At 64.4% G+C, this 56,549-nt stretch carries 55 protein-coding genes and 1 tRNA gene (2 of these 56 only partly in view); 15 read left to right on the top strand and 41 right to left on the bottom strand.

Annotation, left to right across the window (positions count from 1 at the left end):
- The 7 genes from NR187_RS18305 to NR187_RS18275 form a co-directional block, all read right to left on the bottom strand.
- Positions 1–130, bottom strand: the 5' end (the start) of a protein-coding gene (locus NR187_RS18305) for a lipoprotein-releasing ABC transporter permease subunit (protein WP_211386061.1). Its footprint begins 1,151 nt before the window's first position; 130 of the gene's 1,281 nt are visible here — the first part of the coding sequence; it begins with the start codon at positions 128–130; the stop codon falls past the left edge of the window.
- 90 nt (positions 131–220) lie between these two features.
- Positions 221–1,540 (bottom strand): proline--tRNA ligase, encoded by a 1,320-nt coding sequence (gene proS / locus NR187_RS18300; protein ID WP_211386060.1) that lies wholly within the window; start codon positions 1,538–1,540, stop codon positions 221–223.
- 151 nt (positions 1,541–1,691) lie between these two features.
- On the bottom strand, positions 1,692–3,254 hold the full coding sequence (locus NR187_RS18295) for a copper resistance CopC/CopD family protein (protein ID WP_256807218.1): 1,563 nt from the start codon (positions 3,252–3,254) through the stop codon (positions 1,692–1,694).
- Positions 3,254–3,772: a YcnI family protein gene (locus NR187_RS18290; protein ID WP_211386058.1), complete on the bottom strand. Its 519-nt coding sequence runs from the start codon at positions 3,770–3,772 to the stop codon at positions 3,254–3,256. The genes NR187_RS18295 and NR187_RS18290 overlap by 1 nt, the downstream gene beginning before the upstream one ends.
- 32 nt (positions 3,773–3,804) lie before the next feature.
- Complete coding sequence (locus NR187_RS18285) at positions 3,805–4,326, bottom strand: copper chaperone PCu(A)C (protein WP_256807217.1); 522 nt, start codon at positions 4,324–4,326, stop codon at positions 3,805–3,807.
- A 32-nt stretch (positions 4,327–4,358) separates the two neighbouring features.
- Positions 4,359–6,716: a TonB-dependent receptor domain-containing protein gene (locus NR187_RS18280; RefSeq protein ID WP_256807216.1), complete on the bottom strand. Its 2,358-nt coding sequence runs from the start codon at positions 6,714–6,716 to the stop codon at positions 4,359–4,361.
- A gap of 184 nt (positions 6,717–6,900) precedes the next feature.
- A complete protein-coding gene (locus tag NR187_RS18275) occupies positions 6,901–7,275 on the bottom strand; it encodes a DUF2946 domain-containing protein (protein ID WP_256807215.1) in 375 nt (124 codons plus the stop codon).
- A 479-nt stretch (positions 7,276–7,754) separates the two neighbouring features.
- On the opposite strand from NR187_RS18275, the gene NR187_RS18270 reads away from it, so the two are divergent.
- From NR187_RS18270 to NR187_RS18255, 4 genes are all read left to right on the top strand, one after another.
- Complete coding sequence (locus NR187_RS18270) at positions 7,755–8,159, top strand: globin (RefSeq protein ID WP_256807214.1); 405 nt, start codon at positions 7,755–7,757, stop codon at positions 8,157–8,159.
- Positions 8,160–8,299: 140 nt separating this feature from the next.
- Positions 8,300–9,322: a sugar ABC transporter substrate-binding protein gene (locus NR187_RS18265; RefSeq protein WP_007610940.1), complete on the top strand. Its 1,023-nt coding sequence runs from the start codon at positions 8,300–8,302 to the stop codon at positions 9,320–9,322.
- A 6-nt stretch (positions 9,323–9,328) separates the two neighbouring features.
- Positions 9,329–10,831, top strand: coding sequence for a sugar ABC transporter ATP-binding protein (locus tag NR187_RS18260; protein ID WP_256807213.1), 1,503 nt, complete (start codon positions 9,329–9,331; stop codon positions 10,829–10,831).
- A 12-nt stretch (positions 10,832–10,843) separates the two neighbouring features.
- Positions 10,844–11,872, top strand: coding sequence for an ABC transporter permease (locus tag NR187_RS18255; protein ID WP_256807212.1), 1,029 nt, complete (start codon positions 10,844–10,846; stop codon positions 11,870–11,872).
- Positions 11,873–12,177: 305 nt separating this feature from the next.
- On the opposite strand, the gene NR187_RS18250 is transcribed toward NR187_RS18255, so the two are convergent.
- Together NR187_RS18250 and NR187_RS18245 are read right to left on the bottom strand one after the other, a co-directional pair.
- Positions 12,178–12,882, bottom strand: coding sequence for an L-2-amino-thiazoline-4-carboxylic acid hydrolase (locus tag NR187_RS18250; protein ID WP_256807211.1), 705 nt, complete (start codon positions 12,880–12,882; stop codon positions 12,178–12,180).
- A gap of 49 nt (positions 12,883–12,931) precedes the next feature.
- Positions 12,932–13,324: a RidA family protein gene (locus NR187_RS18245; RefSeq protein ID WP_256807210.1), complete on the bottom strand. Its 393-nt coding sequence runs from the start codon at positions 13,322–13,324 to the stop codon at positions 12,932–12,934.
- Between the two features lie 128 nt (positions 13,325–13,452).
- Between NR187_RS18245 and NR187_RS18240 the strand changes: the two genes are divergently transcribed.
- Positions 13,453–14,082 (top strand): LysR family transcriptional regulator, encoded by a 630-nt coding sequence (locus NR187_RS18240; protein ID WP_256807209.1) that lies wholly within the window; start codon positions 13,453–13,455, stop codon positions 14,080–14,082.
- Here NR187_RS18240 and NR187_RS18235 read toward each other — a convergent pair.
- From NR187_RS18235 to NR187_RS18090, 30 genes are all read right to left on the bottom strand, one after another.
- Positions 14,069–15,127 carry an ABC transporter ATP-binding protein gene (locus NR187_RS18235; RefSeq protein WP_256807208.1) on the bottom strand — a complete coding sequence of 353 codons (1,059 nt, stop codon included), beginning with the start codon at positions 15,125–15,127 and terminating at the stop codon, positions 14,069–14,071. The two genes, NR187_RS18240 and NR187_RS18235, sit on opposite strands and share 14 nt — an antisense overlap.
- Complete coding sequence (locus tag NR187_RS18230; RefSeq protein ID WP_256807207.1) at positions 15,120–16,100, bottom strand: ABC transporter ATP-binding protein; 981 nt, start codon at positions 16,098–16,100, stop codon at positions 15,120–15,122. The genes NR187_RS18235 and NR187_RS18230 overlap by 8 nt, the downstream gene beginning before the upstream one ends.
- Entirely contained in the window at positions 16,097–16,918 is an 822-nt protein-coding gene (locus NR187_RS18225) for an ABC transporter permease (protein ID WP_256807206.1), read from the bottom strand. The genes NR187_RS18230 and NR187_RS18225 overlap by 4 nt, the downstream gene beginning before the upstream one ends.
- Positions 16,915–17,838: an ABC transporter permease gene (locus tag NR187_RS18220; RefSeq protein WP_256807263.1), complete on the bottom strand. Its 924-nt coding sequence runs from the start codon at positions 17,836–17,838 to the stop codon at positions 16,915–16,917. Before NR187_RS18220 ends, NR187_RS18225 begins: the two co-directional genes overlap by 4 nt.
- Before the next feature lie 60 nt (positions 17,839–17,898).
- Positions 17,899–19,488, bottom strand: coding sequence for an ABC transporter substrate-binding protein (locus NR187_RS18215; protein ID WP_256807205.1), 1,590 nt, complete (start codon positions 19,486–19,488; stop codon positions 17,899–17,901).
- Positions 19,489–19,619: 131 nt separating this feature from the next.
- Positions 19,620–20,912 carry an S-methyl-5-thioribose kinase gene (gene mtnK / locus NR187_RS18210; RefSeq protein WP_256807204.1) on the bottom strand — a complete coding sequence of 431 codons (1,293 nt, stop codon included), beginning with the start codon at positions 20,910–20,912 and terminating at the stop codon, positions 19,620–19,622.
- 32 nt (positions 20,913–20,944) lie between these two features.
- Complete coding sequence (locus NR187_RS18205) at positions 20,945–21,292, bottom strand: hypothetical protein (RefSeq protein WP_256807203.1); 348 nt, start codon at positions 21,290–21,292, stop codon at positions 20,945–20,947.
- Positions 21,293–21,364: 72 nt separating this feature from the next.
- Positions 21,365–21,640 (bottom strand): DUF1467 family protein, encoded by a 276-nt coding sequence (locus tag NR187_RS18200; protein WP_256807202.1) that lies wholly within the window; start codon positions 21,638–21,640, stop codon positions 21,365–21,367.
- Between the two features lie 9 nt (positions 21,641–21,649).
- On the bottom strand, positions 21,650–22,054 hold the full coding sequence (gene mce / locus NR187_RS18195) for a methylmalonyl-CoA epimerase (protein ID WP_211386041.1): 405 nt from the start codon (positions 22,052–22,054) through the stop codon (positions 21,650–21,652).
- Between the two features lie 88 nt (positions 22,055–22,142).
- Positions 22,143–23,813 (bottom strand): ribonuclease J, encoded by a 1,671-nt coding sequence (locus tag NR187_RS18190; RefSeq protein WP_256807201.1) that lies wholly within the window; start codon positions 23,811–23,813, stop codon positions 22,143–22,145.
- Positions 23,813–24,619 carry a biotin--[acetyl-CoA-carboxylase] ligase gene (locus NR187_RS18185; protein ID WP_211386039.1) on the bottom strand — a complete coding sequence of 269 codons (807 nt, stop codon included), beginning with the start codon at positions 24,617–24,619 and terminating at the stop codon, positions 23,813–23,815. Before NR187_RS18185 ends, NR187_RS18190 begins: the two co-directional genes overlap by 1 nt.
- A 1-nt stretch (position 24,620) precedes the next feature.
- Positions 24,621–26,057: an NADH-quinone oxidoreductase subunit NuoN gene (gene nuoN, locus NR187_RS18180; protein WP_256807200.1), complete on the bottom strand. Its 1,437-nt coding sequence runs from the start codon at positions 26,055–26,057 to the stop codon at positions 24,621–24,623.
- 22 nt (positions 26,058–26,079) lie between these two features.
- Positions 26,080–27,588: an NADH-quinone oxidoreductase subunit M gene (locus NR187_RS18175; protein ID WP_211386037.1), complete on the bottom strand. Its 1,509-nt coding sequence runs from the start codon at positions 27,586–27,588 to the stop codon at positions 26,080–26,082.
- Positions 27,589–29,667 (bottom strand): NADH-quinone oxidoreductase subunit L, encoded by a 2,079-nt coding sequence (nuoL, locus tag NR187_RS18170; protein WP_211386036.1) that lies wholly within the window; start codon positions 29,665–29,667, stop codon positions 27,589–27,591. It lies immediately after the preceding gene.
- 8 nt (positions 29,668–29,675) lie between these two features.
- Positions 29,676–29,984: an NADH-quinone oxidoreductase subunit NuoK gene (gene nuoK / locus NR187_RS18165; protein WP_008547737.1), complete on the bottom strand. Its 309-nt coding sequence runs from the start codon at positions 29,982–29,984 to the stop codon at positions 29,676–29,678.
- Positions 29,981–30,619 (bottom strand): NADH-quinone oxidoreductase subunit J, encoded by a 639-nt coding sequence (locus NR187_RS18160; protein ID WP_015685768.1) that lies wholly within the window; start codon positions 30,617–30,619, stop codon positions 29,981–29,983. Before NR187_RS18160 ends, nuoK begins: the two co-directional genes overlap by 4 nt.
- Before the next feature lie 9 nt (positions 30,620–30,628).
- Positions 30,629–31,123, bottom strand: coding sequence for an NADH-quinone oxidoreductase subunit NuoI (gene nuoI, locus NR187_RS18155; protein ID WP_014494864.1), 495 nt, complete (start codon positions 31,121–31,123; stop codon positions 30,629–30,631).
- A gap of 8 nt (positions 31,124–31,131) precedes the next feature.
- Positions 31,132–32,199: an NADH-quinone oxidoreductase subunit NuoH gene (nuoH, locus tag NR187_RS18150; RefSeq protein ID WP_211386034.1), complete on the bottom strand. Its 1,068-nt coding sequence runs from the start codon at positions 32,197–32,199 to the stop codon at positions 31,132–31,134.
- 10 nt (positions 32,200–32,209) lie between these two features.
- On the bottom strand, positions 32,210–34,285 hold the full coding sequence (nuoG, locus tag NR187_RS18145; protein ID WP_256807199.1) for an NADH-quinone oxidoreductase subunit NuoG: 2,076 nt from the start codon (positions 34,283–34,285) through the stop codon (positions 32,210–32,212).
- A 5-nt stretch (positions 34,286–34,290) separates the two neighbouring features.
- A complete protein-coding gene (gene nuoF, locus NR187_RS18140) occupies positions 34,291–35,616 on the bottom strand; it encodes an NADH-quinone oxidoreductase subunit NuoF (protein ID WP_256807198.1) in 1,326 nt (441 codons plus the stop codon).
- 15 nt (positions 35,617–35,631) lie between these two features.
- Positions 35,632–35,838, bottom strand: a complete 207-nt coding sequence (locus NR187_RS18135) for a hypothetical protein (protein ID WP_211386031.1) — start codon at positions 35,836–35,838, stop codon at positions 35,632–35,634.
- Complete coding sequence (nuoE, locus tag NR187_RS18130) at positions 35,838–36,449, bottom strand: NADH-quinone oxidoreductase subunit NuoE (RefSeq protein ID WP_211386030.1); 612 nt, start codon at positions 36,447–36,449, stop codon at positions 35,838–35,840. Before nuoE ends, NR187_RS18135 begins: the two co-directional genes overlap by 1 nt.
- Positions 36,450–36,461: 12 nt before the next feature.
- On the bottom strand, positions 36,462–37,421 hold the full coding sequence (locus tag NR187_RS18125) for an FkbM family methyltransferase (RefSeq protein WP_256807197.1): 960 nt from the start codon (positions 37,419–37,421) through the stop codon (positions 36,462–36,464).
- A complete protein-coding gene (locus NR187_RS18120) occupies positions 37,421–38,617 on the bottom strand; it encodes an NADH-quinone oxidoreductase subunit D (protein WP_211386028.1) in 1,197 nt (398 codons plus the stop codon). Before NR187_RS18120 ends, NR187_RS18125 begins: the two co-directional genes overlap by 1 nt.
- A 2-nt stretch (positions 38,618–38,619) precedes the next feature.
- Positions 38,620–39,234: an NADH-quinone oxidoreductase subunit C gene (locus NR187_RS18115; protein WP_256807196.1), complete on the bottom strand. Its 615-nt coding sequence runs from the start codon at positions 39,232–39,234 to the stop codon at positions 38,620–38,622.
- Between the two features lie 11 nt (positions 39,235–39,245).
- Positions 39,246–39,833 (bottom strand): NADH-quinone oxidoreductase subunit B family protein, encoded by a 588-nt coding sequence (locus NR187_RS18110; RefSeq protein WP_256807195.1) that lies wholly within the window; start codon positions 39,831–39,833, stop codon positions 39,246–39,248.
- Complete coding sequence (locus tag NR187_RS18105; protein WP_007603535.1) at positions 39,824–40,189, bottom strand: NADH-quinone oxidoreductase subunit A; 366 nt, start codon at positions 40,187–40,189, stop codon at positions 39,824–39,826. Before NR187_RS18105 ends, NR187_RS18110 begins: the two co-directional genes overlap by 10 nt.
- A gap of 306 nt (positions 40,190–40,495) precedes the next feature.
- Positions 40,496–40,792 (bottom strand): hypothetical protein, encoded by a 297-nt coding sequence (locus NR187_RS18100; protein WP_256807194.1) that lies wholly within the window; start codon positions 40,790–40,792, stop codon positions 40,496–40,498.
- 54 nt (positions 40,793–40,846) lie between these two features.
- Positions 40,847–43,090, bottom strand: a complete 2,244-nt coding sequence (locus tag NR187_RS18095; protein WP_256807193.1) for a TonB-dependent siderophore receptor — start codon at positions 43,088–43,090, stop codon at positions 40,847–40,849.
- Positions 43,091–43,265: 175 nt separating this feature from the next.
- Positions 43,266–43,781 (bottom strand): MarR family winged helix-turn-helix transcriptional regulator, encoded by a 516-nt coding sequence (locus NR187_RS18090; RefSeq protein WP_211386023.1) that lies wholly within the window; start codon positions 43,779–43,781, stop codon positions 43,266–43,268.
- Between the two features lie 184 nt (positions 43,782–43,965).
- Between NR187_RS18090 and NR187_RS18085 the strand changes: the two genes are divergently transcribed.
- Positions 43,966–45,168, top strand: a complete 1,203-nt coding sequence (locus NR187_RS18085) for an aromatic ring-hydroxylating dioxygenase subunit alpha (protein ID WP_256807192.1) — start codon at positions 43,966–43,968, stop codon at positions 45,166–45,168.
- Positions 45,169–45,272: 104 nt separating this feature from the next.
- Positions 45,273–46,565 carry an MFS transporter gene (locus tag NR187_RS18080; protein WP_256807190.1) on the top strand — a complete coding sequence of 431 codons (1,293 nt, stop codon included), beginning with the start codon at positions 45,273–45,275 and terminating at the stop codon, positions 46,563–46,565.
- Here NR187_RS18080 and NR187_RS18075 read toward each other — a convergent pair.
- A complete protein-coding gene (locus NR187_RS18075) occupies positions 46,562–47,470 on the bottom strand; it encodes an alpha/beta fold hydrolase (RefSeq protein WP_256807189.1) in 909 nt (302 codons plus the stop codon). The two genes, NR187_RS18080 and NR187_RS18075, sit on opposite strands and share 4 nt — an antisense overlap.
- Before the next feature lie 258 nt (positions 47,471–47,728).
- Between NR187_RS18075 and NR187_RS18070 the strand changes: the two genes are divergently transcribed.
- From NR187_RS18070 to pepT, 4 genes are all read left to right on the top strand, one after another.
- Positions 47,729–47,932: a hypothetical protein gene (locus NR187_RS18070; RefSeq protein ID WP_211386021.1), complete on the top strand. Its 204-nt coding sequence runs from the start codon at positions 47,729–47,731 to the stop codon at positions 47,930–47,932.
- 159 nt (positions 47,933–48,091) lie between these two features.
- Positions 48,092–48,168, top strand: a tRNA-Asp gene (locus tag NR187_RS18065).
- Between the two features lie 203 nt (positions 48,169–48,371).
- Positions 48,372–48,686 carry an HU family DNA-binding protein gene (locus NR187_RS18060; RefSeq protein WP_256807188.1) on the top strand — a complete coding sequence of 105 codons (315 nt, stop codon included), beginning with the start codon at positions 48,372–48,374 and terminating at the stop codon, positions 48,684–48,686.
- A gap of 104 nt (positions 48,687–48,790) precedes the next feature.
- Positions 48,791–50,041, top strand: a complete 1,251-nt coding sequence (pepT, locus tag NR187_RS18055; protein ID WP_211386019.1) for a peptidase T — start codon at positions 48,791–48,793, stop codon at positions 50,039–50,041.
- Positions 50,042–50,095: 54 nt separating this feature from the next.
- On the opposite strand, the gene NR187_RS18050 is transcribed toward pepT, so the two are convergent.
- Complete coding sequence (locus tag NR187_RS18050; RefSeq protein ID WP_211386018.1) at positions 50,096–50,989, bottom strand: hypothetical protein; 894 nt, start codon at positions 50,987–50,989, stop codon at positions 50,096–50,098.
- Between the two features lie 371 nt (positions 50,990–51,360).
- On the opposite strand from NR187_RS18050, the gene NR187_RS18045 reads away from it, so the two are divergent.
- The 4 genes in view from NR187_RS18045 to NR187_RS18030 are tightly spaced (at most 55 nt apart) and all read left to right on the top strand, a layout consistent with a single transcriptional unit that may run on beyond the window.
- On the top strand, positions 51,361–51,726 hold the full coding sequence (locus tag NR187_RS18045) for a hypothetical protein (protein WP_372703160.1): 366 nt from the start codon (positions 51,361–51,363) through the stop codon (positions 51,724–51,726).
- Between the two features lie 55 nt (positions 51,727–51,781).
- Positions 51,782–53,056, top strand: coding sequence for a divalent metal ion exporter subunit IhpA (gene ihpA / locus NR187_RS18040; protein WP_256807187.1), 1,275 nt, complete (start codon positions 51,782–51,784; stop codon positions 53,054–53,056).
- Positions 53,053–54,030: a divalent metal ion exporter adaptor subunit IhpB gene (ihpB, locus tag NR187_RS18035; RefSeq protein WP_211386016.1), complete on the top strand. Its 978-nt coding sequence runs from the start codon at positions 53,053–53,055 to the stop codon at positions 54,028–54,030. Before ihpA ends, ihpB begins: the two co-directional genes overlap by 4 nt.
- Positions 54,023–56,549: the 5' portion of an efflux RND transporter permease subunit gene (locus NR187_RS18030; protein WP_256807186.1), read on the top strand. It continues 683 nt past the right edge of the window; 2,527 of the gene's 3,210 nt are visible here — the first part of the coding sequence; the start codon lies at positions 54,023–54,025; its stop codon lies beyond the right edge, outside the window. Before ihpB ends, NR187_RS18030 begins: the two co-directional genes overlap by 8 nt.

Genomic DNA, 56,549 nt, shown 5'->3' with positions numbered 1-56,549 from the left:
GAAAGGAGAACCCGGCAATGACCGAGATGAATCCCTCCTTGCGGCGCGCCCGCAAATAGCGCGCCGACAACATCCACTCGAATGGCGCGAAAGGCGCGGTTTGAACTGTTTCGGTCATGGTCTCATCCATCGCTCGATAATCCCATGATTCGGGGTCAATTGTGGCCGGATTGGCGGCCTCTGCATCGGGCGATGAACAATATTCAGCCGACCAGCCTTGTCAGCCCACAAGTCTTGCGACCGCGTCCGCAGGCGACATGGTCTCGCGGGCGCCGTCACTTCGCCGCTTGATCTCGACCTTGCCGTCGGCAAGCCCCTTCGGCCCGATCATGATCTGCCAGGGGATGCCGATCAGGTCGGCGGCGGCGAATTTGGCGCCGGCGCGCTGGTCGGTGTCGTCGTAGAGCACGTCGACACCCTTGGCGGTAAGCTCCGCATAGAGCTTCTCGCAGGCGGCATCGACCGCCGCATCGCCCTGCTTGAGGTTGAGGATCGACACCCGGAACGGGGCAACGGCCTCCGGCCATTTGATGCCGGCATCGTCATGGCAGGCCTCGATGATGGCGCCGAGCAGGCGGGACACGCCGACGCCGTAGGAGCCGCCGTGGATCGGCACGTCGACGCCGTCGGGGCCGGCCACCAGCGCCTTCATCGCGTCGGAATACTTCGTGCCGAAATAGAAGATCTGCCCGACCTCGATGCCGCGGGTGTTCACGCGCTTCTCCGCGGGCACTTCCTGCTCGAAACGCGCGGCGTCGTGAACATCTTCCGTCGCCGCATAGACCGAGGTCCATTGCTGGATGATCGGCGTCAGGTCGCTCTCATAGTCGACGTCCTCGCCCGGCACCGGCAGGTCAAGCACGTCGCGATTGATGAAAACGCCGGATTCGCCGGTCTCGGCAAGCACGATGAATTCGTGGCTGAGATCGCCGCCGATCGGGCCGGTCTCGGCGCGCATCGGGATCGCCTTCAGCCCCATGCGCGCAAACGTGCGCAAATAGGCGACGAACATCTTGTTGTAGGCAACCCGCGCCGCCGCCTCGTTGAGGTCGAACGAATAGGCGTCCTTCATCAGGAACTCGCGGCCGCGCATCACGCCGAAACGCGGACGCTGCTCGTCGCGGAACTTCCATTGGATATGATAGAGGTTGAGCGGCAGATTCTTGTAGGACTTCACATAGGCGCGGAAGATCTCGGTGATCATTTCCTCGTTGGTCGGCCCGTACAGCAGCTCGCGCTTGTGGCGGTCGGCGATGCGCAGCATCTCCGGGCCATAGGCGTCGTAGCGGCCGCTCTCACGCCAGAGGTCGGCGAGCTGGAGCGTCGGCATCAACAGTTCCAGCGCGCCCGAGCGGTCCTGCTCCTCGCGCACGATCTGCTCGATCTTCTTCAAGACACGGAAGCCGAGCGGCAACCAGGCATAGATGCCGGCGGCCTCCTGCCGGATCATGCCCGCGCGCAACATCAGCCGATGCGAGACGATCTCCGCCTCTTTCGGATTTTCCTTCAGGATGGGCAGGAAGAACCGCGACAACCGCATGGCAATACTCGAGGAATCAGTGACGGCTTGCAGTGAAACCGGATTGGGAGCGAAAACACAAGACCGAGAATGAGGAAAAGCCGCTAACGCGGCGGAATTCCTGTCATTTTTCCGTCGACTTGAGGTTCAGCTTGAACCGCACCGGCGCGCGTCAAAGCGGCGCCAGTTCGAACTCGTCCTCCAGCGTGACCTTCTCGAAGTCGCTCACCAGCGCGTCGATCCGCAGATGCCAACGACCGGCAAAGGGCAGCGCGACCTTGCGCACATGCCAATAGCCGTCTGGGCCGAACAAGGCGTCCCTTTCCATCGGTTCGATGCCGCGTTCGGGCAGGCTCAGGGTCAGTGTCACCTCCTTGGCCGCAAGCGGCGCCGCTTCACCGGTCATGAGCTGGAGCACGAAATCATCGACGCCGGCCCTGCCCGGCGAGACCAGCACCTGGAACATCGCCTTGTCGGTGTGAATGTGGATCGCCAGCGGCGTCTCCGGAACGATGGTCCGCGGCGGCGGCGTGAAGCGCCAGCCGGCGACGACGGCAAGGATGCAGAGCGCGATAGCGCATTCGAGCAGGATCGAGCGCTTCAAGGCCGGCGCGGCCTTGTGATCGCCCGCGAGCGCCGGGGTCAGGCGAAAGCGGTTGAGCGTGGCGAGCACCAGCAGCGCAAGGACGAGCCCGAGCTTGATCGAGAGGATCAGGCCGTAGCGGGTCTCGACCAATGCGGACGGCCTTTCAAGCTGGACGATGGCTAGCGCAAGGCCGGTAAATGCGAGAACGCCGACGACCGGCACGGCGAGGCGAGAAAAGCGGTTCACGACAGGCAATGCCGCGGCCAACGGCTTCGACACAAGTGCCGCGAGCGGGGCCAGCGCGCCAATCCAGAAAGCAACGGACAGGCCATGCAGGAAGATCGCAGGGCGTGTCAACGCCTCGGGCGGCGCCGTCGCCGCGTGGCCGGTCATGGCCAGCGACATGCCGACGCCGACAAACGCGATGAGCGCGAGAGCCCGCGCGTACCATCCGCCACGCAGCGCTATCAGCGCGAACAGCATCGCGGTGATCGCAACCAGCATTGCGGGACCCGCGCTGGTCGCGAACGCCACCTTCCAGGGGGCTATTGTGACGAGAGCCGCTGGCGGCAGGCCGAGGAGATCGAGGCCCAACAGACCGAGTGATCCAACGGCACTCGCAAGGCCGATAGCGAGCGCTACGCGCGCTATGGTCGTGCCGGCCATCGACCAGGCAACCCAGCGCGCAAAGAACACGCCCCCAACGCCGACGAACAGCCCGAGATAGAGACCGACTCGCGCCAGCCAGATCAGCACGTTCAATCCGTTGTCCGTATTGGCGGGCGGTCGCGTCCCTGTCGGCATGCCAATCGAGAAAATCACCGATCCCGCGACGGGATGACCGTCCTGCGAGATCACGCGATAACTCACGACCGCCGTGCCCTGCGGCAGCTCCGGCGGCATCGCGACCGAGATCGTCTCGCCAGATGCGCTGACACGCGCATCATCCCGCGCCTTGCCCGCGCCATCGATCAGGCGGATCGCGCCCGGCGTCACAGCCTCGTTGAAGCGCAGCTCCACCGCCTTCGGTGCGGCCGCAAGCCTGCTGCCGCTCGCCGGCTCGACCGCGACGAGCGCCGCATGGGCAAAGGCGCCGGTCGCGAACCCGACAACGAGGAGCATCGTCGCGAGTGCGGCGAGCCGGCGCATCAGGGCTTTGGCAACAGCTTCACGCCGGGCGCCGGCGACTTGCCCTCGTGCGAATGCTCCGCCCCCTCCGCCGGAATTTCGATCCAGCGGCTGACGCCGGTCTCGCACTCCTGGACGACGGGGAAGTACAGGGTCGTGTTCGGCTTGAGCTTGTCGGTCAGGACCGTGTGCATGACGAACTCGTCATAATTTTTGTCCGGCAGCTTGCCGCCGGACCACGCGACCTCCTTGACGCCGGAGGAGAGCTTGTTGCCGTGATAGTCGTACTCGCTGGCATATTTGCCCTCGACGACATCGACGCTCCAGCCCGCCTTCGGCATCGGCTTCACCGCTATCACCCCTTCCGGGATCTGGACGCGGATCTTCACCGTGGGCGAGCCCGCGCAGCCGTGCGGCACGGCGAAGACGGCCTTGTACGATCCCCCCACACTCGCCTGCTTGCCTTCGAGGAAGACGTGCGCACTGGCCGGCGCTGCCGCAAGTACGCACAGAAGACTAAGCCCAGCTCGCTTCGACATGTTCGGTCTCCCGAAGGTCCAGATCATGCTCATCACATCTTCATTCCCGAATGATCCGGCATTTTCTTCATCATGTGACCACCGTCGCCGGGCGCCTGCGCGCCGACGCCCTGGACGTCGAGGGCGACGGCGACCTTGCCGGCCTTCTCGAACTGGAGCGTCACCGGTACCTTGTCGCCCTGCTTGAACGGGCCCTTCAGCTCCTGGAGCATCAGATGATAGCCGCCGGGAGCGAGCTTCACCGTCTTGCCGGGATCGATCACGAGGCCCTTGTCGAGCGGGCGCATCTTCATCACGCCGTTCTCCATCGCCATCTCATGGACGTCCGCCTTCCCCGCGATGTCGGCGGACACGCTGACCAGCTTGTCGGCCGCCGCTCCTTTGTTCTCGATGGTGAGATAACCGCCCGCGACCTTGGCGCCGCCCGGCGTCGCCCGGCTCCACGCCTGCGAGATGACGAGATCGCCGGCCTTGACATCGTCGGCCGATGCGGGTGCTGCGAACATCGCGGCCGAGAGCGCTGCGAGCGCCAGTATGCGTGAGAGCTTGTTCATGTCGTTTGCCTTTCTTGTCGTCGTCAACATCGTCAGAACGTGTACTTGCCGGCCAGAACGAAGGTACGGCCCGGGAAAGGATGAAACAGGAAATACTGCTCATTGAAGAGATTATCGATGCCGAAGTCGAACGCGAAATTCTTCGTCGCGTTATAGTGCATCTTCAAGTCCACAACGAGAAAGTTATCGAAGGCGCCGTAGACGTGGGCGACGCGATCGGTGTTGTCCAGTGTCGAGTACTGCTTGCCGCTGAAACGTGCGGCAACCGTGTAGGCCCAGCTTTCGTTCGGCCGATAGGTGACGCCGAACTTGGCGCGCCAGTCGGGTACGTATGGCACGCGCTTGCCGACGGCGGTCGTGGCCTGATTGGTCAGAGGATCAATGCCGGCCCAACTCGCGTCGGCAAGGATGCGCGAGTCGACATAGGTTATGCTGCCGAACAGTTGTAGACCGTTCATGAGAACGTTGTCCTTGTCGGCGGACAACTCTACACCCTGCATCCTGATCGCATCGACATTGCTGAACGTGGTCGCGCTCTGGGTCGCGTTGATCATGTTGGTCTGCGCGATGATCGCGTTGTTGGTCCGCTCCCTGAAAAGGGTCAACCGGACTCTGCCATCATTCCAGTGCCGTTCGATGTTGAACTCGCCGGTGAAATCCTGCTCGGGTTTCAGGAAAGGGTTGGCCACCGTAATCGTATTGCCGACGGTCACGTTCTGATAGAGTTCCAGAACGGTCGGGTAGCGATAGGCCTCGCCGAAATTGACCGTGACATTCCAATCCTTGTTCGGATCGTAGGAGAGCGAGGCCTTCGGCGAGAAATTCGTCGAAGCAAGACCCGGCTGGTTGGTCGTGAATGACGAGGTGATCGCGCCCGCGCCGTTTGCCAGGGTCACGACGTTCTGACCATCGAGCGATTGCCAGGTCTCCAGCCGCCCCCCCAGGGTCAGCTTCAGATTGGGCTGGATTTTCCAGGCATCCTGAAGCCAGAGCGCTCCGGTGCGCGTTTCGCCCTGACTGTTGGCGTAAAGCTGTCCCGTAGCGGTCGCAGCCTGATACCAGACCGACGACCCATAGGTCGGATTTTCCAGGCGGTACCGATCGCCGTGAATACCAAAGCTGATCTCGTGTGCCCCGCCGTACCCCAGCGGACGCCAGATTCCCTTGGCGTCGGCGTTCTGCCAGTTGGTGCCGTCCATGCGCTGGACCCTGCCGTTCTGCGAGAAGCCCACGCCCGACGTCACCGTGTATGGATTGAGCTGGGTATCCTCGAGATAATTGTAGCTCGATGCGGACAGATCGAAATCGAAAATGCCCTTGGTATCGCTCTTGATCGCGACCGCGTTGCTTAGGTGGGTCTCGTCCCAGATATATTTGGCGTTTGCGAACGTCGTGATGTTGTTGAACGTCGGCAGCCCTGTCGCGGTCGACCGCAGGTAGGTCTGGGGATCGGAGACCTGGTGGTTATTCCAGATACCGAACGAATAAGTCGCCTGCACCTGCGCCGTCAAATCATAGGCAAGGCGAATATTGCCGGAGCTCTGCTGCGAATGAGCGAGGATTCCCGTGCCAACTACGTTGGCCGGAACGCCTTGCTTGTTCAGCGCGGGGAACACGCCGGTTGTACCGGCCTGGTTTGCGCTGCTCGTCGTGTAGGTCAGCGGCTGCTGGTAGCTGTCGAGGTAGTTGGCGCTGACAAGCCAGGACAGCGCACCTTCGCGGTTACCCGCCGCCGCGCTGGTCTGGCTTGTGACATAGGTGTCCTTGGTGCCGTACTGATTCCACGGCATCACCGAAACCGTTTCCTTGGCGACCGCAAACGGCTTGTCCGGCATCTTGGAAGTGATCAAGAGGACGCCGCCGATCGAATTGCCGGGATAGGCCGCGGCGAACGGGCCGTTGAGGTAATCGACCCGCCCGATCGCTTCCGGCGAGATCAGGTTCCAGCGCGGCGACGAATTGGTGTTGTTGTTGCCGATCAGCGCCGAGATCAGGAGGTCGTCGTAGTAGATCAGCGTGCGCGCGCTGGAGTTCAGGCCCCAGCTTCGCGTCGCCAGCACCGCCTGGTTGTCGCCGTCGTTGCGCTTCCGCACGAACAGGCTCGGCATGTATTTGACGGCATCCTCAGGGTCCTTGAGGTTGATCGTCTCGTCGATTTCCTTCGCCGTAACGCTGAAGGAGCGCTGGGGTAGTTGATAGCGCGCCACGGCGGCCGGCGGATCCAGCGACGCGCGGGCGCTGCCCGCTCCCTGCTCGCCGGTGGGAGCGGAAGCGGCCCGCTCGCTGGCGGGCTTTGCGGAGCGGCTCCTGGCGGCAGCAATGGGCACCGCCGGCTTGCGCGGCTTGGGTTTTACTGCGGCGGGCGCGTCGACGGTTACCGGCGGCAGCACTGCACCGCTGCTTTGGGCAAAAACTCCGCTCGATGATGCAGGCAGCGCGGCCTGAACGGCAACGACGCTCACGCCACGGCGGGCATGACAATGTAACATTGGGGGCATTCCTGACGCCGGCTTTCTTCCCGGCTGTTCGACAGCATCCGTCGCCAGCGGACGAACCGCGGCGACACTGGGGTCGTCAGGAGAACTGAGGCGGCGCGCGCGCCTGGGCGCTGGTGCCTCTATGCGCCGCGACGGCAGACACCTCCGCCGCGTGCCAGATCACGCGCTCGGCGTGGCGGAAGGGAACGGAGAGTGCTGCGTGCCGTGGCGAATCGAGCGACGCGCCCGCCTGTGCCAGACAGCAGAGCGCGCAGGCGGCGCCATGCGCCGTCGGCGTGCCGGTCTGATCGTCCAGGCCGCCCTGCTCGCTCGCGCTGTGGCAGATGATGCCGGCAGACAACGGATCGGCCACGGCCTGGCCAGCCGCCAGACAGGCGGCAATCGGCGCCAGCACCTGCATCGCCAAAGCGAGCAGGACCAGGGGTAGGAATTTTTGCAGCCGTGCGCGCATCCGCCGAACCATTCGTTCGTCTGCCAACTAAACACCGCGCGGGGACCCAAGTCGAGGTCAGTTCCGCCGCCTTCTTGGCCCAGCGCAAATTTCTCGAAAACTGTGATCGGGGCCCCCCGCCGCGCGGCCGTCCGGCATTTGAGGCAGATAGACCACCCCACCCATCCAAAGATTTCATATATTTGTCATATGCTTAGGCGGCCAAAAGCCCGATCATTTCGTCAATTGCTCGAATTTTGAACATTCGTTGCCGAAAATGATGACAAGTGAGAAAAGTTGATCTAGCATCACCCTTGCTCAGGCTGGCCGCGAGGTCGAAGTCTGGTGGTCCAAGTCTCGGGAGGAGCCCCTGACGCGCAAAACGCAGCGTCGCCCCGCCAATCAAGATCAAATCTTAGAATCGGGGATAATAGGGTCGACACAATTTTCGAGCGGGGCTAGGGCCCCGCTCTTTTTTTGTCTGCGTGGCTGAACTGCCGATGAACGCTTCTCCCAATCCGGTCGAACAGAGTTTCGAGATCGCGGCGACGTGCTGCGCCGATCTCACGCCGCTCGTCTATCAACGTCTGTCCAAAGAGCATCCGGAAACGCAGGCGATGTTCCGCTCGCAAGGCAGCGAGCTCGTGAAGGGATCGATGCTCGCACTGACGATCGAGGCAATTCTCGACTTCGCCGGCGAACGTCGCGGGCATTTTCGGCTGATCGCCTGCGAGATCGCCTCGCACGACGCCTATGGCACGCCACGCGAGCTCTTCCTCGCGTTCTTCGCCGTCATCAGGGATACGCTGCGCGATCTCCTCCGCGATGAATGGTCGCCGGAGATCGCGCAGGCCTGGGATCAACTGCTCGTGGAGATCGACGCGTTCGCAGCCGTCCAGGCCTGACACTTTGCGCTGCACCAACACAGACTGCGGCGATCTCGCGTTGATTGCAGATTGAGTGGCATCAACTCTTGTGAGACACTTTCGGAGATCGGTCGCGCAATCAATGACGCGCCGACGCTAAGATTTTATGGGAGCGAGCGATGTCCGGGACGAAAGATTTCTCGACGACGAGGCGCGATCTTCTTCAGGCGGCAGCGACCGCCGGCGCCGCGACTGCCATCCTCGGCAGCATGGGCATAAACCCCGCCCTTGCAGCCGAAGTCGGACGAAGCGAGAAGCCGCTGAAGGCGGCCTTCTCCAATGCGGGCCTCCAGGCGACCTGGTGCGCGCAGGGCAAGCAGGCCGCGGAATTCTGGGGCAAGCTGTTCAACGTCGAGGTCACCTGGTTCGACGGCCAGCTCGATGCGGTGAAGCAGCGCGCGGCGATCGACAACATGGCCTCCCAGAAATGGGATTTCGTCGCCATCCAGGCCTTCGGCATCGGCACCCTCACCCAGCCCGTGCAGAAGATGATCGACGCCGGCACGCCGGTGATCGACATGGACACGCTGATTGCGCCGCTCGACCAGATCAACGTCCACTCCTTCCTTGCCCCCGACAACGAATTCATGGGCGCCTCGGTGACGCAGGCGCTGTGCAACGCGATGGGCGGCAAGGGCAAGATCATCATGACCCAGGGCGCACTCGGCCACACCGGCGCGCAGGGCCGCGCAAAGGGCTTCAACAATGTCGTCAAGCAATTCCCCGGCATCGAGGTGCTCGACACCCAGCCCGCCGACTGGGACGTGTCGAAGACCGCGCGGCTATGGGAAACCTACCTGACGAAGTACCCGCAGATCGACGCGGCGTTCTTCCACAATGACGACATGGCGCTGGCCGCCGCCAACATCATGAAGGCGCGGGGCCGCACCAATATCCTGATCGGTGGCGTCGACGCCATGCCGCCGGCGATCCAGGCGGTCAGCGAAGGCCGCATGTTCGCCACGGTTCGCAATCCGTCCTGCCGCATCCACGGCGGCGCCATCATCGCGGGCGTCTCTGCCGTGGTCGGCGGCGAGAAGAGCGGACAGGGCATTCCGAAGAACGTCGTCACCGACGGCCCGGTCGTGACCAAGGCCAACGCCGCCGGGATGCAGTGGATGCAGGATCACTTCCTGATCTGAGCCTCCATGCGAGAGGATCGTTCGCCTATCCTGGAACTGCAGGGCATCACGAAGAGCTTCGGCGGCGTCGAAGCGCTTCGTGGTGTCGACTTCGCGCTTCATCCCGGCGAGATCCACGGTCTCGTCGGCGAGAACGGCGCGGGAAAAAGCACGCTGATGAAGATCATCGCCGGCGTGCACAGCGAATTCTCCGGCCGCTTCCTGATCGATGGAAAGGAGACTCATTTCCGCTCGGCGCGCGACGCGCATGCGGCCGGTATCGCCATGGTTCACCAGGAGCTCAGCGTCGCGCCGGACCTGACGGTCGCGGAGAACGTGTTCCTGGGCAATCAGCCGACCAACCGGCTCGGCCTGGTGCAATGGCGGCGCATGGCGCGCGAGGCCGGCGAGCAGCTCGCCCGCTTCGGCATCGACGTCGACCCGATGAGCAGGCTCGGCGACCTCCCGATCGGGCTCCAGCAACTGATCGAGATCGCGCGCGTGCTGTTCTCCGGCGCCCGCATCGTCATCCTGGACGAGCCGACCTCCGCGCTCTCGCCGCCCGAGGTCGAGCGGCTGTTCGCAACGCTTCGGCGGCTGCGCGAGGAAGGCACTGCCATCGTCTTCATCTCGCATTTCATCGAGGACATCCTGCTCGTGTCCGACACGGTGACGGTGTTCCGCAATGGGCGGAAGGTCGCCGAAACGCCTTCCACCGCAACCAGCAAGGGCGCGCTGATCGAGGCCATGATCGGCCGCGGCGGCGAAGCGCTCGAGCACAGCTATAGCGACGATCTGATGCTTCCCCAGCCGAGCGACAGTTCGGTGATCCTGAAGGTCGATCAGCTCTCGCTGGCGCGCAGCCTGAAGGACATCTCGTTCGAGGCCCGCGCGGGCGAAGTGCTCGGCATCTACGGTTTCATGGGCTGCGGCCAGCAGGAGCTGTCACGAATCCTGTTCGGCAAGCTGCAGCCGGACAGCGGCACGCTCGCCGTCGGCGGCACGCCCAAAACCTTCGCCAGCACGGCAGCGGCGCGACGCGCCGGCGTGGCGCTGGTGCCGGAGAGCCGGCGCGCCATGCTGTTTCACCAGGAGCCGGTCTACAAGAACATCTCGATCAGCATTCTGGACCGCATCTCGTCCCTGCTGCTCAAGCCGGCGCAGGAGCGCGACATCGCCCAGCGGCAGATCGAGCAGTTGCAGATCCGGCCGCCGGTGGTCGGCCTCGACCTCGGCATGCTCTCCGGCGGCAACCAGCAGAAGGTCGCGCTGGCAAAGTGGCTGACCTATCCGCCAAAGCTATTGGTGCTGTGCGAGCCGACCCGCGGCATGGATGTCGGCGCCAAGAACGACGTCATCAACATCGTCCGCGATCTCCGCGCCAAGGGGCTCGCCATCATCGTGCTGTCGACCGAGCCGGAGACGGTGCTGTCGCTGGCCGACCGCATCCTCGTGCTCAAGCGCGGCGCATTGGTGCGGGAATTCAAGAACGAGCCGGTCAGCAAGGACCGCCTGCTGGAAGCGGCGTGACGGAGAATCACCATGGCGAGTAGTGAGACGGCAGTGGCGGCAGGGCAGCGGGCGCGTGGTCTTGCGCCCTTCCTGCGCTCGCAGATGCGCAACATCGCGCCGTTCCTGACGCTGATCTTCCTGTCCGGCTTCTTCGCCTTCGCCAGCCCCTCCTTCGCCACGCTCGACAATCTCGGCAACATCCTGACCCAGGTGTCGGTGACCGGCATCATCGCGGTCGGCCTCACCTTCGTGATCCTCTGCGCCGAGATCGACCTCTCCATCGCCAGCATCGCCAACGTCACCGGCATCGCGGTCGCCTACTTCACGCTGCAGGAATCCTACGTCAACATTCCCAACATCCCCCTGCCCGGGGCCGCGGCGATCCTGATGGCCATCCTGCTCTGCGCAGCGCTCGGCCTCGTCAATGCGCTGGGGCTGACCGTGATCGGCATCCCCTCCTTCATCATGACGCTGGCGATGATGCAGATCGCCGCCGGCATCTCGGCGCTGCTGGTGCGCGGCCAGATCGCCTACAAGGTGCCCGGCCTGATCACCACGCTCGGCTCCGGCTCGATCGGCGGCATCCCCTGGATCGTCATCGTCGCCGCGATCATGCTGCTCGGCGGCCATCTGGTACTGACCTACACGCGCTTCGGCCGCTACGTCTACATGGTCGGGGGCAACCGCGAGGCGGCCGAATATTCCGGCCTCAACGTCAAGCTGATCCTCGGCGCCGTCATGGTGATCTCGGCGGTCTGCTCCGGCATCGGCGGCATGCTCGGCGTCGCCCATTTCGGCAGCGCGCAGCAGAACGAGTTCGACACATACCTGCTCGACTCCATCGCCGCCGTCGTGGTCGGCGGCACCAGCCTGTTCGGCGGCCGCGGCGGCATCGGCAACACCATCGTCGGACTTTTCGTTCTCGGTGTGCTCAACAACGGCCTCGACCACGTCAACATCGACAGCTTCCTGAAGATCCTGATCCGCGGCCTGATCCTGCTGGCGGCACTGGTGATCAACGTCTATGCCCAGCGGCTGAGGGAGAAGGCGGCGGATTAGACAAGCCTCAAAACAAAAAGCGCGAAAACAACCCCATGCACAGTAGAAATCGCTGAGGAATCCAGATCGGCTTGACTTGAGCCGCAGCGAGACGAGCGTTTGACACGTCGGGCAAAACAGGCGCACGATGTCATCATGGGCGGTTGCTTCGAAAAGCCGTTGCCTACCCCGTCATTGCGAGCGCAGCGAAACAATCCAGGCTGCCGCCGCGGAAAGATTCTGGATTGCTTCGCTGCGCTCGCAATGACGATACGTCAACGGGGGCAATCAAGGACCGACACGATTGCAGGGCATGAGAAGGCGGCTCAGCTTGCCGCCTTCCTATCCGGCGCAAGCCGCGAGAACCGGAAATCGCAGTGGCTCGCGCCGCCCGCCAATGTCTGTGTCCTTTCCAGGCGAATGCCTCGCGCCGCGTAGGCGACGAAATCGAGCCCGCAAATGTTCGGCAAAATGTCCTTGTCGCCATGGCGCGCCGCGAGTTTGCAGAAGCCGCAAGCCTTGTAGTTGATGCCGAATTCAAAGCTGTCGCCCGTATCCGGCTCGACAAAATCGTAGACGAAATCCTCCGGAAAATCCTTCTGATGGCTTTCAGTAACGCTCTTCGCCGCGTGCTGGCGCAGCACGGCCTGGTTCTCCAGCGACATGAAATGGCGCCCCGAGGCGAGACGTTCCGTTTCGGGCGTAGTCAGCAATTGCGCCTTGTAGGTTTCGCGCTCGATCTCGCCGATCACAGGCGGCGGCACGCCGTGGCGTCGCAGCACGCGGCTGATAGCCATGAAGCCCATGAGACGCATGAAGAAATCGCTCATGCGGCTTGCCGCGCCGCCGACATAGGGCATCTGGGTGAGCACGATCTCGAATTCGGCCATCACCTCCCGCCCGATCCCGTCGATGTCGGATAGATGCGCGCGCTCGCGCAACATCGCCTCGGCAAGGTCGAGGCGATCGCGCATGGCGGCCTCCATGGCGTCCCGATGCGTCTCGTAGAAAGCATGAATGTTCTCAGCCATTGGATACACCCGATATGATTGGTTCATTGCAAGGCCGGCGACACCGGCTTCACTCCGCGGCGATCGCCTCGATCTCGAACAGCCATCTGCTGTCGACTGTCTCGACGATCACGACCGTCAGCGCGGGCTGGTGTTCCCCGAGCATCGTGCGGCGAATGATGCGGTTAGGCACGACTTGATTGCGGTCGGTCAGGAACGTGGTGACCTTGACCAGATGCCCGACGCCAAGGTCCGCGGCGGCGAGCACCTCGATGACGTTGCGCCAGGCCTGCTCGCATTGCGCCTCGAAACCCTCGGGCACGGTACCGTCGGATCGTTCCGGCACCTGGCCGCTGATGAACAACAGGCGGCGATGCTGCTTCAGTTCAAGTCCCATGCAGTAGCCGCCGGCGGGCGCGTGGACCGTTGCGGGATTGTGGCTGACGACTTGAGCTGGGGGCATGGAGTTTCTCCGGATTGCGGGCCGACCGTATCCGGCGACATCGCTGCTTCGCAAAGCATCATTCCTGCGGCTCAGCGCAAGAAAATCTATTGCAAGGCCGAGGCCCATCAGTGTCAAAATGGTGCGCGATGACCTACATCCTGCCACCACTCAACGCGCTCCGCGCTTTTGAGGCCGCCGCCCGGCATCTCAGCTTCAAGCTGGCCGCGCACGAGCTGCACGTGACGCCCGCCGCCGTGGGGCAGCAGGTGAAAGCGCTGGAGGCGCGCCTCGGCGTGCAGCTGTTCGAGCGGCTGCATAAGCAGCTCATCCTCACCGCGGCCGGTCGGGCCTATCTTCCCGGGGTCTCCGAAGGCTTCCGCCACATTGCGGAGGCCACCTCGCAATTGAAACCGGCAGGTGCGGCACTCCTGCAGCTGGGCGTCCATGGCGGCGTCGACTTGCGCCGCCTCCAATTGGAGGAGTTTCGCAGCACGCATGCGGAGATCGGCCTGCGGGTGCTGCAGCCGGCCGGCTTGCACGAATTGATCGAGGGCAAGGTCGACCTGCTGATCGCCCGGGGCCTCCGCCATCATCCGGGCTATCGTTGCGACCGGGTCGATGAGGGATCGGGCGTCGGCGATTGGCTGATTGCGCCTGAAGGCACCGCGGATTGCCCCGAAATCGTCAGCTTCCGCGATTGGCTGCGCGCGCTGCCAGCCGAGAACCGGCTCGCAAACCACCGGCGCCCTCGGCTGGTCGGCATCATGGGAAGTTGAGGCGGCCGTCAGACGATGCCAACGCCGCCTGCCCCGCAATCTCCTCACTCCGCCAACACCGCACCGCGTGCCCGTCGGGGCGCGTTTCCAGCATCGGCCCCGGCTCGTGACGGCACACATCCTCCGCGTGGCGGCAACGTGGGCTGAACGCGCATCCGTTCGGCGGATTGAGCGGATTGGGAAGGTCGCCTCCTGTCGTCGCCAGCGGCGCATGGTGCAGCGGATCGGGAATGGCGGCGATCAGGGCTTGCGTGTAGGGGTGCGCAGGCCGCTCGAAGATCTCGCGCCAGCCGCCGTTCTCCACGATCCGGCCGAGATACATCACGGCGACCTTGTCGCTCATGTGCTCGACGACACCGAGGTCGTGGCTGATCATGATGTAGGAAAGACCGAGGGTGTCCTTCAATTCCAGCAGCAGATTGATGATCTGGGCGCGGATCGAGACGTCGAGCGCCGACACGGGCTCGTCGCAGATGACGATCCTGGGATTGAGGATCAGGGCGCGCGCAATGCCGATACGCTGGCGCTGGCCGCCGGAGAATTCGTGCGGGTAGCGGCCCGACTGTTCGGGCCGCAGGCCGACATGCCGAAGCATCGTCGCAACGCGGTCCTCGATCTCGCTTGCGGCGGTCACGCCGTGCACCCGCAGGGGATCCTCTAACGTGCGGCGCACGGTCTGGCGCGGATTGAGCGAGGCGTAGGGATCCTGAAACACCATTTGCACGGTGCGGGCCAGCGCCTTGCGATCGCCGGATTGCCGGTTCGTCACAACCTGCCCGTCCAGCACGATGCGGCCGCGCGTCGGCGTCAAGAGGCCGAGGATCGACAATGCGACCGTCGACTTGCCGGAGCCGGATTCGCCGACGAGGCCGAGGCATTCGCCGCGCTTCAGCCTGAGATCGACACCGTCGACGGCGCGCAACAGGCGCCGGCTGCGGCCGAGCAAGCCGCCGCCCAGCGGAAAATGAACCGCAAGATCCTCGACGCTGAGAATGACATCGTCGGCCTGCCCCGCCACACCCAGACCGTCGCGCGGTTCATGCATGGTGGTGACACCTGACCAGACCGCCGGCACTCAACAAATCCGTCTCCGGCGCGACGGTCCGGCAAATATTGGTCGCCTGCGCGCAGCGCGGGTTGAACCTGCAGCCGTCAGGGAAATTCGTGATGGCCGGGACCACGCCCGCGATCTCCTTGAGCCTGCTGCGGCCGAGCGCGGCACGACTGCCCAGCCGCGGCAGCGAGTCGACCAGGCCCTGCGTATAGGGGTGCGAGGGGGCACGGAAAATATCGGCCGAGCCGCGCTCCTCGACGATGCGACCGGCATACATGACGGCCACGCGGCGGCAGACATTGGCGACGAGGCCAAGGTCATGGCTGATCATCAGGATCGCCGTCCCCCGCTCGGCGCAGAGATTGCGCATCAGCTCGATAATCTCGGCCTGCACGGTCACGTCGAGCGCGGTGGTCGGCTCGTCGGCGATCAGCAGGTCCGGACCGCAGGCCAGCGCGATGGCGATCATCACGCGCTGGCGCATGCCGCCCGACAGCTGGTGCGGGTAATCGTGCACGCGGCGCTCCGGCGCGGGGACGCGAACGTTCGCCAGCGCCTCGACCGCCAGCCGGTTGGCCTCCCGCCAGCTCTTGCCCTTGTGCAGCACGAACATCTCGGCGATCTGCCGTCCCACCGGCGAAACCGGATTGAGCGCCGTCATCGGCTCCTGGAAGATCATGGCGATGCGGTTGCCGCGGAGCTCCCGCTGCCTGGCCGCCGAAAGGTGCTGGATCTGATTCCCCTCGAAGCGGATGACGCCATTGCCGATCGACAGCGGCGGCCGCAACAGGCCGATCAGGGCGAGCGCCGTGATGCTCTTGCCGCAGCCGGATTCGCCGACGAGACCGAACGTCTCGCCGCGATCGATCCGGAATGAAACGCCCTCGGCCGCCGCAACGCGCCGCGATCCATCGTGAAGGTCGATACGCAAATCTTCGACTTCGATCAGCGGCGCGCCGGTCATGTCCGCCGGCTCCGCGATTGGGGATCGAGAATGTCGCGCAGGCCGTCGCCGAGCAGATTGAGGCCGAGCACCGTCAGGAAGATGGCAAGGCCGGGAAAGACCGAGAGCCACGGTGCCGTCGTGATCTGGTCGCGGGCATCCGACAACATGCTGCCCCAGCTCGGAAACGGCGGGCGGACGCCGAGGCCGAGGAACGACAACGCGGCCTCCGACAGCACCGCGCTGCCCATGCCGAGCGTGCCGATGACGACGATCGGTCCCAGCATGTTCGGCAGCAGCTGGGTGATCATGATGCGCAGATCGCCATAGCCGAGCACGGTTGCGGCCTGCACATAGCCCTGGCTTCGAAGCGACAGCGCCGAGGCCCGTGCAATCCGGCAGGTGAAGGACCAGTTGGTCAAGCCGAGTGCGATCAGCAGGCTGGTCAGGCCGGGTCCCAGCACCGCCATGATGGCAAGCGCGAAGATCAGCGAGGGGATCGCGAGCATGAGATTGGTCAGGCCGTTGACGACATCGTCCCACCAGCCGCCAAAATAGCCGGCGCTCAGGCCCAGCGCGATGCCGATGACGCTGTTGATGAGCTGCGAGACGATGCCGACCGTCAGCGAGACGCGCGCACCGTAGACGACGCGAGAATAGATGTCGCGGCCCTGGTCGTCGGTGCCGAACCACCAGGTCCAGCTTGGCGGCTCCTCCGCGTTCATGAGATTGGCGTCGAGGACAGGGTCGGTATGCGCCAGCCAGGGCGCGAGCAGGCCGACCAGGATCGCAAGCGCGAACAGCGCGCCACCGATGATGAGATTGGCGCGGAGCTTCATGCGTATCTGATCCTGGGATCGATCACGCCGTAGAGCACGTCGATCAGCAGATTGATCGCGAGAAAGGCCAGCACCACGACGAGAATGGAGCCCTGGACCGCCGGAATGTCGCGCTGCAGGACACTGTCGACGAGCAGCGAGCCGATGCCCGGCCAGGAGTACAACTTCTCGACCACGACCGCCTGCCCCATCAGCGCGCCGAACTGCAGGCCGACGGTGGTGAGAATGATGACGAGCGCGTTGCGCATCACATGCCACTTCACGACTCGCGTCTCGCTCATGCCCTTGGAGCGCGCGGTGCGGACGAAATCGGCCGTCATGATCTCGAGCACAGCAGCGCGTGTGGTCCGGGCGAACAGCGCCATCGGCGAGACGCCGAGCGTCGCCGCCGGCAGGATCAGGTATTTCAGTCCGCCGTCGCCATAGCCGAAACTCGGCAGCCAGCCGAGTTTCAACGCAAAGAAGTACATCAGGACCAGACCGAGCCAGAATTTGGCGATCGAAAGGCCCGATACCGCCACGACCATTGCGAGCGTGTCGACGATGCCCCCGGGCTTCAGGGCGGCGATGAAACCAAGCGGCACGCCGATCACGACGGAAAACGCCATGGCGGCGAAGATGAGCTGCAGCGTCGGCCACATCCGTTTGGCGATCATGGTCGTGACAGGCTCGCGCGTCCGGAATGACGTGCCGAAATCACCGGTCGCGAGCTTGGCGATGTAGGCGCCGAAGCGCACATAAACGGGATCGTCTAGGCCGAGCTGCTTCTTCATGCGTAGCTCGACCTGCGGATCGGCATCGTCGCTCATGCTCGAGACGATGCTGCCGGGCACGACGCTGAACAGCACGAAGACCAGCAGCACGACGGCGAGCACGGTCGGAATGGTCTGCACGAGACGGCGGAACAGGAAGGAGAGCATCGGCACTTTTCCTCTCTCCCTCCGTCGCTGGTCGCGATGGAGGGAGCGCGACAGCGCATGTCACTTCGCGGGCGAGGTCTCGTCGACCCAGAGGTCTTCGACGTTCTGATGGGTCAGCTCCGTCGCGTTCAGCTGGATCCCCTTGAGCCAGGGCTGCACGGCCATGACCGCCTTGTTGTAGTTGAAGAACCAGACCGGAGCCTCTTCGTACAGCAGCGCATTGGCCTTCTGCAGCAGCTGGATGCGCTTTGCAGCGTCGTCGGTCTGTCCGGCCTCGTCGATCAGCTTGTCGAACTCGGGGTTCTTGTAGTTCATGTAGTTGCAGGCCGATTGTGGCGTCGCGGAGTGGAAGCACTTGAGCGCGGCCTGGGGATCCGGGCCGGTCGCCTGGGAATAGATGAAGGCCTGGTAGTCGCCGCTGCGAACTACCTCCGCCAATACCGCGGTTTCGACCTGCTTGACCTTCGCCTTGATGCCGACCTTGTCCAGCATCGGGATGACGGCCGAAACGATCGGCAAGCCCCAGCTCTCGTTCTGGCTGGTGGTCCACTCGAACTCGAAGCCTGAAGGGTAGCCGGCGTCTGCGAGCAGCTGCCTGGCCTTGGCGGGATCGAACGCGTAGGGCTTCATGGCCTTGTCGTAAGCGGGCGAGGTCAGCGGCAGCCAGCTGGTGGCGCGATAAGCCTTGCCCTTGACCAGCTTGTTGATGATCAGGTCAGTGTCGATCGCGTAGTTGATCGCCTGCCGGACGCGCTTGTCGGCGAACGGCTTGAACGAGGGATTCATCCCCATGTAGCGGGTGAAGACCTCGGCGACTTCGACGACGGTGCCCTTGAGGTCGGCGTCGTTCTGATAAGCGACATATTGCGCAGGTCCCAGCACCGATGTGTCGATCTCCTTGTTGCGGAAGGCGACATCGCGGGCCGCGGCCTCGCCCATGACCGACACGATGACCTTGTCGGCGTAGGGCTTGCCGGGCTTGTAGAACCGGTCCCACCGCTCCAGGACGATGCGCGATCCCGGCACGTGCTCGACGAATTTGAACGGCCCAAGGCCGATCGGATGCTGGATGAAGGTCTCCTTTGCTCCCTCATCGGCGGGATAGATCGAGGTCAGCGCGGTGAAGAAGTAGAATCCGGGATCGACTTTTTCGGTCAACTTCATTTCGAGGGTGAAGTCGTCGATCTTCCTCAGGCCGGAGATCTCCTTGGCCTGGCCCTTCTCGACCGCGGCCGCGCCCTCGATGATGCGGACGTAACGTGCGCCGGGATAGGCCTTGGTGCCATCCATGATACGGTTGTAGGACCAGATGACGTCGTCGGCCATCATCTTGCGGCCGTTGTGGAAATAGGCGTCGTCGCGCAGCTTGAAGGTGTGAACGAAGCCACCGCCCGAGACCACATCCTCCTTGGCGAGTTCCAGAACCGGCTTGCCTTCCGCGGAATTCCAGATGTAGAGCGACCGGTGCAAGGCCTTGGCGTAGATCTCGTCCTGGGCGCGCTGGGTCGTATGGATGTCCAGGCTTGTGAAGCTCGAACCATAAGGCGCGGTCATACGGATGGTTCCGCCCCTGCGCGGGGTCTGGGCCTCCGCCGCACCGGCGAGCGCCAGGCCCAAACCAGCAACGATCGCCACTATCCTGAACATCATGGTCCCTCCGACAATGCAGGCGTGCTCCGGTCCGAGAGTTGACCATTCGCGGCACGTCGAATGCAAGCGCCTTGAAGCGGTTGACATATGCTGGCGCGGCGCCCGGGCTCCGCCGATCTGTTGGGACGCGTCTAGCCGGCCGTGAACTCCGGCTTCCAATCCCGCAGCTTCCGCGCTGCAGCGGTGACGTCCGCGATCGCCGGAAATGCCCCCGCCTCCACCATCATCGCCCTCGCCAGCCGCACGGCTCGCGCCTCGCTGATCGCCCGCCTCTTCGGATCCTCGATCAGCTCGAAGTCGATATTGTGGGCGAGACCGAAGATGCGGCGGATGGTTTTTGCGGCGGCGAAGCCGACCGTATCGGCGAAGAGGCGCTGCATGTAGGCATGCCGCTCCGCCTCGAGGCGGGCGGCGCCCTTCTCGCCGGCGAAGAGCGAGGCGGGATAGGCATCCCCCGCCGCGCTTGCGCACCAGAGGTCAAGGAACTTGCGGGCGAACTCGTTCCAGACCTGCTCCACCGTTTCGAGCACCCAAGCCTCGAACGCGCGCCGCTCGCCGGGCGAGCGCTCGTGGCCGGCGGAGGCGAAATAGGCCATCAGGAGATTGGCCAGCACCGCGCCGATGTCGAATCCCATCGGGCCGTAGAATGCGAATTCGGGGTCGATCACCCGCGTCTGGCTGTCCGTGACCATGATCGAGCCGGTATGGAGGTCGCCATGGAGCAACGCCTCGGGGCTCGCCATGAACTTCAGCTTCAGCCGGGAGACGGCGACGTGCAGGTCCAGGTCGTCGCGCAGTTCAGCGGCCAGACCGTCGAGATACGGCGCGGTCCAGCGGTTCTGCTCGGCGATCCGGTAGGGATCGGTGAAGATCAAATCCTCGGTGATCTTGCAGAGCGCATGGTTGCCGGCGAAGGCCACGATGCCTTCCTTCTTCTCGGCGGCGGACAGCGCGAGGTCGGAGGTGAAGAACAGCGTCCGCGCCATGAAGGTGGTGATGTCGTCCACAAAGCGCGGATATTGCGTGCCCGCGACCATCCCCTTGCGCATGATGATGTGGGGCTCGAGCAGCTCCATCACCGTCAGCGCCAGGGTCTCGTTGTGGTGCAGCAAAGCCGGCACGAGACCGGGTGCGAGCTCGGCCTGCCGGGACAAGGCCAGAAATTCGTAATGGGCGCGCGACAGCGGCAGCGGCCAGCTCTCGCCGACGAGGCGGACGTAAGGCAGCGCCTGCTTCACGGCGACGCCGCCGCGCGCGCCCTTGACGATGAAGACGAGGTTGAGGTTGCCGTCGCCGACTTCGGTGATGGGCCAGGCGGCCGGCTCGCCGCCGAGGATCGCCCCAAGGTCCGGAGCGGCCGCGAGATAATCCCGCAGATCCGCCTCATGCAAGATCCGGTAGCCTCCCGCCTGCCCCTGCGCCATGACGATCCCATCCCATTTGCATGGCCGGATCGTTACTCCCGCTCCAGGAAGCTCGAGCCGATCTCGGCCTTTCTTTTGATCGGATCGTAATCGCAATAGACGTTGTCCGCCACCAGCGTGTAGCTGGCACTGACGTTGTATTTGTCCAGCTTGACCGAGTTCAGGCCGATCACCGAGGTGCTCTTGCCCCCGTTCCACTTGAACGGCGTCGAGCTCTTGGCCTGCTCGCAGGCGATCACGGCCTCGTTGAAGACGTAGCCCTCGACGAACGCCTTCAGCGTCCGCGCCTGCACGGCCATCTTCCATTCAAAATAGCCGATGGCGCCGAGGCCAACGACGATCAGAAACAGAAGCGCGACGACGATCCTCTGAAAAGTCATTCGTTCCCCCAAAAACAACGACGCAACACCGAAAAACCCGGCAAAAACCCGGCAAAAAACCTAGCAGAAAACCTAGAACGGCATGCCCATCAATTTCGACAGGCGTTCGATCGAGAGATAGCCGGCGTGATAGGCGACCATGGCGATCCCGTAGATGATCGCCGAGATGATCGTGGTCCAGATCAGCTTGCTCCTCATCCGCGTCAGGATCGGCGCACCGGGGTCGGTGCCGGGTGCGCCGACGCCGTCCTCGTGCTGGCTGCGCACGCCGAAGGGCAGCGTCAGGAACAGCGCGATCCACCAGATGACGAAGTAGATCGCGATTGCGGTTGAGATCTGGATGGCCATGGTCCGGCCTTACGCCTGCTCGATTTCGACCAGGGCACCGGAAAAATCCTTCGGGTGCAGGAACAGCACCGGCTTGCCGTGCGCGCCGATCTTCGGCACGCCGTCGCCGAGCACCCGCGCGCCCTCCTTCACCAGCGTGTCGCGCGAGGCGATGATGTCGACGACCTCGTAGCAGACGTGGTGGATGCCGCCGTCGGCATTGCGCTCGAGGAATTTTGCGATCGGCGAGGCCTCGCCGAGCGGCTCGATGAACTCGATCTTGGTGTTGGGGAGCGTCGCGAACACGGTGGTGACGCCATGATCGGGCAGCGCGACGGCCTCCGAGATCTGCGCCCCGAAGGCGGCGCCATAGATCTTCGCGGCCTTGACGGCGTCCTTGGTCGCGATCGCGACATGGTTGAGCCGGCCCAGCATGTTTCTTCTCCCTTAAGGCATGATCCGGACCCGAAGGGCCGCGGTAGCGCAAAGTGTGAAGCGGTCTTCCGAAAAGATCGTGCCCAAATCAGACTGTCAGGACGTGTACCAGACAGGGAGGCTTTTTGCCCCAATGTTCGTTGATCACGGCACGGACGGCGCGCCGCACCGACTCGGCCAGCGCATCCGCATCGCGGCGGCGCGCCTTCGGCAGGCCCTCGACGGTGGAGACCACGGCGTCGAAGACGATGTCGTCGAAGGGTTCGCCCGCCCTGTTCTTCTCGGGGATGCCGACGAGATCGACCTCGGGATCGTCGGCAAGCTCGCCCTGCTCGGTCATGGCGATGGCGACGAAGGCACAGCCCGAAAACGCCATGCGGCGGCGCTCGACCACGGCACGGGACTTGGAATCCTCCAGGATCGTGCCGTCCTTGTAGAGACGGCCCGAGGGCACTTCCCCGATGATGCCGGGATCGCCGGGGCCGAGCTTGACGAGATCGCCGTTGCGGACGACCAGCACGCGCGGCACGCCGGCGGCGCGCGCGAGCTTGGCGTGCTCGTTCAGGTGCAGCGCCTCGCCGTGGACGGGGATCAGGAGCTGCGGCCTGGTCCAGGCGATCATGTCGCGCAGCTCGTCGCGGCGGGGGTGGCCGGAGACGTGAACCAGATGGTCGCGGTCGGTGATGACCTCGACACCCTGTAAAACCAGGCCATTGATAATTGCGCCGACCGCCTTCTCGTTGCCGGGAATGGTGCGCGAGGAGAAGATCACGCTGTCGCCGCGGTTGAGCGTGATCTCGGGATGGTCGTCATTGGCGATGCGCGCCAGCGCCGCGCGCGGCTCGCCCTGGCTGCCGGTGCAGAGCGCCAGCACCTTGTCCTGCGGCAGATGGCCGTAGACCTCGGGGGAGCGGAAACTCTGCACGCCGTCGAGATAGCCGGTCTCGCGCGCGACCTGCACCACGCGCTCCATGGCGCGGCCGACCACGACGACCTCACGGTCGGCGGCCTTCGCAGCGATGGCGACGGCCTTGAGGCGCGCGACGTTGGAGGCAAAGGTCGTGACTGCGACGCGGCCCTTGGCGGCCTTGACGAGTTCGGTAATGGATCGGGCAACCTCGGCTTCCGAGGGTGAGCGGCCGTCGCGCACGGCGTTGGTGGAATCGCCGATCAAGGCGAGCAGCCCCTGATCACCCAGTTCGCGCAGCCGCTTCTCGTCGGTCGGGCGGCCGATGATCGGGGTCGGATCGATCTTCCAGTCGCCGGTGTGCAGCACCGTGCCGACGTCGGTGTGAATCGCCAGCGCATGCGACTCCGGGATCGAATGCGCGACGGGAATGAACTCGACGTTGAATGGGCCGACATCGATGCGGCCGCCCGACGGCACCACCGTCACCGGGATCTTCGGCGCGTTGCGCTCGGCGGCGCATTTGGCCTCGAACAGCGCCGCGCTGAACTGGGTCGCATAGATCGGGCATTTCAGCCTGGGCCAGAGATCGATGATGGCGCCGAAATGGTCCTCATGGGCGTGGGTCAGCACCAGCCCCATCAGGTTCTTGCGCTCCTTCTCCAGGAAGCTGATGTCGGGCATGATCAGGTCGATGCCCGGCAGATGCTCCTCGTCGCCGAAGGAGACGCCGAGATCGATCGCCAGCCAGGCCCGCTGCTGGCGGTTGCCGAGGCCGTAGATCGACAGGTTCATGCCGATCTCGCCGACGCCGCCGAGCGGCGCAAAGACCAGTTCTTCAGGTTTCGCCATCACGCAGCTCCCACGGAGGCGGCCGAGCCGAAGAACACCTCGCCGGCCGCCACCGGCAGGCGTCGGCCGTCAGTGGTGCGGACGATCAGGCAACCGGTATCGTCGATCGTGTCAAAAATGCCTTCCAGTGTCATCGTTCCCGTGTTGATCGCGACCCGCGCGCCAAGCCCGGCCGCGCGCTCCAGCCAGAGCTTGCGGATCTCGGCAAAGCCGCGGCCATTGTCCCAGATGCCGCGGAACTCCACCCAGGCATCGGATAGCGCCGCAAACAGCTCTTCCGCGCTGATCTGGACGCCGAGCGCGGCGAGCGACACTGCGGGCGTCGGGGTGCCCTCGGGTGCTGCGACGACGTTGGTGCCGATGCCGACGACAACGGCCAGGCGATCGCCGATGGCCTCGGCCTCGAGGCCGATGCCGACCAGCTTCCTGCCGCCCGCAAGCACGTCGTTCGGCCATTTCAGGGCGTAGCGGGGACGGCCCTCGCCAAGGCGCAAAGCGGCCTCGAGGCTGACCTTCTCGAGGGCAGCCTCCTCCGCCAGCCCCGCCGCGAAGCCGATCGTGGCGGCGACGGCGGGCGCAATGTCCAGAACCTCGAGGACGCTGGCCGCAAGGTTACCACGCGGCGCGATCCAGGAGCGCTGGCGGCGGCCGCGGCCGGCGGTCTGCTCGGATGTCACGAACCACATCGGGCCGCGCTCGCCGCCCCTGGCATGCGCGATCGCCTCGGTATTGGTCGAGCCGGTCCGGTCGAAAGCTGCGAGCTTGTAGCCCGCCGAGAGTGCGCGAGGACCGAGCGCGAATCCCATCCTAGAACAGCGACTTTGCCGCGGCGGAGGCGACGCTCACCACTGGCCCTGCGAACAACGCGAACAGGATGTTGAACAGGCCCGCGACCGCCAGCACCGTCTTCACCTCGACGCGCACCGGATCGACCTGCCCGGCCGGCTCGTCGAAATACATCGTCTTGACGATGGTTAGATAATAGTAGGCGCCGACCACGCTGGTCAGCACGCCGACCACCGCAAGCGTGAACAAATTGGCCTTGATCGCGGCGACGAAGACGTACCATTTGGCGAAGAAGCCCGCGAGCGGCGGGATGCCGGCCAGCGAGAACAGCAGCATCGCGAACATGAAGGCGAGCAGCGGATTGGTGCGCGACAGGCCCGCGAAATCGCTGATCTGCTCGACCGCCTGGCCGTTGCGGCGCATGGCCAGGATGATCGAGAACGAGCCCAGCGTCATCGCGACATAGATCACGATGTACATCAGCACGCCCTGCGCGCCCTCGACGGTGCCGGAGGCAAGACCGACCAGGGCAAAGCCCATGTGGCCGATCGAGGAATAGGCCATCAGGCGCTTGATGTTGCTCTGGCCGATCGCAGCGAACGAACCCAGCGCCATCGACGCAATGGCGACGAACACCAGGATCTGCTGCCACTGCGAGACGATGCCCGGGAATGCGGTGAGCGTGACGCGAGTGAAGACGGCGAGCGCGGCGACCTTCGGAGCCGAGGCGAAGAACGCGGTGACCGGGGTCGGCGCGCCCTCGTACACGTCGGGCGTCCACATGTGGAACGGCACGGCCGAGACCTTGAAGCAGAGGCCGGCGAGCAGGAAGACCAGGCCGAACACCAGGCCGACATTCGAGACCGTCGCGGCTGCCGCGATGCCGGTGAAGGAGACCGTTCCGGTGAAGCCGTAGATCAGCGAGGAGCCGTACAGCAGCATGCCCGACGACAGCGCGCCGAGCACGAAGTACTTCAGGCCGGCTTCGGTCGATTTCGCGTTGTCGCGGTTCGAGGCCGCCACGACATAGAGCGCCAGCGACATCAATTCGAGGCCGAGATAGAGCGAGATCAGGTCGCCGGCCGAGATCAGCACCATCATGCCGAGCGTCGAGAGCAGCACCAGGATCGCGTATTCGAAGATGCGGCGCGACGGGTCGGACAGGAACTCGGTCGACAGCACCAGCGTCACCGCCGAGCCGATCAGGGCCAGGATCTTCATGAAGCGGGCGAAATCGTCGACGATGAAGCTGCCGCCGAAGGTCACCTGCTTGCCCGCGGGCTGAAGGTAGACGAGCAAGCCGACCGCGACCAGGAGCAGGACCGCGAGCGAGGTCACCGTCCTGGTGGTCTCCTGCCCGCGATAGGCGCCGAGCATCAGGAGCGCCATGGCGCCGACCGCGAGCACGAGCTCGGGCAGCACCGGCGCCAGTTGATAACCTGCAGTCTCAAAGCTCATGGCGATATCCTGACCTGCCCGCTCACTGGAGCAGTGCGGCGGCCTTCACGGCCGTCACAGCGGTGTTGTAATTGTTGACGAGTTGCTGGACAGAGGCGGCCGACATGTCGAGCACGGGCTTCGGATAGACGCCGAACAGGATCGTCAGCGCGATCAGCGGGAACAGCGTCACGCACTCGCGCAGGGTGAGATCCTTCATGCTCATCAGCGACGGCTTGACCAGCGCCCCGAACACGACCTTGCGGTAAAGCCACAGCGCATAGGCCGCCGACAGGATCACACCGAAGGTCGCGAAGAACGCTGTCGGGATCGAGACCTTGAAGGTGCCAAGCAGCGTCATGAACTCGCCGACGAAGCCGCTCGTTCCGGGCAGGCCGACATTGGCCATGGTGAAGACCATGAAGGTCAGCGCGTAGAGCGGCATCCGGTTGACGAGGCCGCCATAGGCCGCGATCTCGCGGGTGTGCATGCGGTCGTAGACGATGCCGACGCAGAGGAACAGCGCGCCGGAGACGATGCCGTGCGAGATCATCTGGAACACGCCGCCGGCGACGCCCTGCATGGTGCCGGCGAAGATGCCCATGGTGACGAAGCCCATATGCGCGACCGACGAGTACGCGATCAGCTTCTTCATGTCCTCCTGCATCAAGGCCACCAGCGAGGTGTAGATGATGGCGATGGCGGAGAGCGTGAAGACCAGCGGCGCGAAGTCGTGCGAGGCCAGCGGGAACATCGGCAGCGAGAAGCGCAGGAAGCCGTAGCCGCCCATCTTCAGCAGGATTGCGGCGAGCACCACCGAGCCTGCGGTCGGCGCCTCGACGTGCGCGTCGGGGAGCCAGGTGTGCACCGGCCACATCGGCATCTTCACCGCGAAGGAGGCGAAGAAGGCCAGCCACGCCCAGGTCTGCAACGACCGCGGCACGGCGGTGTGCATCAGGGTCGGGATGTCGGTGGTGCCGCCGTTCCAGTACAGCGCCATGATGGCGAGCAGCATCAGGACCGAGCCGAGCAGCGTGTAGAGGAAGAACTTGAAGGACGCGTAGACCCGGCGCGGACCGCCCCAGACGCCGATGATCAGGAACATCGGGATCAGGCCGCCCTCGAAGAACAGGTAGAACAGCACGAGATCGAGCGCCGAGAAGGTGCCGATCATCAGCGTTTCCAGGATCAGGAACGCCATCATGTATTCGCGGACGCGGTTGGTGATCGCCTTCCAGCTCGCGATGATGCAGAACGGCATGATGGCGGTGGTCAGGATCACGAGCGGCAGCGAGATGCCGTCCACGCCCATGTGGTAGGTGATACCGGTGGCGAGCCAGTTCGCCTTCTCGACGAACTGGAAGTCGGGGTTCGACGCATCGAAGCGCATGACCAGGATCACCGACACCGCGAAGGTGATCAGCGTGGTCCACAGCGCGATCCAGCGCGAGTTGCGCCGGGCCGCCTCGTCGTCGCCGCGGCTGAGATAGACGATCAGCGCGCCGACCAAGGGCAGGAACGTCGTGACCGAAAGGATGGGCCAGGTCGTCATTTACTGGCCTCCAAAGCCGAACATGAACCAGGTGATCAGGCCGGCGGCGCCGATCAGCATGGCAAACGCGTAGTGATAGAGATAACCGGTCTGGATCTTCACGACGTTGCGGGTGACGTCCAGCACGCGGGCCGAGATGCCGTCGGGACCCAGGCCGTCGATGATGACGCCGTCGCCCTTCTTCCAGAGCTGGTAGCCGATCCACTTCGCCGGACGGACGAAGATGAGGTCGTAGAGCTCGTCGAAGTACCATTTGTTGAGCAGGAACTGGTACAGCATCGGCTGCGTCTTCGCGAGTTCGACCGGCAGATAGGGCCGGCGGATGTAGAACAGGTACGACACCAGGAAGCCCAGCACCATCATCACCGTCGGCAGGAACGCGATGCTCTCGGGGATGTGGTGCATTTCCTCGATGATGTGCGGATTCATCTTCACGGATTCGCGGAAGAACTCCTCGATGCCGTGACCGGCGAACAGTTCCTTGAACGGGAAGCCGGCCATGATGGAGCCGACCGCGAGCACGCCGATCGGGATCAGCATCCAGATCGGGGCCTCGTGCGCCGCCTCGTAATGATGCTCGTCATGCGGCTCGCCATGGAAGGTCTTGAAGATGAGGCGCCAGGAGTAGAACGAGGTCAGGCCGGCGGCGACGACCGTCATCAGGAAGCCGTACATCGCGAACGGATTGTGCGAGGCGTAGGCGGACTCGATGATGGCGTCCTTGGAGAAATAGCCCGCGGTCAGCGGGAAGCCGGTCAGGGCCAGCGTGCCGACCACCATCACCGCGTAGGTGTAGGGGATCTTCTTCCAGAGGCCGCCCATGTTGCGGATGTCCTGCTCGTGGTGCATCGCGTAGATCACCGAGCCGGAGCCCAGGAACAGCAGCGCCTTGAAGAAGGCGTGCGTGAACAGATGGAACATGCCGACCGAATAGGCCCCCGCTCCCATCGCCACGAACATGTAACCCAGCTGCGAACAGGTCGAATACGCGACGATGCGCTTGATGTCGTTCTGGACGAGGCCGATGGTCGCGGCGAAGAACGCCGTGGTCGCGCCGAAGAACATCACGACGGCCTGCGCGTTCGGCGCCAGCTCGAACAGCGGCGACAGGCGCGCCACCATGAAGACGCCGGCGGTGACCATGGTCGCGGCGTGGATCAGTGCCGAGACCGGGGTCGGGCCTTCCATCGCGTCCGGCAACCAGGTGTGCAGCAGGAACTGCGCCGATTTGCCCATCGCGCCCATGAACAGCAGCAGGCAGGTCAGGGTCAGCGCATCGGCGTGCCAGCCGAGGAAGTCGATGGTCTTGCCGGTGAGGCCCGGCGCCGTGTGGAAGATGGTCTCGAAATCGGTCGAGCCGACCAGCAGGAAGATCGCGAAGATGCCTAGCGCGAAGCCGAAATCGCCGACGCGGTTGACCACGAAGGCCTTGATGGCGGCGGCGTTCGCCGACGGCTTCTGGTACCAGAAGCCGATCAGGAGGTAGCTCGCCAGACCGACGCCTTCCCAGCCGAAGAACAGCTGCACGAGATTGTCCGCGGTCACCAGCATCAGCATGGCGAAGGTGAACAGGCTGAGATAGCCGAAGAAGCGCGGCCGGTTCGGATCCTCGTCCATGTAGCCGATCGAATAGAGGTGCACGAGCGAGGACACGGTCGTCACCACCACCAGCATCACGGCCGTGAGCGTATCGACCCGAAGCGTCCAGTAGACCTGGAGATCGCCGGAGAGAATCCACGGCATCAGCGGAATGCGCATGTCGTGATGCATGAAGCCGACGTCGACCAGCGTCATCCATGACAGGGCCGCCGACACGAACAGGAGCGCCGTGGTGATCAGCTCGGCGCCGCGCGAGCCGGCCGCGGGCGGCTCGGCCGGACCGTGGTCGTCGTGAGCATGATCGTCGTGACCATGGTCGTCATGGGCCGCCGCCGCGTGGGCGTCGCCATGGCCGTGACCGTGGTCGCCGTGATGCTCCACTTCGTCGCCCGAGGGGTTGCGGGCATGCGCGCCGAACAGCGCGATCAGGCCGGCCAGAATGGCGCCCAGCAGAGGCAGAAAAACGATCGCCTGGACCATGACTGAGATCAGCCCTTCATCAGATTGACGTCCTCAACCGCGATCGAGCCGCGGTTGCGGAAATAGACCACCAGGATGGCGAGACCGATCGCGGCTTCAGCGGCCGCGACGGTGAGCACCAGGAGCGCGAAGACCTGGCCGACGATGTCGCCGAGGAAGGTCGAGAACGCCACGAGGTTGATGTTGACCGAGAGCAGGATCAGCTCGATCGACATCAGGATGACGATGATGTTCTTGCGGTTCAGGAAGATGCCGAGGATGCCGAGCGTGAACAGGATCGCGCCGACCGCCAGATAGTGTCCGAGCCCGATCGTCATTTCACCCACTCCGCCGCGTCGCTGTCCTGGAGCCCCTGCCCCGGCGCCACCTTGCGCATCGCCATCGCCATCTCGGGCGTGCGCGCGTTCTGAACGTTGATGTCCTGCCGCTTCACGCTCGCCTTGTGGCGCAGCGTCAGCACGATGGCGCCGATCATGGCAACCAGAAGCACCATGCCCGAGAGCTGGAAGTAGTGGATGTACTTCGTATAGAGCACGAGGCCGAGCGCTTCGGTGTTGCTGACATTGGTCGGGATCGCCGCCGTGATCGTCTTGGCGACGCCGGGATTGATGACCCAGAAGCCCACGGTGAGCAGCAGCTCGAACAGGAAGATGCCGCCGATCACGAGGCCGACCGGCAGGTACTCGATGAAACCCTCGCGCAGCTCGAGGAAGTCGACGTCGAGCATCATGATCACGAACAGGAACAGCACCGCGACCGCGCCGACATAGACGACGATCAGGATCATCGCCAGGAACTCGGCACCCATCAGCACGAACAGGCCGGAGGCGTTGACGAAGGCCAGGATCAGGTACAGCACGGAGTGCACGGGATTGCGCGAGACAATCACCATCACCGCCGAGGCGACGCAGACGCCGGCGAAGAGATAGAAGAACAGCGCGGGAAGGATCATGCTCTCATCTCACCGGTACGGCGCGTCGAGCTCGATCGCTTTGGCGATCTCGCGTTCCCAGCGGTCGCCATTGGCGAGCAGCTTGGCCTTGTCATAGAACAGTTCCTCGCGGGTCTCGGTCGCGAACTCGAAGTTCGGACCTTCGACGATGGCGTCGACCGGGCAGGCCTCCTGGCAGAGGCCGCAATAGATGCACTTCACCATGTCGATGTCGTAGCGCACCGTGCGGCGGGTGCCGTCGTTGCGGCGCGGACCGGCCTCGATGGTGATCGCCTGCGCCGGGCAGATCGCTTCGCACAGCTTGCAGGCGATGCAGCGCTCTTCACCGTTCGGATAGCGGCGCAGCGCGTGCTCGCCGCGGAAGCGCGGCGAGATCGGGCCCTTCTCGAACGGATAGTTCAGCGTCGGCTTCGGCTGGAAGAAATAGCGCATGGCGAGGAAGAACGCCGAGACGAATTCCGACAGCAGAAGCGAGCGTGCAGTGGCGTTGACGTTGATACCCATGACGGCCCTCACTTCGGCGCGATGCCGGCAAAGTGCAGCACACCGGCCACCACGATCACCATCGCCAGCGACAGCGGCAGGAACACTTTCCAGCCGAGGCGCATCAGTTGATCGTAGCGGTAGCGGGGCACGATCGCCTTTGCCATCGCGAACAGGAAGAACATGAAGAACACTTTGAGCGAGAACCAGATGATCCCTGGCACCCAGTTGAAAGGCGGCAGGTCGACCGGCGGCAGCCAGCCCCCGAGGAACAGGATCGTCGCCATCGCACACATCGTGACGATCGCGACATACTCGCCGAGCATGAACAGCAGATACGGCGTCGATCCGTATTCGACCATGAAGCCGGCGACCAGTTCGGATTCCGCTTCGACGAGGTCGAAGGGCGGACGGTTGGTCTCCGCCAGCGCCGAGACGTAGAAGATCACGAACATCGGGAACAGCGGCCAGACGTACCAGTTCAGGATCGTCAGCTGCGGCAGCCCGATCAGGCTGGCCAGGCCGCGGACATGCTGAGCCTCGACCACGGCCGAGAGGTTCAGCGTGCCGGCGCAGAGCAGCACGGTGATGATGACGAAGCCGATCGAGACCTCGTAGGACACCATCTGCGCCGCCGAGCGCAGCGCCGCCAGGAACGGATATTTCGAGTTCGACGACCAGCCGGCCATGATGATGCCGTAGATCGACAGCGACGAGATCGCGAAGATGAACAGGATGCCGACATTGATGTCGGAGATCACCCAGCCGAGATTGGTCGGAATCACCGCCCAGGCCGCGAGCGCCAGGACGCACGAGACCAAGGGAGCAAGGAGAAACACGCCCTTGTTGGCGCCGGCCGGGATGATCGGCTCCTTCAGCACGAATTTCAGCAGGTCGGCGAAGGACTGCAGCAGGCCCCAGGGTCCGACCACGTTCGGGCCACGGCGAATCTGCACCGCCGCCCAGATCTTGCGGTCGGCGAGCAGGATGTAGGCAATCGCGATCAGAAGGACGACGAGCACCAGAACGCTCTCCGCGATCATGATGATCAGCGGCCAGAGGAACCCGGTCCAGAATGCGCTTTCGAAGAATTCCATCAGATCACGCTCACTCCGCTGCGGTCAGCATCTGCCCGGAGGCAAGCCGCGAGCATTCCGCCATCACGGCGGACGCACGCGCGATTGGGTTGGTCAGGTAGAAGTCCTCGACCAGCGGCTTGAACGGCGCCTTCTCGGGCGAGCCGCCCTTCCCCGCCAGCTTCTTGACCTGGTCGGCGGATCCGGCCTCGATCTGGTCGAGACGGATCAGATGCGGCACAGCCTTGAAGATCGCCTGGCGGAGCGCCGACAGCGAGTCATAGCCGAGCTTCTTGCCGAGCGCCTCCGAGAGCGCGCGCACGATCGCCCAGTCCTCGCGGGCCTCGCCCGGCGGGAATGCGGCACGGCCTGTCATCTGCACGCGGCCTTCGGTGTTGACGTAGATCGCGGATTTCTCGGTGTAGGCGGCCGCCGGCAGGATGACGTCGGCGCGATGCGCGCCGCGGTCGCCATGGGTGCCGATATAGACGACGAAAGTGCCGTCCGGCGCCTTGATCTCGTCGGCGCCGAGCAGGAACAAGAGGTCGAGCGTGCCGAACGTCGTCATCTGCGCGGCGTTCAATCCGCCCTGACCGGCGACAAAGCCGATATCCAGCGCTCCGACGCGCGAGGCGGTCTCGTGCAGCACGCCGAAGCCGTTCCAGCCGTCCTTCATCGCACCGACGTCGAGCGCGAGCTTGGCGCTGGCTGCAAGAATGGCGGCGCCGTCGTGACGGGAGGCTGCGCCCGCGCCGACCAGGATGATCGGGTTCTTGGCGTTCTTCAGCACGTCCATGAAGGAGTGCTTCCCGGCGGCAAGTTCGCCGAGCGTCTCGGTACCCGCACCGAGATGGTCATAGTCGTACGTCAGATCGGCTTTCGCGCCGATCACGCCGACCTTGAAGCCGCCGGCACGCCAGCGCTTGCGGATGCGGGCGTTGAACACCGCCGCTTCCTTGCGCGGATTGGCGCCGATGATGAGCAGCGCGTCGGCCTGCTCGACGCCTGCAAGCGTCGGATTGAAGATGTAGGAACCGCGGCCGAGCGCGGGATCGAAGGCGTCGCCGCCCTGCACTGCCAGATTGGCCGAGCCGTATTTGGCGAGCAGATCCTTCAGCGCGAACATCTCCTCGACGCCGGAAAGATCGCCGGCGATGGCGCCGATGCGCTTGCCGTCGGTGCGCGCCGCCTTGGCCGCGATGGTTGCGAAGGCCTCGGGCCAGCTTGCCGCGCGAAGCTTGCCGGCCTCGCGGATATAGGGCCGGTCGAGCCGCTGGGTGCGCAGGCCGTCGACGACGTGACGGGTCTTGTCCGAGATCCACTCCTCGTTCACGGCCTCGTTGATGCGCGGCAGCACGCGCATCACCTCGCGGCCGCGGGTGTCGACGCGGATCGCAGATCCCACGCCGTCCATCACGTCGACCGACTGGGTCTTGCCGAGCTCCCAGGGGCGCGCGGCGAAAGCATAGGGCTTCGAGGTCAGCGCGCCGACCGGGCAGATGTCGACGAGATTGCCCTGCAATTCCGACGTCAGTGCGTGCTCGAGATACGTGGTGATCTCCATGTCCTCGCCGCGGCCGGTGGCGCCCATCTCGGGAGCGCCGGCGACTTCCGCCGAGAAGCGGACGCAGCGCGTGCACTGGATGCAGCGGTTCATCGAGGTCTTGACCAGCGCGCCGAGATATTTGTCCTCGACCGCGCGCTTGTTCTCGGCGAAGCGGCTGGTGTCGACACCATAGCCCATCGCCTGGTCCTGAAGATCGCACTCGCCGCCCTGGTCGCAGATCGGGCAGTCCAGCGGATGGTTGATCAGAAGGAATTCCATCACGCCTTCGCGCGCCTTCTTCACCATCGGCGAACGCGTCGAGATTTCCGGCGGCTCGCCCTTGGGGCCCGGACGGCAATCGCGCACGCCCCAGGCGCAGCTCGCGACCGGCTTCGGGCCGCCCTTCACTTCGACGAGGCACATCCGGCAATTGCCGGCGATCGACAGCCGCTCGTGATAGCAGAAGCGCGGAATCTCGGCGCCGGCCGCTTCGCACGCCTGAAGCAGCGTGTACTCCGGCGGGACATCGATCTCTTTGCCGTCGATGATGAGCTTGGTCATTTCTCTTACTCCGCCGCGACCATGTTCACGGGATCGCGGACGCCGATATCGTCGATGTCAGCCTTGTGCGAATACTGGTCGATGCGCGCTTCGATCTCATGACGGAAATGCGCGATCAGGCCCTGGATCGGCCACGCCGCAGCGTCGCCGAGCGCGCAGATGGTGTGGCCTTCGACCTGTTTTGTGACTTCCAGCAGCATGTCGATTTCGCGCTTGTGGGCTCGGCCGTCGGCCATGCGGGTGAGCACACGCCACATCCACCCCGTGCCTTCGCGGCACGGCGTGCACTGGCCGCAGCTCTCGTGCTTGTAGAAGTAGGAGATGCGGGCAATCGCGCGGATCAGGTCGGTGGACTTGTCCATCACGATCACGGCCGCGGTGCCGAGACCCGAGCGCAGCTTGCTCAAGCTGTCGAAATCCATCGGCGTGTCGATGATCTGCTCGGCCGGCACCATGCGCACCGACGAGCCGCCGGGGATCACGGCCTTGAGGTTGTCCCAGCCGCCGCGGATGCCGCCGCAATGCTTCTCGATCAGCTCACGGAACGGAATGCCCATGGCCTCTTCGACGTTGCAGGGCCGCTCGACATGGCCGGAGATGCAGAACAGCTTTGTACCGACATTGTTCGGACGGCCGATGCCGGCGAACCACGCGGCGCCGCGGCGCAGGATGTCGGGCGCAACCGCGATCGACTCGACGTTGTTGACGGTGGTCGGGCAGCCGAACAGGCCGACATTGGCCGGGAATGGCGGCTTCAGGCGCGGCTGGCCCTTCTTGCCTTCGAGGCTTTCGAGCAGCGCGGTTTCCTCGCCGCAGATATAGGCGCCGGCGCCGTGCGCGACGTAGATGTCGAACGGCCAGCCGTTGACGTTGTCCTTGCCGACCAGCTTGGCCTCATAGGCCTGGTCGATCGCGGCCTGGAGATGCTCGCGCTCGCGGATGAACTCGCCGCGGACATAGATGTAGCAGGCATGCGCGTTCATCGCGCAACTGGCGATCAGGCAGCCCTCGATCAACAGATGCGGATCGTGCCGCATGATCTCGCGGTCCTTGCAGGTGCCGGGCTCGGACTCGTCGGCGTTGACGACGAGATAGCTCGGCCGGCCGTCGGTCGATTCCTTCGGCATGAACGACCATTTGAGACCGGTCGGGAAGCCGGCGCCACCGCGGCCGCGCAGGCCCGAGGCCTTCATCTCGTTGATGATCCAGTCACGGCCCTTGTCGATGATGTTCTTCGTACCATCCCAGGCGCCGCGGCGCCGCGCGCCCTCGAGCCCCCAATCATGGAGGCCGTAGAGGTTCTTGAAGATGCGGTCCTTGTCCTCGAGCATGTCAGTGCTTTCCGATCAACGATTGGACTGCTTGTAAGCAAGTCCGGCGGCGCAGACGGCGAAGGTCAGCGCCCAGAGCAGGCTGGATTCCAGCGACGCGTTCAGACTGAAACGCTGCAGCAGGAAAATGAATGTGGCCGCCACGGCGGCATGCATGGCGATGAAGCCCCACTTCTTCATGGCAGCACGTCCCTCCACTGCCGGCGGCAAGAGATCACGCATCAGGTGACTTCCTTCAGCGTGGTCGGCCCGCCGGTCGGCGCCGAGAACTGGCGGCCGTTCTGCGGGCCGGGCTTGGGCGGATTGCCCGACGCAAAGCCGTCGAGCACCTTGCCAAAGCTTTCCTTGGTCAAATCCTCATAGGTGTCCTTGCCGATCAGCACCATCGGCGCGTTCACGCAGGCACCGAGGCACTCCACCTCTTCCCAGCTGAAATTGCCGTCCTTGGACAGATGGAACGGATCGTGATGGATGCGGTGCTCGCAGACGTGGATGAGATCCTCGGCGCCGCGCAGGCGGCACGGCGTGGTGCCGCAGACCTGGACGTGGGCCTTCTTGCCCACGGGTGCGAGCTGGAACATCGTGTAGAAGGTCGCCACTTCCAGCACGCGTATATAGGGCATGTCGAGCAAGTCGGCGACGGCGCGGATCGCGGCCTCCGAAACCCAGCCGTCGTGCTGTTCCTGAACTCGCCAGAGGATGGCGATGACCGCGGAGGCTTGCCGGCCGGCAGGATATTTCGCGATCTGCTGCTTGGCGAACGCGAGGTTCTCCTCCGTGAACGCAAAGCTCGCGGGCTGGACTTCCTTCGGTGCTAATCGGCGAACGGACATCTGTTCAATCTCTCACTGCATACGGCGCGCGGTCTTGGCATTCAGGACGTTGATCCTGTCCTGCCAGAATGCGCTTGCTGTGCCGAAAACATTGTAGCCGACGTGGGTCGAGACCTTGATGCGATCGAGGATCGACAGCTCGGTCACCGTTTCCATACGCTTCGAGCTGGGATCGTAGACGATCAGCTTCAGCGGGGTCTGTTCCAGGATGAAGCGCGACACCGCGTGGCTGCGGTCGCTGCCGTGCTCCTCGCACATGATGACGCTGTCGGCCTCGAGCAGCCGGGCGCCGCCCTTGATCGCCTCGATCTCGACGCCTTCGACGTCGAGCTTGATCAGATATTTACCGTTCGGAGCGACCTTGCCGTCATCGATGAGATTGTCGAGCGCGATGACCGGCACTTCCTCGCCGCCGCCGGGACCCGCGATGCTGAACTTCTCGTGCTTGGTGCCGGACAGCCGCGCAGTGCCGCGCGAGGAGCCGATTGCCACGCGCATGCATTCGAAGCGACGGCCATTCACCGCGGCGTTGTTGGACAGTTTTGCGAAATTGTCCGACGACGGCTCGATCGCGATCGCCTTGTGGGCACCGAACGGCGCGCTCGAGACCAATACCGACCAGTAGCCGTAGTTCGCACCGCAATCGATCAGCGTGTAGTCGACATCGGCGGCGTTGGCGAACAAGAGCTCTAGCTCATCTTCGTAATGATAGGAGCGATTGAGCAGCTTGCTCCAGTAACCGTCGCCGTAGGGGAATTCGAACACGGCGTCGGCATTGAGCCTGATCGCGATGTTGCGCTCCGGCAGCGTCTTGCGCAGCAGGTTGGCGCAGGCGATGTAGCCCATATGCGAGAAGTGCGACGAGATCTTCGAGCCCGTCACCAGCGCCAAGGCAGCCGTCCGCTCCCACAGGTTGGCCCCTTCGAGGGCCCCCGAGGCACGGTCAAACTGGATCGGCGCCTGCTGGCCCATTACCGATCGACCTCTCCGAACACGATGTCGAGCGAGCCGAGGATCGCCGAGACGTCGGCGAGCAGATGGCCGCGGCAGATGTGATCCATGGCCTGGAGATGGGCAAAGCCCGGCGCGCGGATCTTGCACTTGTAGGGCTTGTTGGTGCCATCCGAGATCAGATAGACGCCGAACTCGCCCTTGGGCGCCTCGACCGCGGTGTAGACCTCGCCGGCCGGCACGTGAACGCCTTCGGTGTAGAGCTTGAAGTGATGGATCAGCGCTTCCATCGAGCGCTTCATCTCGCCGCGGCGCGGCGGCGCGACCTTATTGTCCTCGACGACGACGGGACCCTTCCCGTCAGGCGCGTTCAGCTTCTGGATGCACTGCTTCATGATGCGCACGGACTGGCGCATCTCTTCCATGCGGATCAGATAGCGGTCGTAGCAGTCGCCGTTCTTGCCGATCGGGATGTCGAAATCCAACTCGGCGTAGCACTCATAGGGCTGCGACTTGCGCAGATCCCAGGCCGCGCCCGAACCGCGCACCATCACGCCGGAGAAACCCCACTCCCAGGCTTCCTTCAGCGGCACCACGCCGATGTCGACGTTGCGCTGCTTGAAGATGCGGTTGGCGGTGAGCAGGCGGTCGAGGTCGTCCACCACCTTCAGGAACGGATCGCACCAGGCCTCGATGTCGTCGACCAGCTTCTGCGGCAGGTCCTGATGCACGCCGCCGACGCGGAAGTAGGCCGCATGCATGCGGCTGCCCGAGGCGCGCTCGTAGAACACCATCAGCTTCTCGCGCTCTTCGAAACCCCACAGCGGCGGGGTCAGCGCGCCGACGTCCATCGCCTGCGTGGTGACGTTGAGCAGATGCGACAGGATGCGGCCGATCTCGCAATAGAGCACGCGGATCAACTGCGCCCGGCGCGGCACCTCGATGCCGAGCAGCTTTTCGGCCGCGAGGCAGAAGGCGTGCTCCTGGTTCATCGGCGCGACGTAGTCGAGGCGGTCGAAATAAGGGATCGCCTGCAGATAGGTCTTCTGCTCGATCAGCTTCTCGGTGCCGCGATGAAGCAGGCCGATATGCGGATCGACGCGCGCGACGACTTCGCCGTCAAGCTCCAGCACCAGGCGCAGCACGCCGTGCGCAGCTGGATGCTGCGGCCCGAAGTTGATGGTGAAATTGCGAAGCTGTTCGGGTTGCTCGTTCATGATCAGACCTTCGGCCCTGCTTTTTCATCGCCCGGAAGGACCGGATAATCGGCCCCCTCCCATGGAGACAAAAAGTCGAACTTGCGGAATTCCTGGTTGAGCCGGACGGGCTCGTACACCACCCGCTTCTCCTGGTCGTCGTAGCGGACCTCGACGAAGCCGGTGGTCGGGAAATCCTTGCGCAGCGGATGGCCCTCGAAGCCGTAGTCGGTGAGAAGGCGGCGCATGTCGGGGTGACCGACGAAGAACACGCCATAGAGGTCGTAGGCCTCGCGCTCGAACCAGTCGGCGCCGGGGAACACCTCGATCAGCGACGGCACCTGCGTGGTCTCGTCGGCCTGGGCCTTGAGCCGGATCCGCGCGTTCAGGGTCGGGGACAGGAAGTGATAGATCACGTCGAAGCGCTTTTCGCGCGACGGATAATCCGCGGCTGTGATGTCGGTGAAGTTGATGAAGCGGCACTTCGGGTCGTCGCGGAGGTACTTGACCACCTCGACGATCCTGCTGACCTCGACATCGACCGTGAGCTGGTTGAAGGCCACCGCGTGACCGAAGGCGGCGCCCGGAAGCGCGCTCACGATCGTCTGCCCCAGGGCGTCGAGCTTGGCGTCATCCATGACGTAAAACCTTAGCGTTCGATGGTGCCGGTGCGGCGGATCTTCTTCTGCAGCAGCAGCACGCCGTAGAGCAGCGCTTCCGCCGTGGGCGGGCAGCCCGGCACGTAGATGTCGATCGGCACGATGCGGTCGCAGCCGCGCACGACCGAGTAGGAGTAGTGATAATAGCCGCCGCCGTTGGCGCAGGAGCCCATCGAGATGACGTAGCGCGGCTCGGGCATCTGGTCGTAGACCTTGCGCAGCGCCGGCGCCATCTTGTTGGTCAGGGTGCCGGCGACGATCATGACGTCGGACTGGCGCGGCGAGGCACGCGGCGCGAAACCGAAGCGCTCGACGTCGTAGCGCGGCATCGAGACCTGCATCATCTCGACCGCGCAGCAGGCAAGACCGAAGGTCATCCACATCAGCGAGCCGGTGCGCGCCCAGGTGATGAGGTCGTCGGTCGCGGCCGTGAAGAAGCCCTTGTCGGACAGCTCCGAATTGACCTCGAGGAAGAACGGATCATTGGCCCCGACCGGCTTGCCGGTCGACGGATCGAGGATGCCCTTGGGGGCCGGCGCGAGAACCGGACCGGCGGACGATGCTGGGTTCAATCCCATTCCAGTGCTCCTTTCTTCCATTCATAGGCGAACCCGACCGTGAGCACGCCGAGGAACACCACCATGGACCAGAAGCCGGTCGCGCCAAGCTTGCCGAACGCCACCGCCCAGGGAAACAGGAACGCCACCTCGAGGTCGAAGATGATGAAGAGGATGGCGACCAGATAGAAGCGGACGTCGAATTTCATGCGGGCATCGTCGAAGGCGTTGAAACCGCACTCATACGCCGACAGCTTTTCCGGGTCCGGCTGCTGGAACGCCACGATGAACGGCGCGATCAGCAACACCAGGCCGATGAGGCCCGCTACCCCTATAAAGACCACGAGTGGAAGATAATTCTGCAGAATGCCGCTCATTGACGAGCCCTTTTTCCCGCAGCCTCGGGACAGCCACGGATTCGTCCGATTTGGAATTGTTCTGAGCCTTAGCGCAGTGCACCAATGGGCGCAAGACACGCTCTTTTTAGGCCCTTTGCCGCCCCCAGAACGGTGAAAACCCCGGAATCACCCCGCGGCTGGTATGGAGCAGATCGACCGCCCCAGCAAGGGCGCCCTGATCAGCCCAAGCGCGCTGGGCCGTGACGTCCACTGTTGGGAAAGCTCACTTTATTCAGGCCGCGCCGCAGCAAAGTCCGGATTGCAACGAGGACAGGTGCCCCACCGTCATCCCAGCGACATGCAGGCAGCCGCATTCCACAGCAATGCGGCAAGCAGGCCGGTGACGGTCGCTGCCGCGCGCGGGCCAGGTTCAGCAAAGACGCGTATCCCCAGGCGGCCGATCCGGGAGCCATGCACCACGATCGGACCGGGGCTCGTCTGGCGAATACATCCACAAATGCGCCGGCCCGGATTGGCCGCGAGCGCGGCTCCGGTGACGTGGAGTGTCGTCACGCGCGCCGCGCTCGCATGAGCTTCGGGCCGGGGGGCAAAGCCCGCGAGCTCACCGATCTCTGGGGTCAAGACCAGCGGCTCGCTGGTCAGGCTCTTACGATGGCCGTTTCCCCTCGCCCGTCCTCACCATTTGTAGGAGATGCTGGCAGTGACGCGCCGGCGATCGCCGTAGAAGCATGCGCTTGCCGACGAGCAGCTTCCCACGAATATCTTGTCCGTGATGTTGGAGACGTTGAGCGCGTACCGCCAGCCCTGCCATTCGTAGTGAACCGCCGCGTCGCCCAACACGTAGGCCGGCACCTCCAGCGTGTTCATATTGTCGGCAAATGATCGGCCAACGTAGCGGATGCCACCACCAAATCCGAGCCCGGTCAACGGACCAGATTGGATCGTGTAGTCGGCCCAGCCCGAAGTGAGCTGGCTCGGCGTATTGGTCGGCAGCTTGCCGATCAGCGCGGCATTGAGGTCGCGGCTGACGAAGATGTCGTAGACCGTGTGGGACGCCATCACCTTCAGGCCGGGCATGACGTTCGCGACCGCCTCGAGCTCGATACCGCGCGAGGTCACTTCGCCGGTCTGCACCGACAGCAGCGCATTATTCGGATCGGTCGTGAGCACATTTTCACGCTTCAGGTCGAAGAACGCGATTCCAAAATGCCCGTCGAAGCCATGTGGCTGGTACTTGACGCCGACCTCGGCCTGCTTGGCCGTCTCCGGCAGATAAAGCTGGTTCAGGGTAAAATTGGTTCCGATGATCGGATTAAAGCTGGTCGCGTAGGAGACGTAGGGCGCAAGGCCGGCATCGAAATTGTAGATCAGTCCGGCGCGGCCCGAGAACGCGCTGTCGTTGCGCCCCATGTTCGCACCGATGTGGTTATCGTTATAGGTGTCGACCCAGTCGTTGCGGCCCGAGAGCACCAGCGCCAGGCGATCGAGCTTGATCTGGTCCTGCGCATAGACGCCGACCTGCTTCTGCGTCAGCGTGGCGTTCTGATACGGAGCGCCGCTGAAAGGCGCTGTCTGCGTGTAGACGGGATCGAGCAGGTTGAGGGAAGTCGCCCCGCCAAAACCCTGATAGTCGTCGATCTTGTAGTGCTTGAGGTCGACGCCGAACAACGAAATGTGCTGGAACTGACCAGTCGAGAAGCGGTACTCGACCTGATTGTCGAGATTGGCCTGATTGGCAACGCCATTGGTGAAGAAGTTGCCGCGTGCCAGATTGGCGGCAGCCGCCGTCGTCGCATAACCGAGGCCGTAGAGCGTTGCATAAGTCACGTCGACATGGGCGAAACGCGCGTTCTGACGGAGGGTGACGCTGTCCGACAAGTTGCGCTCGAACTGATAGCCGACCATCTCCTGCTCGCGCTTGAAGCTATCGACGCTGGGGTCACCGACGAAACGGCTGGTCGGAATCTTCCCCCAGGGGGCGTCGACGACGGTGCCGACATAGGGCAGGAAGCCGATGCCGCGCGTGTCCTGCTTGGAAGCGGAGGCGAGAACCGTCAGTGTGGTGTCCGCATCGGGCTTCCAGGTGAAGGACGGCGCGATGAAGTAGTTGTCGTCGGGGGTGAAGTCGACCTGGGTGCCGCCATTCTTGACCTGACCGACGATGCGATAGAACAGCTTGCCCGGCTCCGTCGCGGTTGCAACCGGTCCGCCGAAGTCGAACGAGAGATAGCCGTTGCCGAAATTGTTGACGCCGACCTCGACATAGCGGATCGGTTCAGCCGGCGGCATCTTCGAAATGGCATTGACGATGCCGCCCTGGCTCGACCCGCCGTACAGCACTGCGGACGGGCCACGCAGGATTTCAACGCGCTCCAGATTGAATGGCTGCAGCTTCCAGCTCGCATAGGACGTGTAGAAGAGCTGTAGCCCGTCGAGGAACAGGCCGATGTCGTCAGACTTGAATCCGCGGATCAGGAACCAGTCGTTGCGCGTATCGGCGCCGAACGTCTCGCCACGAACACCGGGCGAATAGCGCAGGACTTCGTCGAACTTGCTCGGCTTCTGGTCGCGGATCTGCTCGGCGCCGATCACCGACACCGACTGCGGCGTCTCCATGATCGGCGTGTTGGTCTTGGTACCGGACGAGCTGCGACCGGCGACATAGCCATTCACCGGTCCGCGCGGCGTCTCGACGAAGCCGACATTGCGCTGTGGCTGCGGCTTGCTTCGATTGGCGCTCTGCACCGAGCGCGGCGCGCGACGCTGCGGCGTCGCGGCAGCACGTCGGCGCGCTTCCGGCGCGGCGACGGTCACCGACGGCAGATTCTGCGCGCCGCTCTGCGCGGAGGATTGTGCGAACGATGCCTGCGGCACCAAAACCCAAGCGGATGCGGTCGCCAGCACGGCCGACCGCAGCATTCCAAGACTGTTCAACGCGCACCCCGAAGCTGCATGTTTGCGACGTCATGCCGTCGTTCCCCCAACGGCATGCGTTTGCGGTGACGCTTATGGGAGCGCGCGCGAATTCCCTAATTGAAAAGGTCTTAGAAAGGCTCTTAGAAACGATCCAACGTTTCCGGGGGTTACCGAGCGATCAGCGCGACACTTTTTCGGCTTCGAGCATCTTCTCGGCGGTCGCCGTGAGACGATCGATCTGCGCAAGGAGAGTCTCGAACTCGTCCTTGCTCAACTGCTCGAGCAATTGCCGATTGCGATCCTGCGCACCTGCGACGATTGCATCATGCGCGGCGAGCCCTGCCGCGGTCAGAGCGACCAGCACCTCGCGGCTGTCATTCGGGTTCGCCGATTTCGCGATCAGCTTGCGCGAAACGAGTTCCGCGAGCGCACGGCTGATCTGTCCCTTGTCCTGCCCGACGGCTTCGGCGAGCCGCGCCACACTCATCGGCGGCCGCCGGCCGAGCGAAGCGACGAGACCGAACTCGACCGAGGACAATCCGGCGAGGCGCTTGTAGCGCAGGATGGCGCCGCGCTTGAGCAGATTGGCCAGCACCATCAGCCGCGACGACAGCATCACCGTGATCGGCGCCGGCGAATGAGTTTCGTCCGCATCGGACGACCCGCGCCCGTCCCTGCTCGATGTATGGCTCATCATCCACCTCTGCCAAGAAAGCCGGGGTGTGCCAAGTGCTGGTAGCGCAACCTCCCCCGCCACTTCCGAAATGCGACCAAAAGGCATTCCAGAAGATCGTTGACATTGTCATCGAATTATTTTTCACTGGGACACCGCACCAAGATGCGAACCGGCCACCAAGGCCCGCGGCGGGAGGAACAGCATGACGACGACCCAGCGGGATCGTGATCTCGGCACGGCCTATGCGATGAAGCCGCCACACACGCGCACCGAGCTCACGTCGGTCGTGCGCGGCACGCCGATGGGCGAATTGCTGCGCCGCTACTGGCATCCGGTCGGGCTCACCAGCGATGCCACCGACACGCCGAAGAAGGTGCGCGCGCTCGGCGAGGATTTGATCCTGTTCCGCGACAAGCACGGCCGCGTCGGCCTGCTGCACGCGCGCTGCTGCCATCGCGGCACCACGCTCTATTACGGCAAGGTCGAGGAAGACGGCATCCGCTGCTGCTATCACGGCTGGAAGTTCGACACCGAAGGCCATTGCCTGGAGCAACCCTGCGAGCCCGACGGCGGCCAGTTCAAGGACAAGGTGCGCCAGCCCTGGTATCCGGTCGACGAGCGCTACGGGCTGATCTTCGCCTATATGGGTCCGGCCGAGAAACGCCCGGTGCTGCCGGCTTACGAATGCCTGGAGACGATGGACGACGGCGAGTTCGTCGAAGCTGATGACTCCTCGATCGGCGGCGGCGGGCCGGCGGTCATCCCATGCAACTGGCTGCAGCATTTCGAGAACGTGGTCGATCCCTATCACGTGCCGGTGCTGCACGGCTCGTTCTCGGGACCCCAATTCACCAACATGATGGCTTCGATGCCCGAGGTGAAATTCGACAAGACGCCGCGCGGCATCGCGGTGCGCTCGATCCGCAAGCAGGATGACGGCAAGGTATTCTACCGCGTCACCGAAGCCGTCCTCCCCACCCTGCGCGTCGTGCCGAACCCGCGCGTGGCGCAATTCGCCCGCGTCGAGTCGATCGGCTGGACGCTGCCGATCGACGACACGTCTTTCCGCATCTACGTCGCCGGCCGCGTTAAAAATTCCGGCGACATCGGCCGCATGCGCTCGAAGTTCAACGGAAAATTCTGGTGGGACATGACCGAGGCCGAGCACCAGCAATTCCCCGGCGACTATGAAGCCCAGGTCGGCCAGGGCCCGCAGACCATCCATTCCGAGGAGCATTTCGGCCAGAGCGACCGCGGCATCCTGATGTTGCGGCGCATGCTGACTGAGCAGCTCGACACGATGGCGGCCGATCGCGATCCGATCGGCGTCTCGTTCGATGCAAGCGCGCCCGCGGTCGAATTCGAAGCGGGGAACTACATCCGGAACTCCAGCTCCTTGTCTTGACGCGTTTTCTTTACGCGAACCGGCATCCGCTTCGCTCGAAAGCGCTTCAAGGCCGCCGGCTCGAATAAGGGCTGGACCGACAACGAGACAAATTGGGGGGCGCGATGGTCGATGTAACGTCACAAATGTCGGTGCAGACGGCCGCCGCGGCAAAGCCCTCGGCGCGGCGTTATTACGTGCTGGGCCTGCTCACCATCATCTATGCGCTGAACTTCCTCGACCGCACGATCTTCAACGTCCTGATTGAGCCGATCAAGAAGGAGTTTCAGCTCAGCGACACCATGATGGGCCTGCTCGCGGGCTTCGGATTCGCGCTGTTCTATTCCCTGCTGGGCATTCCGATCGCGCGCGTCGCCGACCGGCTCAACCGGCGCAACATCGTCGCCCTCGCCTTCGCGTTCTGGAGCGCGATGACGGCGCTGTGCGGCGCGGCTTCCAGCGTGACCTCGCTGGCGCTGGCGCGTATCGGCGTCGGCATCGGCGAATCCGCCGGCTCGCCCGCCTCGCAGTCGATCGTCGCGGACCTCTTTGCCAAGAACGAGCGTCCGCGTGCGCTCGGCATCTACGCCATCGGCACCTATCTCGGCGTCTTCCTCGGCTATTTCGTCGGCGGCTACGTCAACCAGCATTATGGCTGGCGATCGGCGTTCTATGTCGCGGGCCTGCCGGGCATCCTGCTAGCCGTGCTGCTGTGGATGACGATCTCCGAGCCGAAGCGCGGCGCCATGCAGGAGAGCTTCGTGCCCGAACCGCTCGGGCCGACGCTGCGTTTCCTGGCCTCGCAGCGGAGCTTCGTCATCGTGCTGATCGGCTTCTGCCTCACCACCTACACGAACTACGCGACCGCGGCCTGGATCCCGCCGTTCCTGGCCCGCGTGCACCATCTGTCGAGCGTCGAGATCGGCACCTATGCCGGCACTTTCAAGGGGCTCGCCGGCATGGCCGGCACCCTGCTCGGCGGTTTCGTGGTGGCGCAAGTGAGCCGCCGCGACGATCGCTGGAAGCTGTGGGCGCCCGCGATCACTTCTGGGCTCGCTGGCCCCGTGTTTGCGCTCTGCATGCTGACGCAGGATTTCACGATGATGGTGGCGATGCTGGCGCTGACCTCGTTCCTGGTCGGCTTCCATCTCGGCCCGATCTTCGCAATCGCCCAGACGGTGGCCAAGCCCAGCATGCGCGCGCTCGCCTCCGCCCTGATCGCACTCACCGCGACCTGCTTCGGCCAGGGCGTCGGCCCGCTCGCCGTGGGCGTGGTCAACGACGCCCTGAAGGGCGCTTACGGCGCCGACGCCGTGCGCTATTCGCTGCTCTCGGCGGCCGTCACGACCACGCTGGGCGCTCTCCTGTTCGTCTGGGCGGCGCGAACCATCCGCACTGACATCGAGCGGGCGGGCTAGCCGCCCATGAACGCCAGCATGTCCGCGGTCAGGCGCTCGCCGTGCGTCAGCGGCAGCGGATGCGGGGCGCCTTCGTAGACGGTCAGCTTGCTGCCCTTGATCAGCTTCGCGGTCTTTGCACCGGTCAATGGCAGCGGCGCGCTGGCATCCTTGTCGCCATGGACGATCAGCGTCGGGCGATCGATCCTGGCGGCTTCCGCGCGCAGATCGGCGAAGGCGATGGCCTTGCGGCAGGCCAGCGCCACCGGCAGCGGCACGCTCAGCATCATCTCGCGGATCCAGGTCCTCGTGATCTCGGGTGTCTCGGCAGTGAAGAACGGCGCTTCGTTTGCCGCAATCCATTTCGGGAAGTCGCGCGCGATGGCTGCGTTGTCGGCCTCGATCATCGCCTTCGGAACCGCATCCGGATTGTCTTCGGTCTTGACCAGGAACGGCGTCGTCGGCGCAACCAGCACCAGCCTTGCGATCCGGTCCGATCCGTATCGTCCGAGATAGTTCACCGCCTCGGCCGTCCCCATCGAGAAGCCGACCAGCGTCACGTCGCGCAGGTCGCGCGCCTCGATCAACGCGGCGACGTCGCCGGTCAGCGTGTCCAGGTCATAACCCGCGGACGGCATCTCGGACCGGCCATGCCCGCGCCTGTCGGGCGCAATACAGCGAAAGCCTTTTGCGTTGAGGGCGGCGATCTGGCTGCCCCAGATGCTGGCGTCGAATGTCCAGGCCGACAGCAGCAGCACGGGTTGTCCGCTGCCCCAATCCTGCACGAACAGTTTTGTGCCGTCCCTGGCCGTCACAAAAGACGGCCGTTCATTCTGCTGGGCCGCTGCCGCTGGCGTGCTCGCACCGGACGCTGCCGCGAGGGCAGTCCCAAGCAAAGTGGCTTCGAGGACGGTTCGACGGTTCATCGCGCTTCTCCATTGCCGATTTCTTGGCCGATCGGTCGGCCCATCGGTCGCGGCCGATGGAAACGATCATGACAAGGCGGGATCGCCTCCGCGATTACGCGCCAGGTAAGACCGCGTAAGGCCCTTCGGCCGCCCCCAGGGAGAAACCGGCTAATCGGCCAGATGAAACCATTTTGCGGAACCCGCGAAACCATCCGGAAACAGACGGTCCTTAAGACAAGAGCCATAGACGGCGGCAAAGCCCGTCGGGAGGCTCAGATGAACCACTCAATTCACTCTGCTGATCGCGGTACCCACCTGAAGATCGTGGTGGTGGCACTGGTGGCTGGCATTCTGGTCACCGGCTTCGGGATCGCGGCCCGCACCAATGCCGATCTCAGCCAGACCGCCCAGTCCACCCACGTCATCAAGGCCGGCAAGCCGGTGGCGGTGACCAGCGCGGGGACGTCGGAGATTCGCTGACACGCCCTGTTCCGGGCTGACCAATGGCCGCCTCCGGGCGGCCTTTTCGTTTTCCAAAGCAATACTTAGCCGGGGCACCCCGGCAAAGCGCAACATCCTTGACTTCACCAAGCCCCGCCTTTAAGTCCCCCCTCGTTCCGCGCGCTTTCAGCGAACCACGCGGGAGTAGCTCAGTTGGTTAGAGCGCCGGCCTGTCACGCCGGAGGTCGCGGGTTCGAGCCCCGTCTCTCGCGCCATTTTGGCAATCCCTTCATAGCCTTAGACCAAACTTCTCGACGCCTTTCGCGGCTGTGCCGGCGATTGCCGGCGTTCGTCGGGAACGCGCGGCATAGTCAGCCCGCGCCCGAATCGTCTAGGCCTTCCACGACTTGGAGGGATCCCCACGATTTCCCGGCTTTTCCGGGCTTCCCTTGTCATTGGACCATCGAGGAGGCCAGACTTGGCTAAGAAGGATTCGGCGAAGAAAGCAGCCGCTCCCGTCACCATTACGCTGAAACACCTCGCCGCCGACATTGCGGAGAGCCAGGACATGTCGAAGAAGCGCGCCGAGGCCGTCCTGACCGACATGGTCGATCTGATCACCAAGCACCTCAAGAAGGGCGACCGCGTCCGGATCGTGGGTCTCGGCATCCTCCAGGTCCGCAAGCGCGCCGCCCGCACCGGCCGCAATCCGGCCACCGGCGAACCGATCCACATCAAGGCCAGCAAGAAGGTCGCCTTCCGCCCGGTCAAGGAACTGAAAGAGGCGATCTGATATTACGTTTTGTTAAGCCTGATCCGGCGTCGCCCCGGCCGCAACGTGGCCCGCTTTTCTGGTATACCGCCTACTCCCCCTCACGCCCGGCGGTTTGATCAGAAATGTCCTCCCTCCCCTTTTCGCACACCGTGACCGAGCGCTTCCTGCGTTACGTCACCATCGACACCCAGTCCGATCCGGACTCCCCGGCCTCGCCCTCGACCGAGAAGCAGAAGGATCTCGGCCGCGTGCTCGCCGCCGAACTGCAGGCCATGGGCGTCGCGGACGCCCATCTCGACGACTACGGCTACGTCTACGGAACGATCCCGGCCAACACACCGAAGAAGGTGCCGGTGATCTGCTTCTGCTCGCACATGGACACCTCGCCCGACGTCACCGGCAAGGACGTCAAGCCGCAAATCGTGAAGAACTATCGCGGCGGCGACATTACGTTGCCGGGCGACACCAGCCAGGTGATCCGCTTCGCCGAGCACCCCGCGCTTAAGAACCAGATCGGCAACGACATCATCACCACCGACGGCACCACGCTGCTCGGCGCCGACAACAAGGCCGGCGTCGCCGAGATCATGGATGCCGCGCATTTCTTCATCAACAACCCCGACGTGAAGCACGGCACCATCAAGATCCTGTTTACGCCGGACGAGGAGATCGGCCGCGGCGTCGACAATGTCGACATCAAGAAACTCGGCGCCGATTTCGGCTACACCATGGACGGCGAAAGCGCGGGCTCCGTCGAGGACGAGACCTTCTCGGCTGATGGGGCCACCATCACCATCAACGGCGTCAGCGCCCATCCCGGCTATGCCAAAGGGAAGATGGAGCACGCGATCAAGATCGCGGCCGCCATCGTCGAACGTCTGCCCAAGGAAGGCTGCTCGCCGGAAACGACCTCGGGCAAGCAGGGTTTCCTGCACCCGATCGGAATCGACGGTGCGCTGGAGCAGGCGACGCTCTCCTTCATCGTACGCGACTTCACCGAGGAGGGACTGAAGGAAAAGGAAGTCCTGCTCGAGACCATCGTCAAGGACGTGATGAAGGACTATCCGCGCTCGACCTACAAATTCGAGGTGCGGGAGCAGTACCGCAACATGAAGCAGGTGATCGACCGTCACCCGCACATCCTCGAATACGCCATCGAGGCGATCCGCCGCGCGGGCCTGCGCCCGATGCGCACGGCGATCCGCGGCGGCACCGACGGCTCGCGGCTGTCCTTCATGGGCCTGCCCTGCCCCAACATCTTCGCCGGCGAACACGCGTTCCACTCGCGCTTGGAATGGGTCAGCCGCCAGGACATGGAGAAGGCGGTGCAGACCATCGTGCACCTTGCGATGATCTGGGAGGAGAAGGCGTAGCACCGCTGGTCAACGCTATGTGGCCGGGATTGCTCCCGGCCATCATCCTGCAGGTTACGGCACCGGCATCGCGCGCGGACTGCGATGGAAGCGGTTCGAGCTTGCCATCCAGTTCGGCAGAGGTTCGCCATCGCGGTGCCGGCCGCCGGCAACTGCAGCAGCCCAGGCCACCGCGGCACCGATCAGCGCCGCCGCCGCAACGGAAAAGGCGACGATGACCGAGTTGCGCCGCGCGCGGCTGATTGCCGTGTGGGCGTCCGCGACCACCGCATCGACCCGCCGTTCGGAGTCCGGCGCAGCCAAGCCCGTCGCCGCGGCGACCTGCTGCACGAGATAGGTTCGATCATCGGTGCTGACGCCGCTATGGCTCGACGATGTCATCAGGATGCGTCCGGCCTCGGCGCGGGTTTCCCGCATGTCGGTGCCGGGAGGCCGCCGCGGCGCGCGGAACAGCTTGTCGAGCTCGTAGCTCAACAGCGGCTCGGCGGGGGTCGCATTCGCGCTCGAGATGCGCATCGGCGAACGGTCGATCGCCGATGCGCCGATGAGTGCCAGCAGCCCGGCGCCGATCAGCACGGCCAGGGCCCAGGACGTCAGCCCATGAAGACCGTCCCGGCGCTCGCCGTCGTCCTCGATCGTCGCCAGCGCGGGCGCCGGACGCGCTGTTCGGCCGGCGATATAACCGCCGAAGCCGAAGCTGACGATCGCCTGGACGATCAGATACAGCCCGGAAAGCAGAGCGAGCGCCGCCGATGCATCGCGCCAGGTCGGCGAGGCCGAACTGACACCGAGGCCGACTGCAACGCCAAAGCCGACCAGGATGAACGACATCGCACCGGCGGCCAACGCGCCTGCGAGGACCGAGCTCCACTGGATGCTTCGGCGTTCCTCGGCAGCGCCGCCGCCGGCATCCATGATGTCTTCCCGCGCGAGAGTTTCCATCGCCATCGCCGCTCCCTCAGCGCAGGCCGAAGAACGACAAGATCGCCATGATCACGACGATCAAGCCGATCAGATAGATCAATCCGTCCATAGTCCCATCCTCCTCACATGCTCCGGGGCGCTAATGAGAGGGGCTGCCGAACGTTCCTAATTTTTCTGCCGCCGGCAGGAACGAGCCGCCTGGCTGCGGGTTGCCCGTGCGAATCCCAAGGATAAAAATTGTGAGCACAAAAGGCCTCAGCCGGTCAGCCCCGGGCTGGGGCCTTTTTGTATCCAGCAGCGTGCGACATCGAGTTCCCCACACGTAACACTATTGCGGGTCGACACTGTTCCGGCCGCCATGCTACCGCAGGCGGATCAGGAACCCGAGTGCAACAGTGACTTCGATCCGCCGAGCCTACAGCCTTTATGACCTGCGCCACTGGCGCGGGCTCGTGGCTGTCCTCGTTGCGGCCATGTACCTGCTGTCGGGCGCGCTCCATGGCGCGCACGACATCGATGTCACGAGCCCCTCCGGCGGCTCGGAGATCGCCGCGATCCTCGACGACGGTTCCGCCGGCCATGGCGATCACAAGGGGCTCGGTGGCCATCACTGCCATGGCTGCTTCTCGATCGCTGTCGCACAGCCGCTGCATTCAGGAGCCGCGGGCGACATCGTTGCCGCACCGGTCGCGCAGAAGCAGCCGACGCTCGTCGGCATCGCACCCGACACGACATCCCCACCCCCCAAACATCTGACCTGAACCGATCAGCCGGGCGCCCACGCGCCCATCTTGCTTTTGTTCACAGGTCATCTTCATGTCTTGCAGACGAACTGCCGCGCGCCTTGCGTGCGCGATGGCGATTCTCGTTGGCCCCTGGCTGACGCAGCACGCGCACGCCCAGACCCTGACCATGCGCGCCGCACTGTCGCGCGCTCTGGCGGCCAGCCCGCGCCTGACCGCGGCGGAGCGCGATGTCGGTATCGCCACGGGCCAGCGCATCCAGGCGGGCGCCCTGCTCAATCCGGAACTGTCCTACGAGCAGGACAATTCGCTCGGCTCGGGCATCTATCGCGGCACGAAATCCGCCGAAACAACGCTCCAGATCAGCCAGGCCTTCGAGCTGTTCGGCAAGCGCGATGCGCGGATCGCCGCGGGCGCAGCCGGCATCGAGGTCGCCGCGATCCAGCGCAAGGCTGTCCGGCTCGAGGTGCTGTCGGAGACCGCGATCGCCTTCCTCGGCGTGCTCGGCGCCCAGCGGCGGATCCATATCCTCGACGAGCAGATCGAAGCCATCGACCGGCTGACGCCGCTCTTGCGCCGGCGCGTCGAAGCCGGCGCCTCCTCGCCGGCCGAAACCGGCCGTGCGGAAGTGGCATCCGCACTGGTGAAGGCCGATCGCGAACGCTTCAAGGCGACGCTGGCCAGCGCCCGGCGCGAGCTTGCGGTGCTGATGGGAGACCCTGCCGCAAAATTCGGCGAGGTCTCGGGGCGGCTCGACACCATGGGACGGCCGCCGACGTTCCAGTCGGTCGTCGCCGCCATCGATGCCAATCCGCAGCTGGTGCGCTGGACCGCGATTTATGCCCAGCGCAACGCCGAGCTGCTGATGGCGCGGCTCCGGCCCTATCCCGACGTGCGGATCGCCGCCGGCTGGCGCCATTTCAACGAGACCAATGACGACGCGGTTCGGCTCACCGTCTCGGTGCCGATCCCCGTGTTCGACCAGAACCAGGGCAATATTCTCTCCGCGCAGGAAAGCCTCGCCAAGACCAGGGCCGAGCGCGAGGCCAACCGCAACACTCTGATCGTGGTCGCCGGCCGCGCCTACGACTCGCTCCAGGGCTCGCTGCGCGAGCTCGCGGTGCTGCGCGAGACCGCCATTCCCAAGGCTGCGGAAGCTTCGGAAGCCATTTCCCAAGGCTATGGCCAGGGCCGCTTCACCCTGCTCGAAGTGCTCGACGCCCAGGCGAGCGTCGCCCAGGCGCGGCTGCGCGAGCAGGAAGCGCTGCAGAATTTCCACGCGGGTGTGGCGACCATCGAGGGCCTCGTCGGCAATCCCTTCACGCTGGCGCGGGAGAGCGCACGATGAAGACCTCCTCTGCCATTCTCGTCGCCGTCGTGGCCGCCGCGCTCGGCGCCTACGGCTATTCCCTGCTCGCACCGGTCAGGGTCACGCCCGCCGAGCATGCCGCGGATAAGAAGCCGGAGAAGCCGAACGACCATGTCGAGCAGGACGAGCACGGCGCCGACCGCATCCGCATCTCCGACGTCAAGCTGGCCGCCGCGGGCGTGACGCTGGCGGAAGCCGCCAGCGCGACGCTGACCGACACGCTCGCCTTCAACGGCATTTTGCGCGCCAACCAGGAGGCGGTCGTTCAGGTCACGCCGCGCTTTCCCGGAGTTGCAAAATCGATCCTGAAGCGCATCGGCGACAAGGTCGGCAAGGACGATCTGCTCGCCACCATCGAGAGCAACCAGAGCCTGACCGTCTACGAGCTCAAGGCGCCGCTCGCGGGCACCGTCATCGAGCGGCAGATCTCGCTCGGCGAATACGCCTCCGAACAGAAGCCCGCCTTCGTCGTCGCTGACCTGTCCTCCATCTGGGTCGATCTGTCGATCTACCGGCAGGACCTGAAGCGCGTCCGCCTCAACGACGAGGTGCTGATCGATCCCGACGACGGCCGCGGCGAGATCAAGGGCACGATCTCCTACATGGCGCCGATCGGCAGCAGCGAGACCCAGACCGCACTTGCGCGCGTGGTGCTGCCAAATCCGGACGGGCGCCTGCGGCCCGGACTGTTCGTCACGGCGCGGCTGATCCTCGCAGCGCGCGACGTCGCGGTCGCCGTGCGCAAGAGCGCAATCCAGACGCTGGAAAACAGGACCATCGTGTTCGTTCGCGAGGACGGCGACAAGATCGAGGCGCGCCCGGTGGAAACAGGTGATTCCGACCCGAGATTCGTGGAGATCCGCGCCGGCCTTTCGGCCGGCGAGCGCTACGTCGCCGAGAACAGTTTTGTGGTCAAGGCGGAGATGGGCAAGGGAGACGCCGACCATGATTGACGCGCTCCTCGGCTTCTCCCTTCGCCAACGATGGCTCGTGGTCCTGTTCGCGCTCGCAGCCGGCGCCTTCGGCGCCTGGAATTTCACCCGCCTGCCGATCGACGCGGTCCCTGACGTCACCAACGTGCAGGTCCAGATCAACACGCGCGCGCCGGGCCTGTCGCCGCTCGAATCCGAGCAGCGCATCACCTTCCCGATCGAGACCGCGATGGGCGGGCTGCCCAAGCTCGAATACACCCGCTCGATCTCACGCTATGGCCTGAGCCAGGTCACCGTCGTATTCGAGGACGGCACCGACATCTATTTCGCGCGGCAGCTCGTCAACGAGCGCATCCAGCAGGCAAAGGACCAGCTTCCAGCCGGAACCGAGGTCGCGATGGGGCCGATCTCGACCGGCCTTGGCGAGATCTATGTCTACTCCGTCGAGGCCAAGGCCGGCGCGAAGTCACAGACCGGTGCCGAGTTCACGCCGACGGAGCTGCGCACCATCCAGGACTGGATCATCAAGCCGCAACTGCGCACCATTCCGGGCGTGATCGAGGTCAACTCGATCGGCGGTTACGAGCGGCAGTTCCACGTGCTGCCGATCCCCGGCCGGCTGATGGCCTACAAGCTCGGCTTTCGCGACATCATGACGGCGCTGGCCGCCAACAACGCCAATGTCGGTGCCGGCTATATCGAGCGCAACGGCGAGCAATATCTCGTCCGCGCCCCGGGCCAGGTCGCCAATATCGCGGAAATCCGCGACATCGTGATCGGCTCGCGCGGCGGCGTCCCGGTGCGCATCCGAGACGTCGCGGACGTCCAGGAAGGCCACGACCTGCGCTCGGGCGCTGCGACCGCAAACGGCAGCGAAACCGTGCTCGGCACCGCCATGCTGCTGATCGGCGAGAACAGCCGCACGGTAGCCCAGCGCGTGAAGGCGCGGCTCGCGGAGGTCGCGAAATCGCTCCCTGATGGCGTGATCGCGCGCGCCGTCTATGACCGCACGCACCTGGTGGAAGCCACCATCCAGACCGTCGAGAAGAACCTCATCGAGGGCGCCGCGCTGGTTATCGCGGTGCTGTTCCTGATCCTCGGCAACATCCGCGCTGCGCTGATCACCGCCTGTGTCATTCCCCTTTCCATGCTGTTCACGATCACGGGCATGGTCGAGAGCCAGGTCAGCGCCAATCTGATGAGCCTCGGTGCGATCGACTTCGGTATCATCGTCGACGGCGCGGTCATCATCGTGGAGAACTGCCTGCGGTTGCTCGCTGCCGAGCAGCACCGGCGCGGCCGGCTGCTGTCGCTCGAAGAGCGGATGGAGACGATCCGCGCCGGCAGCAGCGAGGTCATCAAGCCGAGCCTGTTCGGCACGCTGATCATCGCCGTGGTCTACCTGCCGGTCCTGACCCTGACGGGGACCGAGGGCAAGATGTTCACGCCGATGGCGCTGACCGTGCTGATGGCGCTTGCCGGTGCGGCGCTGTTGTCGATCACCTTCGTCCCGGCCGCGGTCGCGATCTTCGTCACCGGCAGGATCTCGGAGAAGGAGAACATCTTCATGCGAGCGGCCAGGCGCTTCTACGTGCCGCTGCTCGATCGCGCCATCCGCTACCGCGGCAGCGTCGCTTTTGGCGCCATGCTGATCGTCGCCGGCAGCGTCTTCGCCGCGACGCGCATGGGCGGCGAATTCATCCCGAGCCTGGATGAAGGCGACATTACCATCGAGACCATCCGGATTCCCGGCACCAGCCTGACCCAGAGCGTCGACATGCAGCTTCGGCTGGAAAAGGCGATCAAGCAGGTACCGGAGGTCGCGACCATCTTCTCCAAGATCGGCACCGCCGAGATCGCCAACGATCCGATGCCGCCGAATATGACCGACACCTATGTCACGCTCAAGCCACGCGACGAATGGCCCGATTCAGGCAAGCCCAAGGACGAGGTGGTCGCCGAGCTCGAACGCGCCGCCAACACCCTGCCCGGCACGGCCTATGGCATGACCCAGCCGATCCAGATGCGCTTCAACGAGCTCATTGCCGGCATCCGCAGCGACGTCGGCGTGAAGATATTCGGCGACGATCTCGACGTGCTTGCCGGCATCGCCCAGCAGGTCAACGGCGTCGTCCACGCCATCGAGGGCGCGACCGACGTCAAGACCGAGCAGATCGCGGGCCTGCCGATCCTCACGGTGAAGCTCGACCGCCAGGCGCTGTCGCGTTACGGCCTCAGCCTCAACGAGGTGCAGAACCTCGTCGAGATCGCGATCGGGGGAAAACCGGTCGGAAAGCTGTTCGAGGGCGATCGCCGCTTCGACATCGTAGTGCGGCTGCCGGAAAGCCTGCGGGCCAACCCTGAAACGATCAAGTCCTTGCCGATCCCGCTGCCGCCGGGCGAGGATGCACCGGCGGTCACCAAAACCGCATGGCCGGGCGGAAACGCAGCGCTCCGCTACGTGCCGCTGTCCTCCGTCGCGACGATCGAGATCGCACCCGGCCCCAACCAGATCAGCCGCGAGAACGGCAAGCGCCGCG

It is taken from the genome of Bradyrhizobium sp. Bra64 (assembly GCF_024519875.1).
GTDB lineage: Bacteria > Pseudomonadota > Alphaproteobacteria > Rhizobiales > Xanthobacteraceae > Bradyrhizobium > Bradyrhizobium japonicum_G.
This window is presented reverse-complemented; position numbering and strand designations above follow the sequence as displayed.

What these genes read in the sequence shown, in the direction of transcription:
- proS (WP_211386060.1), bottom strand. Translation starts at nt 1,540, where the DNA reads ATGCGGTTGTCGCGGTTCTTCCTGCCCATCCTGAAGGAAAATCCGAAA.
- NR187_RS18295 (WP_256807218.1), bottom strand. Translation starts at nt 3,254, where the DNA reads ATGCGCCGGCTCGCCGCACTCGCGACGATGCTCCTCGTTGTCGGGTTC.
- NR187_RS18290 (WP_211386058.1), bottom strand. Translation starts at nt 3,772, where the DNA reads ATGTCGAAGCGAGCTGGGCTTAGTCTTCTGTGCGTACTTGCGGCAGCG.
- NR187_RS18285 (WP_256807217.1), bottom strand. Translation starts at nt 4,326, where the DNA reads ATGAACAAGCTCTCACGCATACTGGCGCTCGCAGCGCTCTCGGCCGCG.
- NR187_RS18275 (WP_256807215.1), bottom strand. Translation starts at nt 7,275, where the DNA reads ATGCGCGCACGGCTGCAAAAATTCCTACCCCTGGTCCTGCTCGCTTTG.
- NR187_RS18270 (WP_256807214.1), top strand. Translation starts at nt 7,755, where the DNA reads ATGAACGCTTCTCCCAATCCGGTCGAACAGAGTTTCGAGATCGCGGCG.
- NR187_RS18265 (WP_007610940.1), top strand. Translation starts at nt 8,300, where the DNA reads ATGTCCGGGACGAAAGATTTCTCGACGACGAGGCGCGATCTTCTTCAG.
- NR187_RS18260 (WP_256807213.1), top strand. Translation starts at nt 9,329, where the DNA reads ATGCGAGAGGATCGTTCGCCTATCCTGGAACTGCAGGGCATCACGAAG.
- NR187_RS18255 (WP_256807212.1), top strand. Translation starts at nt 10,844, where the DNA reads ATGGCGAGTAGTGAGACGGCAGTGGCGGCAGGGCAGCGGGCGCGTGGT.
- NR187_RS18250 (WP_256807211.1), bottom strand. Translation starts at nt 12,882, where the DNA reads ATGGCTGAGAACATTCATGCTTTCTACGAGACGCATCGGGACGCCATG.
- NR187_RS18245 (WP_256807210.1), bottom strand. Translation starts at nt 13,324, where the DNA reads ATGCCCCCAGCTCAAGTCGTCAGCCACAATCCCGCAACGGTCCACGCG.
- NR187_RS18240 (WP_256807209.1), top strand. Translation starts at nt 13,453, where the DNA reads ATGACCTACATCCTGCCACCACTCAACGCGCTCCGCGCTTTTGAGGCC.
- NR187_RS18235 (WP_256807208.1), bottom strand. Translation starts at nt 15,127, where the DNA reads ATGCATGAACCGCGCGACGGTCTGGGTGTGGCGGGGCAGGCCGACGAT.
- NR187_RS18230 (WP_256807207.1), bottom strand. Translation starts at nt 16,100, where the DNA reads ATGACCGGCGCGCCGCTGATCGAAGTCGAAGATTTGCGTATCGACCTT.
- NR187_RS18225 (WP_256807206.1), bottom strand. Translation starts at nt 16,918, where the DNA reads ATGAAGCTCCGCGCCAATCTCATCATCGGTGGCGCGCTGTTCGCGCTT.
- NR187_RS18220 (WP_256807263.1), bottom strand. Translation starts at nt 17,838, where the DNA reads ATGCTCTCCTTCCTGTTCCGCCGTCTCGTGCAGACCATTCCGACCGTG.
- NR187_RS18215 (WP_256807205.1), bottom strand. Translation starts at nt 19,488, where the DNA reads ATGATGTTCAGGATAGTGGCGATCGTTGCTGGTTTGGGCCTGGCGCTC.
- mtnK (WP_256807204.1), bottom strand. Translation starts at nt 20,912, where the DNA reads ATGGCGCAGGGGCAGGCGGGAGGCTACCGGATCTTGCATGAGGCGGAT.
- NR187_RS18205 (WP_256807203.1), bottom strand. Translation starts at nt 21,292, where the DNA reads ATGACTTTTCAGAGGATCGTCGTCGCGCTTCTGTTTCTGATCGTCGTT.
- NR187_RS18200 (WP_256807202.1), bottom strand. Translation starts at nt 21,640, where the DNA reads ATGGCCATCCAGATCTCAACCGCAATCGCGATCTACTTCGTCATCTGG.
- mce (WP_211386041.1), bottom strand. Translation starts at nt 22,054, where the DNA reads ATGCTGGGCCGGCTCAACCATGTCGCGATCGCGACCAAGGACGCCGTC.
- NR187_RS18190 (WP_256807201.1), bottom strand. Translation starts at nt 23,813, where the DNA reads ATGGCGAAACCTGAAGAACTGGTCTTTGCGCCGCTCGGCGGCGTCGGC.
- NR187_RS18185 (WP_211386039.1), bottom strand. Translation starts at nt 24,619, where the DNA reads ATGGGATTCGCGCTCGGTCCTCGCGCACTCTCGGCGGGCTACAAGCTC.
- nuoN (WP_256807200.1), bottom strand. Translation starts at nt 26,057, where the DNA reads ATGAGCTTTGAGACTGCAGGTTATCAACTGGCGCCGGTGCTGCCCGAG.
- NR187_RS18175 (WP_211386037.1), bottom strand. Translation starts at nt 27,588, where the DNA reads ATGACGACCTGGCCCATCCTTTCGGTCACGACGTTCCTGCCCTTGGTC.
- nuoL (WP_211386036.1), bottom strand. Translation starts at nt 29,667, where the DNA reads ATGGTCCAGGCGATCGTTTTTCTGCCTCTGCTGGGCGCCATTCTGGCC.
- nuoK (WP_008547737.1), bottom strand. Translation starts at nt 29,984, where the DNA reads ATGACGATCGGGCTCGGACACTATCTGGCGGTCGGCGCGATCCTGTTC.
- NR187_RS18160 (WP_015685768.1), bottom strand. Translation starts at nt 30,619, where the DNA reads ATGATCCTTCCCGCGCTGTTCTTCTATCTCTTCGCCGGCGTCTGCGTC.
- nuoI (WP_014494864.1), bottom strand. Translation starts at nt 31,123, where the DNA reads ATGGGTATCAACGTCAACGCCACTGCACGCTCGCTTCTGCTGTCGGAA.
- nuoH (WP_211386034.1), bottom strand. Translation starts at nt 32,199, where the DNA reads ATGGAATTCTTCGAAAGCGCATTCTGGACCGGGTTCCTCTGGCCGCTG.
- nuoG (WP_256807199.1), bottom strand. Translation starts at nt 34,285, where the DNA reads ATGACCAAGCTCATCATCGACGGCAAAGAGATCGATGTCCCGCCGGAG.
- nuoF (WP_256807198.1), bottom strand. Translation starts at nt 35,616, where the DNA reads ATGCTCGAGGACAAGGACCGCATCTTCAAGAACCTCTACGGCCTCCAT.
- NR187_RS18135 (WP_211386031.1), bottom strand. Translation starts at nt 35,838, where the DNA reads ATGCGTGATCTCTTGCCGCCGGCAGTGGAGGGACGTGCTGCCATGAAG.
- nuoE (WP_211386030.1), bottom strand. Translation starts at nt 36,449, where the DNA reads ATGTCCGTTCGCCGATTAGCACCGAAGGAAGTCCAGCCCGCGAGCTTT.
- NR187_RS18125 (WP_256807197.1), bottom strand. Translation starts at nt 37,421, where the DNA reads ATGGGCCAGCAGGCGCCGATCCAGTTTGACCGTGCCTCGGGGGCCCTC.
- NR187_RS18120 (WP_211386028.1), bottom strand. Translation starts at nt 38,617, where the DNA reads ATGAACGAGCAACCCGAACAGCTTCGCAATTTCACCATCAACTTCGGG.
- NR187_RS18115 (WP_256807196.1), bottom strand. Translation starts at nt 39,234, where the DNA reads ATGGATGACGCCAAGCTCGACGCCCTGGGGCAGACGATCGTGAGCGCG.
- NR187_RS18110 (WP_256807195.1), bottom strand. Translation starts at nt 39,833, where the DNA reads ATGGGATTGAACCCAGCATCGTCCGCCGGTCCGGTTCTCGCGCCGGCC.
- NR187_RS18105 (WP_007603535.1), bottom strand. Translation starts at nt 40,189, where the DNA reads ATGAGCGGCATTCTGCAGAATTATCTTCCACTCGTGGTCTTTATAGGG.
- NR187_RS18095 (WP_256807193.1), bottom strand. Translation starts at nt 43,090, where the DNA reads ATGCTGCGGTCGGCCGTGCTGGCGACCGCATCCGCTTGGGTTTTGGTG.
- NR187_RS18090 (WP_211386023.1), bottom strand. Translation starts at nt 43,781, where the DNA reads ATGAGCCATACATCGAGCAGGGACGGGCGCGGGTCGTCCGATGCGGAC.
- NR187_RS18085 (WP_256807192.1), top strand. Translation starts at nt 43,966, where the DNA reads ATGACGACGACCCAGCGGGATCGTGATCTCGGCACGGCCTATGCGATG.
- NR187_RS18080 (WP_256807190.1), top strand. Translation starts at nt 45,273, where the DNA reads ATGGTCGATGTAACGTCACAAATGTCGGTGCAGACGGCCGCCGCGGCA.
- NR187_RS18075 (WP_256807189.1), bottom strand. Translation starts at nt 47,470, where the DNA reads ATGAACCGTCGAACCGTCCTCGAAGCCACTTTGCTTGGGACTGCCCTC.
- NR187_RS18070 (WP_211386021.1), top strand. Translation starts at nt 47,729, where the DNA reads ATGAACCACTCAATTCACTCTGCTGATCGCGGTACCCACCTGAAGATC.
- pepT (WP_211386019.1), top strand. Translation starts at nt 48,791, where the DNA reads ATGTCCTCCCTCCCCTTTTCGCACACCGTGACCGAGCGCTTCCTGCGT.
- NR187_RS18050 (WP_211386018.1), bottom strand. Translation starts at nt 50,989, where the DNA reads ATGGCGATGGAAACTCTCGCGCGGGAAGACATCATGGATGCCGGCGGC.
- ihpA (WP_256807187.1), top strand. Translation starts at nt 51,782, where the DNA reads ATGTCTTGCAGACGAACTGCCGCGCGCCTTGCGTGCGCGATGGCGATT.
- ihpB (WP_211386016.1), top strand. Translation starts at nt 53,053, where the DNA reads ATGAAGACCTCCTCTGCCATTCTCGTCGCCGTCGTGGCCGCCGCGCTC.